At 60.2% G+C, this 55778-nt stretch carries 57 protein-coding genes and 2 pseudogenes (1 of these 59 running past the window's edge); 37 read left to right on the top strand and 22 right to left on the bottom strand.

Translation table 11 applies throughout. The features are described 5' to 3' along the window. On the bottom strand, positions 1-2041 hold the 5' portion of the coding sequence (locus BMH52_RS20785) for a TonB-dependent receptor (RefSeq protein WP_073844910.1). Its footprint begins 152 nt before the window's first position; the window shows 2041 of its 2193 coding nt (coding positions 1-2041); it begins with the start codon at positions 2039-2041; the stop codon falls past the left edge of the window. A 197-nt stretch (positions 2042-2238) separates the two neighbouring features. On the opposite strand from BMH52_RS20785, the gene BMH52_RS20780 reads away from it, so the two are divergent. The 12 genes from BMH52_RS20780 to gspD all read left to right on the top strand — a co-directional run bounded on the left by BMH52_RS20780 (position 2239) and on the right by gspD (position 13085). Next, entirely contained in the window at positions 2239-3276 is a 1038-nt protein-coding gene (locus BMH52_RS20780) for a LacI family DNA-binding transcriptional regulator (protein WP_072433810.1), read from the top strand. 257 nt (positions 3277-3533) lie between these two features. Next, positions 3534-5201: a type II secretion system ATPase GspE gene (gspE, locus tag BMH52_RS20775; RefSeq protein WP_256575811.1), complete on the top strand. Its 1668-nt coding sequence runs from the start codon at positions 3534-3536 to the stop codon at positions 5199-5201. Next, positions 5198-6394, top strand: a complete 1197-nt coding sequence (gene gspF / locus BMH52_RS20770; protein WP_072433811.1) for a type II secretion system inner membrane protein GspF — start codon at positions 5198-5200, stop codon at positions 6392-6394. Before gspE ends, gspF begins: the two co-directional genes overlap by 4 nt. A 20-nt stretch (positions 6395-6414) precedes the next feature. After that, positions 6415-6825, top strand: coding sequence for a type II secretion system major pseudopilin GspG (gene gspG / locus BMH52_RS20765; protein WP_019821138.1), 411 nt, complete (start codon positions 6415-6417; stop codon positions 6823-6825). A 7-nt stretch (positions 6826-6832) separates the two neighbouring features. Further along, positions 6833-7258, top strand: coding sequence for a GspH/FimT family pseudopilin (locus tag BMH52_RS20760; protein WP_072433812.1), 426 nt, complete (start codon positions 6833-6835; stop codon positions 7256-7258). After that, positions 7255-7587: a type II secretion system protein gene (locus tag BMH52_RS20755; protein ID WP_014719114.1), complete on the top strand. Its 333-nt coding sequence runs from the start codon at positions 7255-7257 to the stop codon at positions 7585-7587. The genes BMH52_RS20760 and BMH52_RS20755 overlap by 4 nt, the downstream gene beginning before the upstream one ends. Then, positions 7584-8192, top strand: coding sequence for a prepilin-type N-terminal cleavage/methylation domain-containing protein (locus BMH52_RS20750; RefSeq protein ID WP_072433813.1), 609 nt, complete (start codon positions 7584-7586; stop codon positions 8190-8192). Before BMH52_RS20755 ends, BMH52_RS20750 begins: the two co-directional genes overlap by 4 nt. Further along, positions 8189-8890 carry a hypothetical protein gene (locus BMH52_RS20745; RefSeq protein WP_014719112.1) on the top strand — a complete coding sequence of 234 codons (702 nt, stop codon included), beginning with the start codon at positions 8189-8191 and terminating at the stop codon, positions 8888-8890. Before BMH52_RS20750 ends, BMH52_RS20745 begins: the two co-directional genes overlap by 4 nt. After that, the gene (locus tag BMH52_RS20740) at positions 8887-9879 is read left to right on the top strand and encodes a PilN domain-containing protein (protein WP_072433814.1); all 993 of its coding nucleotides are present in this window, start codon (positions 8887-8889) and stop codon (positions 9877-9879) included. Before BMH52_RS20745 ends, BMH52_RS20740 begins: the two co-directional genes overlap by 4 nt. Continuing rightward, complete coding sequence (gene gspM / locus BMH52_RS20735; RefSeq protein ID WP_032902001.1) at positions 9854-10456, top strand: type II secretion system protein GspM; 603 nt, start codon at positions 9854-9856, stop codon at positions 10454-10456. Before BMH52_RS20740 ends, gspM begins: the two co-directional genes overlap by 26 nt. After that, positions 10453-10953 carry a general secretion pathway protein GspN gene (locus BMH52_RS20730; RefSeq protein WP_032902000.1) on the top strand — a complete coding sequence of 167 codons (501 nt, stop codon included), beginning with the start codon at positions 10453-10455 and terminating at the stop codon, positions 10951-10953. Before gspM ends, BMH52_RS20730 begins: the two co-directional genes overlap by 4 nt. Before the next feature lie 5 nt (positions 10954-10958). After that, the gene (gspD, locus tag BMH52_RS20725) at positions 10959-13085 is read left to right on the top strand and encodes a type II secretion system secretin GspD (RefSeq protein ID WP_072433815.1); all 2127 of its coding nucleotides are present in this window, start codon (positions 10959-10961) and stop codon (positions 13083-13085) included. A 147-nt stretch (positions 13086-13232) separates the two neighbouring features. Here the strand turns inward: gspD and BMH52_RS20720 are convergent, their stop codons facing one another. The 3 genes from BMH52_RS20720 to BMH52_RS20710 all read right to left on the bottom strand — a co-directional run bounded on the left by BMH52_RS20720 (position 13233) and on the right by BMH52_RS20710 (position 16718). Next, positions 13233-14069, bottom strand: a complete 837-nt coding sequence (locus BMH52_RS20720; RefSeq protein ID WP_072433816.1) for a 5'-nucleotidase, lipoprotein e(P4) family — start codon at positions 14067-14069, stop codon at positions 13233-13235. A 90-nt stretch (positions 14070-14159) separates the two neighbouring features. After that, the gene (locus BMH52_RS20715; protein WP_073452980.1) at positions 14160-15374 is read right to left on the bottom strand and encodes a DUF1835 domain-containing protein; all 1215 of its coding nucleotides are present in this window, start codon (positions 15372-15374) and stop codon (positions 14160-14162) included. 267 nt (positions 15375-15641) lie between these two features. Next, the gene (locus BMH52_RS20710; protein WP_073844908.1) at positions 15642-16718 is read right to left on the bottom strand and encodes an aldo/keto reductase; all 1077 of its coding nucleotides are present in this window, start codon (positions 16716-16718) and stop codon (positions 15642-15644) included. A gap of 214 nt (positions 16719-16932) precedes the next feature. Between BMH52_RS20710 and BMH52_RS20705 the strand changes: the two genes are divergently transcribed. The 4 genes from BMH52_RS20705 (at position 16933) to BMH52_RS20690 (ending at position 20399) form a co-directional block, all read left to right on the top strand. Further along, positions 16933-17565, top strand: a complete 633-nt coding sequence (locus BMH52_RS20705) for a glutathione S-transferase family protein (RefSeq protein WP_019821152.1) — start codon at positions 16933-16935, stop codon at positions 17563-17565. A 16-nt stretch (positions 17566-17581) separates the two neighbouring features. Then, on the top strand, positions 17582-18502 hold the full coding sequence (locus BMH52_RS20700) for a LysR family transcriptional regulator (RefSeq protein ID WP_073844906.1): 921 nt from the start codon (positions 17582-17584) through the stop codon (positions 18500-18502). Further along, the gene (locus BMH52_RS20695) at positions 18502-19386 is read left to right on the top strand and encodes a LysR family transcriptional regulator (protein ID WP_073844904.1); all 885 of its coding nucleotides are present in this window, start codon (positions 18502-18504) and stop codon (positions 19384-19386) included. Before BMH52_RS20700 ends, BMH52_RS20695 begins: the two co-directional genes overlap by 1 nt. An 80-nt stretch (positions 19387-19466) precedes the next feature. Beyond that, entirely contained in the window at positions 19467-20399 is a 933-nt protein-coding gene (locus BMH52_RS20690; RefSeq protein WP_073844901.1) for a pyridoxamine 5'-phosphate oxidase family protein, read from the top strand. 162 nt (positions 20400-20561) lie between these two features. Here the strand turns inward: BMH52_RS20690 and BMH52_RS20685 are convergent, their stop codons facing one another. After that, positions 20562-21035, bottom strand: coding sequence for an Sbal_3080 family lipoprotein (locus tag BMH52_RS20685; protein ID WP_032901991.1), 474 nt, complete (start codon positions 21033-21035; stop codon positions 20562-20564). Between the two features lie 357 nt (positions 21036-21392). Here BMH52_RS20685 and BMH52_RS20680 point away from each other — a divergent pair, with 357 nt between their 5' ends. From BMH52_RS20680 to BMH52_RS20660, 5 genes are all read left to right on the top strand, one after another. Continuing rightward, positions 21393-21788 carry a RidA family protein gene (locus tag BMH52_RS20680; protein WP_003192423.1) on the top strand — a complete coding sequence of 132 codons (396 nt, stop codon included), beginning with the start codon at positions 21393-21395 and terminating at the stop codon, positions 21786-21788. A 174-nt stretch (positions 21789-21962) separates the two neighbouring features. Further along, positions 21963-22625: a hypothetical protein gene (locus BMH52_RS20675; protein WP_073844899.1), complete on the top strand. Its 663-nt coding sequence runs from the start codon at positions 21963-21965 to the stop codon at positions 22623-22625. Beyond that, positions 22622-23140, top strand: a complete 519-nt coding sequence (locus BMH52_RS20670; RefSeq protein WP_073844897.1) for a hypothetical protein — start codon at positions 22622-22624, stop codon at positions 23138-23140. Before BMH52_RS20675 ends, BMH52_RS20670 begins: the two co-directional genes overlap by 4 nt. Beyond that, entirely contained in the window at positions 23137-23643 is a 507-nt protein-coding gene (locus BMH52_RS20665; RefSeq protein WP_003192419.1) for a hypothetical protein, read from the top strand. Before BMH52_RS20670 ends, BMH52_RS20665 begins: the two co-directional genes overlap by 4 nt. 41 nt (positions 23644-23684) lie before the next feature. Then, complete coding sequence (locus BMH52_RS20660; RefSeq protein WP_073844895.1) at positions 23685-24284, top strand: hypothetical protein; 600 nt, start codon at positions 23685-23687, stop codon at positions 24282-24284. A gap of 23 nt (positions 24285-24307) precedes the next feature. Here BMH52_RS20660 and BMH52_RS20655 read toward each other — a convergent pair whose 3' ends face one another. Then, entirely contained in the window at positions 24308-25795 is a 1488-nt protein-coding gene (locus BMH52_RS20655) for an aldehyde dehydrogenase family protein (protein WP_073844892.1), read from the bottom strand. 236 nt (positions 25796-26031) lie between these two features. Here BMH52_RS20655 and BMH52_RS20650 point away from each other — a divergent pair, with 236 nt between their 5' ends. Together BMH52_RS20650 and BMH52_RS20645 are read left to right on the top strand one after the other, a co-directional pair. Further along, positions 26032-27201, top strand: coding sequence for a p-hydroxyphenylacetate 3-hydroxylase oxygenase component (locus tag BMH52_RS20650; protein WP_032901980.1), 1170 nt, complete (start codon positions 26032-26034; stop codon positions 27199-27201). Positions 27202-27257: 56 nt separating this feature from the next. Then, positions 27258-27731 (top strand): annotated as a pseudogene (locus BMH52_RS20645) (flavin reductase family protein); the annotation flags it as partial. A gap of 32 nt (positions 27732-27763) precedes the next feature. Here the strand turns inward: BMH52_RS20645 and BMH52_RS20640 are convergent. Then, on the bottom strand, positions 27764-29086 hold the full coding sequence (locus tag BMH52_RS20640; protein WP_073844890.1) for a hypothetical protein: 1323 nt from the start codon (positions 29084-29086) through the stop codon (positions 27764-27766). Between the two features lie 217 nt (positions 29087-29303). Here BMH52_RS20640 and BMH52_RS20635 point away from each other — a divergent pair, with 217 nt between their 5' ends. The 3 genes from BMH52_RS20635 (at position 29304) to feaR (ending at position 32387) form a co-directional block, all read left to right on the top strand. Next, positions 29304-30803 carry an APC family permease gene (locus BMH52_RS20635; RefSeq protein ID WP_032901975.1) on the top strand — a complete coding sequence of 500 codons (1500 nt, stop codon included), beginning with the start codon at positions 29304-29306 and terminating at the stop codon, positions 30801-30803. Further along, entirely contained in the window at positions 30766-31332 is a 567-nt protein-coding gene (locus BMH52_RS20630; RefSeq protein WP_073844888.1) for a DUF3156 family protein, read from the top strand. Before BMH52_RS20635 ends, BMH52_RS20630 begins: the two co-directional genes overlap by 38 nt. A 113-nt stretch (positions 31333-31445) precedes the next feature. Then, positions 31446-32387, top strand: a complete 942-nt coding sequence (gene feaR, locus BMH52_RS20625) for a transcriptional regulator FeaR (RefSeq protein ID WP_072433825.1) — start codon at positions 31446-31448, stop codon at positions 32385-32387. 131 nt (positions 32388-32518) lie between these two features. Here feaR and BMH52_RS20620 read toward each other — a convergent pair whose 3' ends face one another. The 5 genes from BMH52_RS20620 to BMH52_RS20600 all read right to left on the bottom strand — a co-directional run bounded on the left by BMH52_RS20620 (position 32519) and on the right by BMH52_RS20600 (position 36692). Next, a complete protein-coding gene (locus tag BMH52_RS20620) occupies positions 32519-33274 on the bottom strand; it encodes an SDR family oxidoreductase (protein ID WP_014719083.1) in 756 nt (251 codons plus the stop codon). Continuing rightward, positions 33264-34067 carry an SDR family NAD(P)-dependent oxidoreductase gene (locus BMH52_RS20615; protein ID WP_073844886.1) on the bottom strand — a complete coding sequence of 268 codons (804 nt, stop codon included), beginning with the start codon at positions 34065-34067 and terminating at the stop codon, positions 33264-33266. The genes BMH52_RS20620 and BMH52_RS20615 overlap by 11 nt, the downstream gene beginning before the upstream one ends. Beyond that, a complete protein-coding gene (locus tag BMH52_RS20610) occupies positions 34060-34881 on the bottom strand; it encodes a molybdenum cofactor biosynthesis F family protein (RefSeq protein ID WP_072433827.1) in 822 nt (273 codons plus the stop codon). Before BMH52_RS20610 ends, BMH52_RS20615 begins: the two co-directional genes overlap by 8 nt. 13 nt (positions 34882-34894) lie before the next feature. Continuing rightward, entirely contained in the window at positions 34895-35260 is a 366-nt protein-coding gene (locus tag BMH52_RS20605) for a cupin domain-containing protein (RefSeq protein ID WP_034134255.1), read from the bottom strand. 133 nt (positions 35261-35393) lie between these two features. Next, positions 35394-36692, bottom strand: a complete 1299-nt coding sequence (locus tag BMH52_RS20600; RefSeq protein WP_020301330.1) for an FAD-binding oxidoreductase — start codon at positions 36690-36692, stop codon at positions 35394-35396. A gap of 207 nt (positions 36693-36899) precedes the next feature. Between BMH52_RS20600 and hpaR the strand changes: the two genes are divergently transcribed. Next, positions 36900-37322 (top strand): homoprotocatechuate degradation operon regulator HpaR, encoded by a 423-nt coding sequence (gene hpaR / locus BMH52_RS20595; protein WP_014719078.1) that lies wholly within the window; start codon positions 36900-36902, stop codon positions 37320-37322. A gap of 126 nt (positions 37323-37448) precedes the next feature. On the opposite strand, the gene hpaI is transcribed toward hpaR, so the two are convergent. The 8 genes from hpaI to BMH52_RS20555 all read right to left on the bottom strand — a co-directional run bounded on the left by hpaI (position 37449) and on the right by BMH52_RS20555 (position 44743). Then, positions 37449-38249, bottom strand: a complete 801-nt coding sequence (hpaI, locus tag BMH52_RS20590; RefSeq protein WP_072433829.1) for a 4-hydroxy-2-oxoheptanedioate aldolase — start codon at positions 38247-38249, stop codon at positions 37449-37451. Positions 38250-38265: 16 nt separating this feature from the next. Further along, positions 38266-39069, bottom strand: a complete 804-nt coding sequence (gene hpaH, locus BMH52_RS20585) for a 2-oxo-hept-4-ene-1,7-dioate hydratase (protein ID WP_014719076.1) — start codon at positions 39067-39069, stop codon at positions 38266-38268. A gap of 11 nt (positions 39070-39080) precedes the next feature. Further along, a complete protein-coding gene (locus BMH52_RS20580; protein ID WP_072433831.1) occupies positions 39081-40385 on the bottom strand; it encodes an MFS transporter in 1305 nt (434 codons plus the stop codon). 39 nt (positions 40386-40424) lie between these two features. Continuing rightward, positions 40425-40817 carry a 5-carboxymethyl-2-hydroxymuconate Delta-isomerase gene (locus BMH52_RS20575; RefSeq protein ID WP_014719074.1) on the bottom strand — a complete coding sequence of 131 codons (393 nt, stop codon included), beginning with the start codon at positions 40815-40817 and terminating at the stop codon, positions 40425-40427. A gap of 15 nt (positions 40818-40832) precedes the next feature. Then, a complete protein-coding gene (gene hpaD / locus BMH52_RS20570) occupies positions 40833-41690 on the bottom strand; it encodes a 3,4-dihydroxyphenylacetate 2,3-dioxygenase (protein ID WP_014719073.1) in 858 nt (285 codons plus the stop codon). A 154-nt stretch (positions 41691-41844) separates the two neighbouring features. Next, complete coding sequence (gene hpaE, locus BMH52_RS20565; protein WP_072433832.1) at positions 41845-43305, bottom strand: 5-carboxymethyl-2-hydroxymuconate semialdehyde dehydrogenase; 1461 nt, start codon at positions 43303-43305, stop codon at positions 41845-41847. 5 nt (positions 43306-43310) lie between these two features. Beyond that, positions 43311-44081 carry a fumarylacetoacetate hydrolase family protein gene (locus BMH52_RS20560; RefSeq protein WP_014719071.1) on the bottom strand — a complete coding sequence of 257 codons (771 nt, stop codon included), beginning with the start codon at positions 44079-44081 and terminating at the stop codon, positions 43311-43313. Then, positions 44078-44743 carry a fumarylacetoacetate hydrolase family protein gene (locus BMH52_RS20555; RefSeq protein WP_072433833.1) on the bottom strand — a complete coding sequence of 222 codons (666 nt, stop codon included), beginning with the start codon at positions 44741-44743 and terminating at the stop codon, positions 44078-44080. The genes BMH52_RS20560 and BMH52_RS20555 overlap by 4 nt, the downstream gene beginning before the upstream one ends. Before the next feature lie 128 nt (positions 44744-44871). Between BMH52_RS20555 and hpaA the strand changes: the two genes are divergently transcribed. The 3 genes from hpaA to BMH52_RS20540 all read left to right on the top strand — a co-directional run bounded on the left by hpaA (position 44872) and on the right by BMH52_RS20540 (position 47966). Beyond that, positions 44872-45732 carry a 4-hydroxyphenylacetate catabolism regulatory protein HpaA gene (gene hpaA, locus BMH52_RS20550; protein ID WP_073844883.1) on the top strand — a complete coding sequence of 287 codons (861 nt, stop codon included), beginning with the start codon at positions 44872-44874 and terminating at the stop codon, positions 45730-45732. Positions 45733-46246: 514 nt separating this feature from the next. Next, entirely contained in the window at positions 46247-47074 is an 828-nt protein-coding gene (locus BMH52_RS20545; protein WP_224796950.1) for a type III secretion protein, read from the top strand. A 37-nt stretch (positions 47075-47111) separates the two neighbouring features. Continuing rightward, positions 47112-47966, top strand: a complete 855-nt coding sequence (locus BMH52_RS20540; protein WP_256575810.1) for a hypothetical protein — start codon at positions 47112-47114, stop codon at positions 47964-47966. A gap of 13 nt (positions 47967-47979) precedes the next feature. On the opposite strand, the gene BMH52_RS20535 is transcribed toward BMH52_RS20540, so the two are convergent. Then, positions 47980-48774, bottom strand: coding sequence for a helix-turn-helix transcriptional regulator (locus BMH52_RS20535; protein WP_073844881.1), 795 nt, complete (start codon positions 48772-48774; stop codon positions 47980-47982). Positions 48775-49264: 490 nt separating this feature from the next. On the opposite strand from BMH52_RS20535, the pseudogene BMH52_RS20530 reads away from it, so the two are divergent. The 7 genes and pseudogenes from BMH52_RS20530 to BMH52_RS20505 form a co-directional block, all read left to right on the top strand. Then, positions 49265-50080, top strand: a pseudogene (locus tag BMH52_RS20530) (condensation domain-containing protein); the annotation flags it as partial. Between the two features lie 541 nt (positions 50081-50621). Beyond that, positions 50622-50765: a hypothetical protein gene (locus BMH52_RS29210; protein WP_158068761.1), complete on the top strand. Its 144-nt coding sequence runs from the start codon at positions 50622-50624 to the stop codon at positions 50763-50765. Positions 50766-50855: 90 nt separating this feature from the next. Then, a complete protein-coding gene (locus BMH52_RS20525; RefSeq protein WP_073844879.1) occupies positions 50856-51713 on the top strand; it encodes an McbB family protein in 858 nt (285 codons plus the stop codon). Further along, positions 51710-52519 carry a SagB/ThcOx family dehydrogenase gene (locus BMH52_RS20520; RefSeq protein WP_072433837.1) on the top strand — a complete coding sequence of 270 codons (810 nt, stop codon included), beginning with the start codon at positions 51710-51712 and terminating at the stop codon, positions 52517-52519. Before BMH52_RS20525 ends, BMH52_RS20520 begins: the two co-directional genes overlap by 4 nt. After that, on the top strand, positions 52506-53705 hold the full coding sequence (locus BMH52_RS20515; RefSeq protein WP_073844876.1) for a YcaO-like family protein: 1200 nt from the start codon (positions 52506-52508) through the stop codon (positions 53703-53705). The genes BMH52_RS20520 and BMH52_RS20515 overlap by 14 nt, the downstream gene beginning before the upstream one ends. An 8-nt stretch (positions 53706-53713) precedes the next feature. Next, positions 53714-54457, top strand: coding sequence for an ABC transporter permease (locus BMH52_RS20510; protein WP_072433839.1), 744 nt, complete (start codon positions 53714-53716; stop codon positions 54455-54457). Continuing rightward, the gene (locus BMH52_RS20505) at positions 54457-55170 is read left to right on the top strand and encodes an AAA family ATPase (protein WP_073844874.1); all 714 of its coding nucleotides are present in this window, start codon (positions 54457-54459) and stop codon (positions 55168-55170) included. Before BMH52_RS20510 ends, BMH52_RS20505 begins: the two co-directional genes overlap by 1 nt. Positions 55171-55493: 323 nt before the next feature. Here the strand turns inward: BMH52_RS20505 and BMH52_RS20500 are convergent. Continuing rightward, the coding region (locus BMH52_RS20500) for a DUF6124 family protein (RefSeq protein WP_073844872.1) at positions 55494-55778 on the bottom strand (285 nt) is incomplete at its 5' end.

Genomic DNA, 55778 nt, shown 5'->3' with positions numbered 1-55778 from the left:
AGTCGGCCAGGGCCACGCTGGCGTTCCAGAGGCCGTAGGCGCCTTGTTTGGTGTCGAGGTTCTGGCTCATGTCGTACTGCACTTCGCTCTGCCAGCTGTAGTCAGTGCCCAGTTCGATATCCAGGCCGTTATCCAGAGGGATGCTGTAGTCGGCGCGCACGTAGCTTTTCCAGTCCGGGCTGAACGGCAGTGGTTTGCCATTGACGTTGCAGGTTGCCGCTGCGCCTGGCGGGCACGCGAACTGATCGATGCGCGCTCGGGTATAGGCCAGGGCGCCGGAGAGCTTGAGTTGCTGAGTGGCTTGCAGGGCGTAATCGAGCTCGACGCCTTCGGTGCTGACGCTGCCGGCGTTGATCAGGCGCGTCACGACTTGGCCGGCAACCGTGTCAAAAAAATTGGCCTGGTAGTTGTCGTAGTCACTGTGGAACACCGCCAGGTTGGTGGTCAGGCGGTTGTTCCAGGCCGTGGCCTTGATTCCGGCTTCCCAAGTATTGGAGGTTTCTGGCTTGAGCGCGTCGGTGTCGCGCGGCTGCATGTTGAAAAACACGTTGTAGGCCGGGCCTTTGTAGCCACGCGAGTAAGTGAGGTAGCTGGTCACGGTGTCGCTGATGTCGTACTGCACGCCCAGCCGCCCGGACCAACCGTCCTCGTCTACCGAACCGGAACTCGATGTCGCCGGTTGAATGCCGCTGACGGTAGTGGCAGAGGTGGACACGCGGCGATGGTCGTACTTCAAGTCGTCATGGGTGTAACGCAACCCGGCGATGCCGCGAAAGCGCGAGGTGAAGTTGAGCGTGGTCTCGCCGAACACCGCGTAGCTGTCGCTGGTGGTGCTGTAGTCGGCAATGCCTCTATCGACCCGCGTCGTGGTGGTGAGGGTACGCTGATAGGTCTCCTCATCCTTGCCATGCATGTAGAACAGGCCGCCGACGTACTCCAAGAACTCGCCTTTGGGCGAGGCCAGGCGCAGCTCCTGGGAGTATTGGTCGAACGCCAGGTCGCCCTTGTCAGCGGTGCCGGGGAACGCGGCGGTGACCGTGCCCAGACGGTCGCCATCCTGATATTGAGTGTTGTCCCAGCCGCGCCAGGCGGTGATTGACGTGAGGGTGTAGTCACCCAGATTCCAATCCAACTGCGCCGACAAGCCCTTGTTAATGTCTTCCACATGGCTGCGGGTATCGGTGTTGATATCGCGGTTGTCGCTTGAGGCGCGCACCGGCCTCAAGGCATTGCTGAACGCCGGGTTCAGGGACTTGCTGACCACACCATTGGGCGCGTCATCGTGGGACTGCATGTAATCGGCGCTCAGGGTCAGCTTCACGTCGTCGTTGGGCGTGAACTCCAGCTTGCCGCGAATGCCCTTGTGGTTGTAACCGTTGACCTCCTGGCCGTTGTGGCGGTTGTCGACGTTACCGTCGTAGCTGCCGAACAAAGTACTGATCGAGCCCTTGAGCACCTCCGGCACCAGGCTGCCGCCGATGCCAAAGCGCGTGCGGCTTTCATGGCCGCTGTAGAACGACTGGTCGATAAAACCGTGGGTCTGGGCAGTCGGCGCCTTACTGGTGATATTCAGCACACCGGCCGACGCGTTCTTGCCGAACAGCGTGCCTTGCGGGCCACGCAGCACTTCGATGCGCTCCAAATCCAACAGGTCGAGTGTGGCCTGGCCGGGGCGTGCATAGACCACGCCATCGATCACCGTGGCCACCGTTGGCTCAACGCCCGGCGAGGTTGAAATGGTGCCCACGCCGCGCACGAACAATGAGGTGTCCTTGTTCGAGGCGCCGGTGCGAAAGTTCAGCGACGGTACTTGCTGCGCGATGCTCGCCACCCCGTTGCGATTGTCACGCTCCAGTTGCTCGCCATCGAGCACCGAGACGGCCACCGGGACTTTTTGCAGCGATTCTTCGCGGCGGGTAGCGGTGACTGTCACGGATTGGAGCGTGGGTTCCTGTTCGTCAGCCGCTACAGCGCCGCAGACGGGCAAGGCGCAGAGGCCTGCCAGAAGCAACAAATGGGTGTGCCGTGGAAAGTTATGCATGCTGTGCCCGCTCGAAAAAATACCCTGGTCCGCTGCGGTTCTGCGACCTTCAGCGCCTGAAAATGTCTTGGGCATTCGCTCGAGCGAGTAGCAGACAGTGCGCTTTGTTAGCGCTAACATCGGCATTATTGAAGGCGTCGGTTTAGAGCGTCAAATACTAAAAAATTAGTTTTATATTCCTTTTTGAGGTTTTTGCCGTGAACGAACACAAACCGCGCAAGCGCCGGGGCGCCGGCCGCGTCACCCTCAATACCGTGGCGCGCCAGGCCGGGGTGTCGGCCATTACGGTGTCGCGTTACTTCAACCAACCTGAACAGGTGTCACCCGAGCGCCGTGAACGTATCGCCCAGGTAGTCGCGCAGTTGGGGTATGTGCCGAACCTGGTGGCCGGCGGGTTGGCCTCCGCGCGCGGCAAAATCGTTGCGATGGTGACTCCGAATATCTCGGGGCCGATTTTTGCCAATACGCTGCAGGGCTTCAGCGACACCCTCAATCGTCACGGCTACCAACTGTTGCTGGCCTCCAGCTATTTCAGCGTCGAGCAGGAGGAAAGCGCGGTGCGCGCTTTTCTCGGTTGGTCGCCGGCAGCGCTGGTGCTGACCAGCCGCTTTCACAGCCCTGGCACCGAGAAGATGATCGCCGAGGCAGATATACCGATCGTCGAAACCTGGGACTACGTGCCGGAACGCGCGCCGTTGCAAGTGGGGTTTTCTCATTATGAAGTGGGCGTCACCGCCGCGCGCTACTTGCATGGCAAAGGCTATCGACGCATCGCCTTCGTACAAAACAGTGCAGTGGGCGACTTCAGCGCATTGGAGCGGCGCGATGGATTTACCGCGACCCTCTCCGAGTTGGGTGTGCACCCGTGGGTCTTTGTGCCGGACGCCGACCGTGCGCCCTTCGAAGCCGGCAAGCAAGCCATGGAAGCGCTGATGGGGCAGGCGATCACGCCCGATGCGATTTTCTTCGCCAATGACAACCTCGCCGCGGGCGGTTTGCTGGCCGGTCAACGCGCCGGGCTGAGCATCCCCCAGGACTGCGCCGTATTGGGTTTTGGCGATTACCCGTTTGCCCACATGTTGTTGCCCAGCCTCAGCACCCTCCAGCCACCCGCGTTGGAGATTGGTGTCCTCGCTGCCACACGCGTCCTGCAAAGTCTGGGCGTATTAGCCACCGATGAAGTTAAGCGCTTGAATCTTTTGCACTGTCAGTTAATTGAAAGAGAGAGCACCTGAATGACCCGCCGTTATGGCTAATTGCAACTAGTGGCTATTGGCTGCTAACGCTCTAAATCAGTGCATTTGGCAATGTTTTGTATTTAATTACCCCCTCGTCCGGAACTAGGGCTATAACTTCCAGTCGATACACCCGGCTAACGCCTGCCTGGGCTATGGCGAACTAATGGCATTGTTCGGTAGTTCTAAATAGCCATACTTTTCGCAACGTTAGATATTCCTCAATGATGTCGTCAGCGCCCATCGATGCTTGCAAAATGCAGATCCCGCATACCGACCAGGTGTGCGCGTGGCTGATGCAGCACGCCGGGCTCAAAATCGCTGATCTGGAACGCGCCCAGCGTTTATCCACTGAGCCTGGCGACCTGCTCGGTTTACTCACGCGCCTGGGCCTGGTGTCCGAGGTCGAACTGGCTCGCGCCTGGGCCGATTTGCTGAATGCGCCACTGCTGCTGGCCGACGCGGCGCCACCGTTGCTCGACCCGCTTCCCGTGCTTACCGAGCGCTTTATGCGTCATTACCAGGTCGTGCCCATGGGGTGGCATCAGGGCGGGTTGCGTGTAATGGCCGCCAACCCGGCGCAGTGGTATCCGTTCCAGGCCCTGGCGTATGCCTGTGAGGTGCCGGTCTGGCTGGCCGTCGGTTCGCGTAATGAAGTCGACACGCTGATCGAGCGCTATTACGGCCAGGGCCGTTCCGCCATGGGCAGCCTGATCGAAAACCTCGATGAGCAGGGCGGCGTGCTGGAAGACATCGAACACCTCAAGGACATGGCCTCCGAAGCGCCAGTGATTCGCCTGGTCAATCTGATCCTGCAGCGCGCCGTGGAACAGCGCGCCTCGGATATCCATATCGAACCCTTCGAAAACCAACTCAAGGTGCGCTACCGCATCGACGGCGTGCTGCACGACGCCGAAGCACCGCCTGCCAGTTCGTCGGCGGCGGTGATCTCGCGGGTGAAGATAATGGCGCGCCTGGACATCGCCGAACGACGCCTGCCCCAGGACGGGCGCATCATGCTGCGCATCCAGGGCAAGGCGCTGGATCTGCGGGTGTCCACGGTGCCCACTAGCTTCGGCGAGTCGGTGGTGATGCGCCTGTTGGACCGGCAAACCGTGCAATTCGATTTCCCCAGCCTGGGCTTTGATGGCCCGCGCCTGGCGGCCTTCCAGGATCTATTGGCGCGGCCCCACGGCATCCTGTTGGTCACCGGGCCTACGGGCTCGGGCAAAACCACCACGCTCTATACCGCGTTGTCGCAGCTCAATACCGCTGAACGCAAGATCATCACCGTGGAAGACCCGGTGGAATATCAGCTTGAAGGGATTAACCAGATCCAGGTCAAGCCGGCCATCGGCCTGGACTTTGCCGGAGCGCTGCGCGCCATCGTGCGCCAGGACCCGGACGTGATCATGATCGGCGAAATCCGCGACCTGGAAACCTGCCGCATTGCCGTCCAATCGTCACTCACTGGCCATCTGGTCCTCTCGACCCTGCACACCAACAGCGCTGCGGCGAGTATCACGCGCTTGCTGGACATGGGCGTGGAAAGCTACCTTATTGCCTCCACGGTCAGCGGTATTCTCGCCCAGCGCCTGGTGCGGCGCCTGGACCCGGCCACGCGAGTAGCCTTCCAGGCCCCAGCGGAATTGATCAAGGAGCATGGCCTGGATCGCCTGACCGAGCAGCGTCCGATCCTGCTTTACCGCGGTGACTATCACGGCCGCAGCGCCCTCACTGAATTGTTGGTGATGAACGATGAGTTGCGTGGCTTGCTGATGGGCCACGCCGACGCCGCCAGCCTCGAGCACGCCGCCCGCCGCGCCGGTTTGCGCACCTTGTATGAAGACGGTTTGCGCCAGGCCCTGGCCGGTGTCACCTCCCTGGAAGAAGTGCTGCGCGTCACCCGCGGAGATGACGCGTGAGCCTGTTCAAGTTCCGCGCCCTGGACAGCCAGGGCGTGGCCCAGAGCGGCACGTTGCAGGCCATTGACCAAGCGGCCGCTGTCGCCGTCTTGCATCAGCGCGGGTGGTTGTTGCTGCACATCGAAACGGCCAGCGGCCCCTTGTTGCGCCAGGCACGTGGGCAGTTGAAGGGCGTAGCGCTGGTGAGTTTCACCCAGCAATTGGCCACGCTACTGGGCGCCGGCCAGCCCCTCGAACGCGCTTTAAACCTGTTGCTCAAGCAAGCCCGCCATCCCCAGGTGCAGGCCTTGATCGAGCGCATTCGCGACCAGGTCAAGGCCGGCAAACCGCTGTCGGCGGCGCTGGAGGAGGAGGGCGGCACGTTTTCCCCGCTGTACCTGAGCATGGTGCGCGCCGGTGAGGCCGGCGGGGCGCTGGAGGGCACCTTGCGCCAGCTCAGCGACTACCTGGAGCGCAGCCAGTTACTGCGCGGCGAGGTGATCAATGCGCTGATCTACCCGGCGTTCCTGGTGGTGGGTGTACTGGGTTCCCTGGCGCTGTTGCTGGCCTATGTGGTGCCGCAATTCGTGCCGATTTTTCAGGACCTTGGCGTGCCGATTCCACTGATCACCCAGGTGATCCTGGCGCTCGGCGAGTTCCTCGGTGCCTATGGCCTGGTGGTGCTGGCCGGGTTGTCGATCAGTGGGTGGATCCTGGCGGCGCGCCTGCGCGCCCCCCTGCGCCGTGAGCGTTACGACCGTCACCTGCTGGGCATCCGCGTGATCGGCCCGCTGTTGCAACGGGTGCAAGCCGCCCGCCTGACCCGCACCCTCGGCACGTTGCTCAGCAATGGCGTGGCGCTGCTGCCCGCGCTGGTGATCGCCCGGCAAGTCTGCAGCAACCGTGCGCTCCAGGCGCAAGTGGCGCTGGCAGCGCAACGGGTCAAGGGCGGCGGTACGCTGGCCGATGCGTTCGGTCGCCAGCCGCTGCTACCGGAGCTGGCGCTGCACATGATCGAAGTCGGTGAACAGGCCGGCGAACTGGACAGCATGCTGCTCAAGGTTGCCGACATCTTCGACGTCGAGGCCAAGCGCGCCATCGAACGCTTGCTCGCGGCAATGGTGCCGACCCTGACCGTGGTCATGGCGGTGCTGGTGGCGGTGATCATGCTGGCGATCATGCTGCCGCTGATGAGCCTCACCAGCCATATATGAACTTTCAAGGGGCAGAACCGATGAAAACCCGACACCGCCAAGGCGGCTTCACCCTTTTGGAAATGCTGGCGGTGATCGTGCTGCTGGGCATTGTCGCGACCATTGTGGTGCGCCAGGTCGGTGGCAATGTGGACAAGGGCAAGTACGGCGCGGGCAAGGCGCAACTGGCCAGTTTGAGCATGAAGATCGACAGCTACGCCCTGGACGTGGGCGCGCCGCCCAACAACCTGCAACAGCTGCTCGACAAGCCGGCCAGTGCTTCGAACTGGGCCGGCCCCTACGCCAAGCCTTCGGAGCTGAAAGACCCGTTCGGCCACGGGTTTGGCTATCGCTTCCCCGGTGAGCACGGCGCCTTCGACCTGATCTTCTACGGCCAGGACGGCCAACCCGGCGGCGAGGGCTACAGTGCCGACCTGGGCAACTGGGAATAACCCGCCCGTGGCCCAGCGAGGCTTTACCCTGCTGGAGATGCTGGTGGTCATCCTATTGATCGGCATTGCGGCGGGTTTGTTGGGGCTGGGTGTACGGCAAGGGCTGCAGGTGGCCAAGGAGCGGCGGGTGGTCGCGCAGATGGTCGAGGCGCTGCGCGCCACGCGCGCGAGCGCCATCGTCAGCGGCCAGGCGACGCACACTCGGTTTGACCTCCAGGGCCGCACATTCCAGGCTTCAGGGCGTGCGTCACAGCAGTGGCCAGCGCAGGTGCAAGTGACCTTGCACAGTGCCGAGCAGGCAGGGTCCGCCGTGGTGTTCTATCCCGACGGCAGTTCTACCGGCGGCAACCTGCTGCTGGCCAACGGCAGCCGGCGTTGGCGCATCGATATTGGCTGGCTCACCGGCAGTGTGCAATCCAAGGCGCTGCCATGAAGCACCAGGCCGGCTTCACCTTACTGGAAATGCTCGCCGCCCTGACGTTGATGGCGGTGTGCAGCAGCGTGTTGCTGGTTGCCTTCGGCCAGAGCGCGCGCGCCTTGTCCCAGGTGGCCCGCAGTGACCGCCTTACCCATGCCGCGCTCACGCTGCTGGACCAGGAAGCTGCCGGCCCGCTGATTGAAGGAACCCGCCAAGGCCAACTCGACGGCATCCATTGGCAACTGACCAGCACCCGCCAACAGCCGCACCTGTTTCGTCTTGACCTGAACGTGCGTGAAGGCGCGCATCAGGCGCACTTCAGCACTTTGAAGGCGCGCCTGTGAAGCGCCGTGAGCAGGGTTTCACCTTGCTGGAAGTGCTCGTGGTGCTCAGCCTGCTGTCGGTGTTGTTGCTGCTGGTGAGCGCAGCGTTGCTGGGGGCCAATCGGGCGGTGGCCAAGGCACAGGCCTACACCGTCAGCCTGGATGAAATGCGCGCCGCCCAACAGTTTTTGCGCACCTCGATCAGCGAGGCGCTGCCGCTAAAGCTCACTGGCGATGACAGCCAGGCCGAAGGTTTTTTTATCGGCACGCCTGAGCGTCTGCAATTTGTGGCGACCTTGCCCGGTGTATTGGGCGGGGGGATCCAGCGCTTTACCCTGCAACGGGTCGGGCAGGATCTGCAGGTGGCTTTTTCGCAGAGGGCCTCCCACGCCAACGCGCAGCGCGATGAGCCGCAGGTACTTTTGCACAACGTCGAGGCGCTGCAGTTCAGCTATCGCGGTGTCTCGCCACTGGGCCAGCCCACCGACTGGTTGAGCCCGTGGCCCTGGCCCCGGCGCCTGCCCACAGCGGTGCGCATCGACGCCTCCGTCGACGGGCCGGTGCCATGGGTCGCCCAGGTGGTTGCGCTGCGCCTGAACCTGTCCAGCGCGAGCAGCGAAGAATGAAGCGCCAACGCGGTGCGGCCCTGTTGCTGGTGTTGTGGGTGCTGGCCTTGCTCAGCGTATTGCTGGGTGGCCTGGCCGGGTGGGTGCAACTGCAAAGTCGCCAGGCGCTGTGGCTGCGCCAGCATACCCAGACACTATTGGCCGCCCAGGCCGGTATCGCACAGGTCATGGCGCAAGGGCAGTGGGTGGCGGACGGGCGTTCTATGGCGCTGACCTTCGACGACGCCCGCTTGCAGGTCAGTCTGCGCAGTGAGCGTGGCAAGTTGTACCTGGTCAACGCTGCCCCCCAAGACCTCACGCGCCTGGCCCTGGCCTGCGGCGCCACACCGGTTCAGGCCCAGCAGTTGGCCAAGGCCCTTGAGACGCGGCGCCATAAGGGCCTGGCGCCGTTTCGGGTACTGGAGCAAGTGCGTCAACTTCCCGGCATGACCCAGGCGCTCTACAGCGAACTACTGCCGGAAATTACCTTGTGGAGCGACCTCGACCGGCCCGCTTCGGCATTCGCCAGCCCCTTGATGCGCAAGGCGCTGAACCTGCCACGCCAGGACGCCGAGGGCGTCGACCCCGGCCAGGTCGTGGAAATCGACAGCCGCGCCGAGCGCCCCGGCGGCTATCAGGCACGCCTGCGACTGACCCTTTTATTAAGCCCTGCGGAGGACAGCGCACAGCCCTATCGGGTGGTGCGGTGGCAAGAATGATTCAACTCGAACCAATTGCCCGCTATTGGCGCGGCAGCCTGCTGCAACAAGGCTGGCGCCTGTGGCTCACAGAGTTACGCGGCTGTGTGCCGAAGTGGCTGGCGTTCCAGGACCCGCCCGAGCACGTTCATCACTGGCCGCTCACGGCACCGGTGGTGCCAGGCAATGCGCGCCAGGTGCTGATGCTTGCTCCTGATGCTGTGTTGCAGCAAAGCGTGCAACTGCCTCTGGCTGCCGCGCGCAACCTCGTGGAGGTGGTTGGCTATGAACTGGACCGCTATACCCCGTTCAACGCCGAGCAGCTCTACTTTGTCGCCCGCCTGGAGCAGCGCATGCCCAGCCACCTGGAGGTGAGGGTGGTGGCGATCCTGCGCGAGCGCCTGGACCAGGTCCTCACTGACTGTGCCGCCCTCGGCCTTTACCCACACCGTGTGGACGCGGCGGGCCTGGGTATCGACCTGCTGCCCGCGCCGTTGCGCCCGCGCTCACGTTCTGCCGGCAAGCAATTGCAGCGCAGCCTGCCGTGGTTGTGCGGCGCGTTGCTGATTGCGGCGATGCTGTTGTGGCTCAACGATCGCCAGCGGGTACTCGACAGCATGCACGCCACTGTTCAACAGCAAAAAGCCGAGGTCGCGCAGGTGCACGCCCTGCGCCAGCAACTGCTCAACACCCGTGGTGCGGCGCAGTACCTGTCCCAGCGCAAACGGGCGCAACCCCCCCTGGCCGGCCTACTGAATGACTTGACCAACTGTCTGCCCGCCGACACCTGGCTCGACCAATTGGACGTCAAGGACGGCGAGGTGAGCTTTTCCGGCCAGAGCGCCAAGGCCAGTGGCCTGATCAGCCGCATCAAAGGCTGCCAGCGCTTGGACAACGCACAGTTCGAAGGGGTGATCCAACCCGACGCACGTACCGGCAAGGACCAGTTTGCCTTGCGTGCCCACCTACGCCAGGAGGCCGCCGATGCGCCGACCCCTCACACGCCGTGAACGCCGCGGCGCCGCCTTGTTGACCCTGGCGTTGGTGCTCGGCGCGGCCTATTGGCTGTTGATCGACAGCTGGTTCGCCGGGCCGCTGCGGGCCATGGGTGAACAGGCCGAACAGTTGCGTGAACAGCAGCAGCGCTATGCCAGCGTCATACGCCAGGGCGATGCCTTGCGCGAACAGCTGGCGCAGGCACAGCAAGACCCGGCCAGCAGCGCCAGCCTGTTGCCAGGGGACGACCCGGACGTGGTCGCCGCCGACCTGATGCAGCGTCTTGCCGACCTGATCAACAGCCACGCCAACCTCGGCGGCGGCTGCAACCTCACCCAGCGCAAGCCGATCACGCCTGAACAAAACGACAGCGAGCCCTATCGTCAGGTCAAGGTCAGCCTCACGCTCAATTGCGCGATCGAACCGCTGACCGCGATCCTGCATGGGCTGGAATATCAGCCGCCTTTTCTGTTCGTCGATGAGCTGCATATTCGTCGCGACAAACAGGCGCCAGCCAGTGGTGGGGCAGGCAAGCTGGCGGTGCAACTGCTGGTGCGCGGCTACCTGCAACCGGCGCGGGTGGCACCATGATCGGCCCATTGCGTCCTCTTGAATGGGGCTGGCTCGGCTTGGCCGGGCTCTTGGGGCTGTTGATGGCGATGATCCTCAGCAGCATCGGCGACGCCCCCCGGTGGTTACCCGATGCGCCGGTGCACGCGCCTCCCTCGTTCCAGGTGCAGGCCGCTCCCACGCCGGCGTTGCGAGACCTTGCCGGTACCTGGCAAGCGCCGCTGTTCAGCCCGGATCGCCGCCCGGACCGGGAGGTGGGTAAAACCCAGGTGGCGAGCCTGGCCAACCTGACCCTCAGTGGCATCATGATCACCGGCAACCTGCAAATGGCCATGCTCAAGCAAGCCGGTGGCCCAACGCTCACGGTGCGCTTGGGCCAGGCGTTGCCCAACGGCTGGCGCCTGGAACACCTGACCCCGCAATACGCTCGTTTTGCCCTGGACGGGCGCACCCAGACCCTGAGCCTCTACGGTAAGCGGTTACCCCTGATCTCACATCCCCGCGAGTCTCTCCCTTGATTGATATGCGCACTTCGCTGTTTTGCCTGGCTACCGCCGTCTCCCTGAGCGGCTGTGGCTCTTTGCCCGACACCCTCGACCCGAACGACGACCTGCTGCACGAGGCCCTGCAGGGCACCGGCGCACAACGCCCGGCGCTTCAGGCGCCTGTGGCCGAAAGCCCTCCACCTGCCACCCAGGCTCCGCCGCAGCGCCAGCTGATTCGTGGCAATCAAGCGTTTGTGCGCCAGCCCGCAGCGCCGGCAAACGTGCCGCAGCAGGGGGGCGACATCGTGTTCAACTTCGCCGACCAGCCCATCGAGGCCGTGATCAACAGCGTGATGGGCGACCTGTTGCACGAGAACTACAGCATCGCCGAGGGCGTGAAGGGCACTGTCAGCTTCTCCACCTCCAAACCCGTGGACAAACAGCAGGCGCTGTCGATTCTCGAAACCCTGCTGTCCTGGACCGACAACGCCATGATCAAGCAGGGCAACCGCTATGTGATCCTGCCGGCCAACCAGGCAGTGGCGGGCAAGCTGGTGCCGCAGATGCGCGTGGCGCAACCGGCCAGCGGCCTCTCGGCACGTCTGTTTTCACTGCGCTATATCTCGGCCACCGAGATGCAGAAACTGCTCAAACCCTTCGCCCGTGAAAACGCTTTTTTGTTGGTCGACCCGGCGCGTAATGTCCTGAGCCTGGCCGGCACGCCCGACGAACTGGCCAACTACCAGGACACCATCGACACCTTCGACGTGGACTGGCTCAAGGGCATGTCGGTGGCGGTGTTCGGCCTGCAACGCGCCTCGGTGGCCGAGCTGATGCCCGAGCTGCAAGCCATGTTCGGCGCGGACAGTGGCACACCCCTGGCCGGCATGCTGCGGTTCTTGCCGGTCGAGCGCACCAACTCGGTGGTGGCGATTTCTTCCCAGCCCCAGTACCTCAGCGAAGTGGGCGACTGGATCCGCACCATCGACGAGGGCGGCGGTAACGAGCCGCAGATGTATGTGTACGACGTGCGCAATATGAAGGCCGCCGACCTCGCCAAGTACCTGCGGCAGATCTACGGTAATGGCGCGATCAAGGATGACGCCCCGGCGAAGGTAGCACCGGGCTTGCGTACCACCACCCTGTCCTCGTCCACCAGTGCCGGTTTGCAGGCGAGCGCCCCGGTGCCCGCAGCCGAAGAACCTGAATCCGAGCCTGCCGAAAACACCCAGGCATCGCCCACCAGCGACCTCGAAGCGGGCACGCGCATCACCGCGCAAAAGAGCAGCAACCAACTGCTGGTACGCACCCGCCCGGCGCAATGGAAAGAGATCGAAGCGGCGATCAAACGCCTCGACAACCCACCGCTGCAAGTGCAGATCGAGACGCGCATCCTGGAGGTCAAGCTCACCGGCGAACTGGACCTGGGGGTGCAGTGGTACCTGGGCCGCCTGGCCGGCAATTCCACCAGCACCACGGTGGCCAATGCTTCCGGCAGCCAAGGCGCCTTGGGCGGTGGCGGGGCAGGGCTGGGGGCGGCGGACTCGTTGTTCTACTCCTTCGTCAGTTCCAACCTGCAAGTGGCCCTGCACGCCCTGGAGACCAACGGCCGCACCCAGGTGCTATCGGCGCCATCGCTGGTGGTGATGAACAACCAGCCGGCGCAGATCCAGGTGGGGGACAACATTCCCATCAGCCAGACCACCGTCAATACCGGGGACGCCGACACCACCTTGAGCAGTGTCGAATATGTACAGACCGGGGTGATCCTGGATGTGGTGCCGCGCATCAATCCGGGTGGGCTGGTGTACATGGATATCCAGCAACAGGTCAGTGATGCCCAGAACCCGACGGGGAACAGTGAGACGCCGGTGAACCCGCGCATCTCCACGCGCTCGGTGTCCACCCAGGTGGCGGTGCAGAGTGGCCAGACAGTATTGCTCGGCGGATTGATCAAGCAGGACAACGCTGAGAGCGTCAGTGCCGTGCCTTACCTGGCGAAGATTCCGGGGTTGCGCTGGTTGTTTGGCAATACCGGCAAGTCCAAGGACCGCACGGAGCTGATTGTGCTGATTACGCCGAGGGTGATTACCAGCAGCAGCCAGGCGCGGCAGGTGACGGATGATTATCGCCAGCAGATGCAGTTGTTGCGACCCGCCCAATAAGCCCTCTCCTACATTGATCGTTCCCACGCTCTGCGTGGGAATGCCGCCCTGGACGCTCCGCGTCCCATCTGCACAACGTGACGCGGAGCGTCACAGGATGTATTCCCACGCAGAGCGTGGGAACGATCATCACGGCAGGGCGTCACCCTATTGCTGCAACAGCAACGCCTGCTGCTTGAGCCTGCGTTTCTGCGCAAACGGCAAGCTCTCATCATCCCCATACGGTGCGCTGTACCAGTTGCCGTAGCTCGGGTTGGGCAGCAGGAACCAACGCTGGCCCAGCCAATTCACATAGGGTTCGACGGCCTTGCGCTGTGCATCCAGGGTGTTGTGCTCGGCCTGCACGAAATCGCCCAGGGAGTCTCCGGCCATCAACAGCACGCGGGCATGGTTGGCGACCCATTGGCGGCGGCAGTTCTTGCCGTAGCCCGCGCTTTCGCAGTGGCCGGTGGGGGTGCTGGCCGCCAGGATCTGTGCGTCGCTCTCAATCGGAAATCCGCGCAAACGCAGGTTTTTGGCGGTGGCCGCGACCTGGCTGTGTTCTCGGTTGGTGAGGTAGTAAACCTGGATGCCTTTTTGCCGGGCCGCCTGCAGGAACGCCACCGAGCCTGGCAGTGCCTGGGCCTTGGCCTGCTCGACCCAGGTGTTCCAGCGATCATAGGAATAGACCTGATTGTTGATGATGTCGCGGGCGTTGAGGGGCACGTTGTCCAACAGCGTTTCGTCGATATCCACCACCACCGCCGGGGGCAGGCCGGCCAGGTTGCGTGGGGCAAAAGGCAGGGCGTCCCAGCTCGGGTCGGCCAGGGCGACGTCCAGTTGACGGGTGGCATTGGCGAAGAGCTGGCGGTAGATCAGTTCGTGCTCGATGGACGTCTGGGTCCAGAGCACGGCGTCGAGTTGGTCATTGGCCGGCGGGTGTTGCTGGCAGCCTGCGAGGGCGGTGGTGAGCAAGCAGAGGCTGGCAAAGAACAGGTTGCGCATGGGCTGGGTCTCGAAGAGCGTGGTGGCGTGGTCAGCACGCCAGTCTAATCACTTGCGATGCTCGCGGCTCGTTGCCGTTTCGCAATCGTCTTAAAGCCAGGCTTCACCCCAGGTGGGCATGTGGTGATTGCCCATTCGCCAATGGGGCTGCCGAGGCCTGAGGCACACACCGCCGACCCAACGCTCATGGCTGGCGTGGTCCATCCAGTTGGTGTCGCCGTTCAATACAGCCTGCCCCAGTGGCGTCAACGCCAAGGGGCGCTTAGGCCATGGTTGATCCCTCTCTGTTTCCACCAGCAACGGCTGCTCGCCATCGATCAACGGCCGCATCAGCGCATGAAACATCAGGTCGCCAAGGAACGGCAGGGGTTCGCGCCTGGCCATCAACTCTGCGAAGACCCGGGCAAACGCCACTGGCCCGCTTTCGGCGATATACCTCAGCGCCAAGCGCTCGGTCAGTGAGAGGCCATCCTCAATTCCTGGCAACTCCTGCAATTGGCGGCGTAGCGCCGGTGCAAGCAGCGGCAGGCTCGGGTGAGCGGTACGGGCCAGTTCTGCCAGCTTGGTCGGCGAGGAGTCGCAATAAGCCGACCAGGCTTGTTTGGCCAGGTGCACCGCCGTGTCGTCGATCAAGCGTCGCTGCGGCCATAGCCAGGCAAGCACGTCGGGCGCCAGTTGCCCGATCCCGATAAACCGTTCGACGCCCGGTATGCGGTCGACCTCGATCAGCTCAAGTTTTTTCGGCGTGCGTTCAAGACTTGAGAGTGCGCGAATCAGGAACAATTGGTCATAGGCATCCGCTTCACACCACAACACGCTATGTTCGGCGCCGGCCAGTGCGTCCAATTGGGTGTATTCCCCGTCAACGCGCAGGTTTACATCAGCAGGGGTCAAGGCAAAAGTCTGGCTGATAAAAGCGCTGCGCAGGCGGCGGAATTCGGCGCTGGGAAGATTGCGTACGGGGCCCATGCACAGTGGGTCGCTGAGCATCTGGAAGCGGCCCTTGAACCCAGCCACCTGCAAGCTGTGGGCAATGTCATTGCCACAGCGCCAATGGTGAGTACGTGCCTCGTCGCTGGCCTCGAAACCGGGGTGGCGCGCAGCAAAGTCCAGGGCATCGATATGCGCCTTGAGCTTGGGCCAACTGGCAAAACCCAATTGCCTGGCGACCTGCCATTGGGCCTGGGCCAAGGTGGCGCTGGGGTCTAGTTTTTTCAGGTGCGACAACAGTTCCTTGGCGCGCTTGCGCTGCTGCTCAAGGTTGAGGCGGCCATTGGTAGAGGAGGCCAAAGGGCGTTGCGACATACGAGCTCCTTGCACAAACCTTTTCCGCTTCAAGGTTGGGAGTCGTAGAAATGTGGTGGAGCTGGGATGTCTTGGGCGCAGCCCTTTCCGCGGAAGGTGGCGTAGAGAGCGCCAGGCGGGAAATATAGGCAGCATTGCCGTTCGGTGCAACCCTGAAAATGTGGGCTTGCCCCAATGCCACTCAGTCAAGCGCAGCTCCCACATAGGATTTTCGTTGCTTTGGGGATTGCGTTCGCTTAATTCATCGACATTGGGGCAGGTGCTGTTTTATTTGTCCTGGCGCGCAGCCAGGGTTTTTTGATGCTCGGCCAGGAAGGGTTGCTCCGCTGGATCAAAACGATCAATCCCGGCGGTGAAGCGGTGCCAGTAGGGGTACAACGGCTGACGGCGAGTGACGGCTTCGATGCGCGCCGACTGCTCGTCGGTGAGTTTCAGTTCGGTGGCCGCCAGGTTATCGCGCAGGTGTGCTTCAGTACGGGCGCCGACAATCAGCGAGGTGATCCCCGGGCGATCCTTGAGCCAGGCCAGGCAGGTGCGGGCGACCGAGACGCCGTGTTCATCGCCGACGGCGGCGAGGGTCTCGATAATGTCCAGCGCACGTTCCTGGTCGTGGACGTAGGGTTCCGGCCAACCGCTGCCCTGGCGGGTATTGGCCGGTGGCTTGTGCCCGCGTCGGGTTGTGCCGGTCAGCAAGCCTTCGCCCATCGGGCCCCACACCAAAGTGCCGACCTGCTGGTCCAGGGCCAACGGCAGCAACTCGTACTCGGCCTCGCGGGATTCCGGGGTGTAGTAGATCTGCTGGGTAATCGGCTTGAGCATGCCGTGCAGTTCAGCCTTGCCCAGGGTTTTCATCATCTGCCAGGCGGTGAAGTTGCTGGTGCCGAAATAGCGGATCTTGCCCGAACCCACCAACAGGCGCAGGGCTTCCAGGGTCTCTTCGATTGGCGTCATGCCGTCCCAGTTGTGCAGTTGGTACAAGTCGATGTGGTCGGTACCCAGGCGCTTGAGGCTGGCTTCGCACGCGCGGATCAAGTGGTAGCGCGATGAGCCGGAGTTGTTGGGGTTGTCGTCCACCGGGCTGCGGCCCTTGGTGGCTAGCAGAATGTCGTGACGCTTGTCGCCCAGCGCCTTGCCCACCACTTCTTCGGCCAGGCCGTGGGAATAGAGATCAGCGGTGTCGACCATATTCACCCCGGCGTCGAACGCCATATCGAACATGCGCTTGGCCAGGGGCACATCCACCGCACCGCATTTTTCAAATTCTGCGCGACCGCCAAAAGGGACGGTGCCAAGGATGATTTCCGATACCAGCAGGCCGGAATGACCCATTTGTCGATACTGCATGTTGCCTCCTACTTAACGTTGCACGTGAAGGTGTGAACGATGGGGGCGGCGATAGTTTGAATTTTTTCGTGAAATCCTCGCGCCCGTCTTGGCATGACGTCAATGAAGATTGTTTCGCTGGATGAAATGCTGGATTGTGAATCCTGGTCATTCCGCCAGACAGGGCAGCGGTAGAACATCCCTGGCGTCGATACCCACTCATTTGGAGCCTGTCATGACCCAGCCTGCGATCAAACTCTATGGTTTTCCCCTGTCCGGCCACTCCCACCGGGTCGAGCTGATGTTGTCCCTGCTGGGGCTGGCGAGTGAATTTATCCTGGTGGACCTCAAGCAAGGCGCGCATAAAACGCCTGAGTTCCTCACCACCCTGAACAGCTTTGGCCAGGTGCCGGTGATTGATGACGGCGGCATGGTACTGGCCGACTCCAATGCGATCCTGATTTACCTGGCCAGCACCTATGGCAGCGGCCAATGGCTGCCGAGCGACCTTGTCGGGCAAGCCAAGGTGCAGCGTTGGCTCTCGGCCGCCGCCGGCCCACTCCATGCCGGGCCTGCCACGGCGCGCTTGGCCACGGTGTTTGGCGCCGAGGTGGACACTGTCGGCGCAATCAACCGTGCCCATGCCTTGCTGAGCGTGATGGAGCAGCAACTGAGCCAGAGCCGTTTCCTCGCCAGTGAGCAGCCCAGCATTGCCGATATCGCCTTCTACACCTATGTGGCCCACGCGCCGGAAGGCAATGTGTCCCTGGCCGACTACCCTAAGGTGCGCGCCTGGCTCGCTAGCATCGAAGCACTGCCGGGTTTCGTTGGCATGCCGCGCACGGCGGTGGGGCTGCAATCGCAATAACAACCAAGGGGCACCGATGGACCGATTTCATGAAATGCAGGTGTTCCTGGCCGTGGCCGAGGAGGAGGGCTTCGCGGCTGCCGCCCGGCGCCTGAACACGTCGCCGCCCAGCGTGACCCGCGCCATTGCCGCCATGGAACAACGCATCGGCACCCAGTTGCTGGCGCGCACCACCCGCAGCCTGCACTTGACCGAAGCCGGCCAGCGTTACCTGGAAGACTGCCGACGCATCCTTGCCGAGCTGGACGAAGCCGAGGAAGCAGCGGCGGGCAGTTACTCCATCCCGGGCGGCCAGTTGACGGTGACCGCACCGGTACTGTTTGGCGAGTTGTATGTGGCGCCGGTACTGGGGGATTATTTGGACCGTTTTCCCTTGGTGAGTATCAACGCCTTGCTGGTCGATAGGGTGGTCAATATGACCGACGAAGGTGTTGACGTGGCGGTGCGTATCGGCCACCTGCAGCCATCCTTGCAGCAAGCGATCAAGGTCGGCGAAGTACGCCGGGTGGTGTGCGCATCGCCGGCTTATCTTGACCAACACGGGCGGCCCCAGCGCCCCGAGCAGTTGCGTGAGGCCAAGCTCGTCACCTCATCGTCCAGCCAACTGGTCAGTGAGTGGACATTCATCGACGCCGGCCAGCCGCTGAAGGTACCGATCGAGCCACGCCTGGTGGTCACCGCCAACAATGCCGCGATCAACCTGGCCCGCCTGGGCTGGGGCATGACGCGGGTGCTGTCTTACCAAGTCGCGGCAGCGGTGGCGGCGGGTGAGCTGGAGCTGGTGCTGGAGGATTTCGAACCGGCGCCGCTGCCGATCCACGTGGTGTTCCAGCAAAACGGCCGCATACCGGCCAAGGTCAATACGTTTGTGGATTTCCTCAGCCATCGCCTCGGGCAGGACCCGGCCCTGAACGCGGCGACGAAGCAGCGCGCCTGATGGAGCGTTTTCGCGATATGCAGCTGTTTGCCGCGCTGGCCGGGCAACCCAGCCTGGCGTCGGCGGCGCGCCATGCGCAGGTCTCCGGCCCGACGCTGGTACGAGCGGTTGCGCGCCTTGAGGCACGCCTGCGCGTGGTTTTGCTGCAACGCAGCACCCGTGGGGTCAGCCTGACCGATGCAGGCCAGGCTTACCTTGCCGACTGTGTGCGTCTGCTGGCAGCGGTGGACGCGGCCGAGGCTTCGGCCAACGGTTTGCATGTGCAGGCCCAGGGCGACCTGCGGATATTCCTGCCGTTGCTGTTCAGCCGCTATGTCATGGCGCCGTTGTTGGCCGGCTATGCGGATCGCTACCCGGCGGTGCGTGTCATCGCGCGCTACCACGATTATTTCCCTAACCTGCACGTAGAAGGGCTGGATGTGGCGGTGCTGGTCGGCGAATTGCCCAGTTCGTCGCTGATTGCGCGGCAGGTCGGGCAGGTGGGCACTGTCCTTTGCGCCAGCCCCGCTTACTTGGCGAACCGGGGCGAACCCCGACATCCGGCCGACCTCAAGCAGCATCATCTGATTGCCAGCGCCGACCCGGTGCACTGGGATTTCCCGCATTACACCCTCAAGGCTCGCGCCCGGCTGCGTTGCGCCACTGTCCAAGGTGCGATCAATGCGGCGGTGCAGGGGGCTGGCGTGATTCGAGCCTTGAGTTACCCCCTGCACGAACACCTGGCGAGCGGCCAGTTGCAGCGCCTGTTGCCTTCCTTCGAGTTGCCGCCGCAGCCGGTGTATGTGGTTTACCGCGAAGGTCGTCATGCGTCGATGCGCGTGCGCAGCTTTGTCGACTACTGCGTCACCGCGTTGCGCGAGCATCCGGCGTTTCAGTTGGCGTAATAGTGGATTGCCCAGGGTGGGCATTCTCTCCATCGCGGTGTGGGTGCAGCATCTTCAGTATCTAACCGGAGGTGAGCGCCATGCACTCGATTGAACCAACCCCTTGGCATGTCGGCGAACGACACATGCAGGAAAGTGCCGGCGTCTCTGAACGCATGGCCATGATCGGGCCCAAGGTCATTCGTGATCATCTGCCTGAGCAGCACCGCGATTTTTATCCGCTGCTGCCGTACTTGATCGCGGGCGTGGTGGACGAACAAGGCATCCCCTGGGCGACGATGCTGGAGGGCGCACCAGGCTTCGCGCACTCACCAGATCCGCACACGCTGCAGATCGACAGCCTGCCTTCCAGAACTGATCCCGCCCGGGCTGGAATAACGGATGGCTCGGCCATTGGCCTGCTGGGCATCGACCTCAACACCCGCCGCCGCAATCGCATGAATGGCCGCATTGGAACGCTTGAGCAGGAGGGCTTCACGGTCGAGGTGGTACACACCTTCGGCAACTGCCCCAAGTACATCCAACTGCGCCCCGTCGCCGGCATTGCGCGCAAACCCGGCAACCTGGCCGAGCGCAGCAACCGCCTGGACGATGCAGCTCAAGCGCTGATCCGCCACGCCGACACTTTCTTCGTCGCCAGCTACGTCGAACTGCACGGCGAACGTTCGGTGGACGTCTCCCACCGAGGCGGCAATACGGGATTTGTGCGAGTGGAAGGTAACGTACTGACCATCCCGGATTTTGCCGGCAACCTGTTCTTCAACACCCTCGGCAACCTGCACGCCAACCCGGTGGCGGGGTTGTTGTTTGTTGATTTTGAGACGGGTGACGTGCTGCAAGTGGCCGGGCGTACTTCGTTGATCCTGAGCGGGCCGCAAGTAGCTGAGTTCGAAGGCGCGCAGCGCTTGTGGACGGTGACGGTGGAACATGTGGTCCGCCGCCCGGCAGCGTTGGCCTTGCGTTGGCAATTCGCTGAATTTTCACCGCACAGCCTGGCGATGGGCACCTGGTAGCCTGGCACGATAATGCCATGTAGGAGCGAGCTTGCTCGCGAAAAACGTCAACGATAACGCGTGCTTCCTGAGTAAGTGCGGCGCCTGTGGGTTTTTCGCGAGCAAGCTCGCTCCTACAGAAGGTGGTATGAAGTGTGGCGCAGGCAGGTGGATGAGCTCGCTCTAGGGAAGAAGGTCAGCCTGACGTCGAGTCATGCCGTAATCAGCATTGGGAAACAGCTGACTGGTCATCTCGATGATTTTGCTTTGCGCGTCGATGAACTTGCCCATTCGGGCGCCACCCGAAGTTGAGTCATACAACGCCTGTCCGACCCTTCGACCGTTCTCGAACACCTGAATATCGGCGAAGCTCATGTACAGCGCCATGTCCCAGCTCCATGTACCGATATAAGTGGTCGACAGCGCGCAACTGGCGGGCGGGGCGCCTGGCGGCAACTCGCGGGGTTGAAAGCCCTTACTGCGTAATTGAGCGGTGTAAGTCGTATTGAAGCCTTCACGCAAGCCTGCGGCGGGAATCATGCAGATTTCGGGCGAGTGAACAGTTGAGGAGGGAACGGGGGTGACGGTTTGCGTGATACTGCAGCCGGTGAGGGCGCCGCATACCAGTAAGCAAGCGAGGGTTGTTACCTGGTGCATAGCGACCTCCATGTCATAAGTAGTGGCTGGATGATAGCAGTGAAGTTCCAGCATGGATCACTATCTACTGAGACACAGCCGATCCAATGTGGGAGCTGTCGAGCTTTAGCGAGGCTGCGATGGCGGCGGCACTGTCAACATACTCATTGCCTGACCCACCGCTATCGCGGCCTCGCTAAAGCTCGACGGCTCCCACAGGGGAATGTCATTGCCTGGCGGGTTTGCGCGTTTTCATCAGGCCGCCGGGCACTCAAGGTTCAGCGCTTCACCCACGAACATGTTGCTGGATGTTGAACCATCATCCTTAGCGATTCCTTTGGGTTAGCCTTGTTTTCCTACTGACAACAAGGATTGGTCATGCAACGAAAGGTTATTAATCCCACGACGGTATTCAACTCCCTGCAGTACGGTTTCAGCCAGGCCATGGAAGTGCCAGAGGGCCGGCGAATCATGCTGTCGGGGCAGGTGGGGGTAGATGCTCAAGAGCACACGGTCGGCCCCGGCATCGCCGAACAGACCGCCGCAGCGTTGGACAATATCGAAAAGGTGCTGGCCGAGGTCGGTGGCGACCTGTCTCATGTGATCATGCTGCGGCTGTATATCGTCGAGTCTGCCCGTGAGCAGCAAGCGTCGATCGCCCATGCGCTACTTGAGCGCTTCCCGCACAACCCGCCACCGTCTTCGTGGATTATCGTCAGCGGGTTGTCGTTGCCGCAGTGGTTGATTGAGATTGAGGCGGAGGCGGTGATATGAGTGGCTTTCACCGAGCGCTGACAAATGCTGCTGATCATCTGTAGTCAAACCGCGATTCCCCCCGTACCATTCGCCCCCCGTCGCAGTGACGCGAGGCGCAGCGCCAGGAAGGCTCATCCCATATTTTTCCTGACGCCTGCCGTTTATTTTTTTTGCCTGCGTTCAGGGTTCGATATGTCTCGCTTCTCTCGGCCTTTGGCCTTGTTGTTGATTACGTCAGCCCTGGCAGGTTGCGGTACTCAGTCTGCGTCGCTGGTTAGCCAGCCATTGCAACCTGGCCCCCAGGACCCGGTCGCTTATGTAGTCGGATCAATCGGCCCGCAGAGCCTTAGCGCATCTCCTGCGCCTAATCAGCGTTTACTGTTTCGCAAGCGCGGTTCCGAGTTTGGCGCCGCAGCGATCTGGGTGGGCGTCGGTCGGCAAACACCTCAGGATGTGAAGGATGCGGCCGGTGCCGCCAGTGTATTCGTGTTGGCGCTCAAGCCTGCGGATTATGAGTTCTATGATTTTCAGTTTTTCTCCAGCAGTTATTCACCCACTCTGGGGACGACCTACACCTCGGTGCAGGCGCGAGAGAAATTCAACCTGCCACTGCGCCTGAAGGCCGGCAACGCCTATTACCTCGGTGAATTTCGCTCGTTATGCCTTGGCGCTTCGCTGTGTGCCTTCCGCTGGCGCGACCAGCAAGGACGCGATGAGCCGCTAGCGCGGCACTCTGTTGCGGGCCTGCCGGCTCTGGAGTTGTTGCCGCTGGATTATCGCAGCGCCGCCCCTTATATCATCGCGCCGCTGCCATCCGGGGCGGGCCAGAACATCCTTCACGAGACACGCCCATGAACCGTTTTATTACGTTCAGCGCCCTGGCGCTGCTGACCGGGTGTGCAACCACCCATACGCTTCCTGAGCGTGCATTGCCGGATGGCAAGGAATACCTCAAGCCGATCCACGTCATGATCGATGACCCGCTTAATGCAGCACAAATTCGTAACCAATTGCGTGAGACTGGGGTGTTTCGCAGTGTCGAAAGCGGCCGGGGCAACGCGGACGATTACTCGGTGTGGGTGCGCTACAACGTTCAGCGTGATATGCCGCCTTTCCCGGTGGTACTGCTGAGCGCGGCAACTCTGTTTCTGCTGCCCCTGTTCGTGAGCATTGACACCACCACCGAGTTCTCCCTGCAGCACAATGGGAAGCAGCTCAAGCAGTACAGCTACCGCAACGTCACCCACAAATATTCCTGGCTGCTGGATGGCCCTGGCGGGATGGAGCTACAGAGCGGTCACCGTGTTGCACGGGCTTTTGCCGAAGATGTACAGCGCGACGGGCTGCTGCCCGAAGAGCACGCACAATGATCAGGACTACGTTACTGGCCGCCGTGCTGTTGCTCGGTGGTTGCGGTACCGCCCTCAAACCGTTGGATTACAAGGCAGAGCGTGCCTACGTGCCGATGAGTGTCACGATGCCGTCGCCCGTGTCGAGGTTTGAACAGCAGACGCAACGCGAAGTTATCCAGTTGTTGCGTGACACAGGTGCCTTCAGTTTTATGGATGGCGGTTTCAGCAAGACGGGCTACAGCTTGTTGGTCGATCAACGCGGCGGTAAAGGGGCCGGTGCGCTCCCGGCGATACTTGGCGCGTTGACGCTGTTGACCGTGCCAGTGCCCTACACCTACGAGCGCCAGTTGCACGGCTCGCTGTTCAAGGACGGGCAACTGCTCAAAACCTATGCTTACAAGCGTGGTGGTTGGACAGCTACGACCTGGTACATCCCCATGACCGAGCCCCGCAGCGAAAGCGAGATGTTGAGCGAGTTGATGCGGGATCTGGAGCACGATCACTTGATTCCTTATCAGTGACAGCTGGTTATTTTAATTAGTGTTGATAGAGAGGTTCACGGATGAATTACGAATTGTTGTTTGGCTTGGATGTGCAACTGGGCTTTTTGGTGATGGCCTTTGTGTTGGTGATGGCGGTGATTGGCTTCATTCTCGACAAAGACACCACGCCGCAAGTTGTCGTAGCGACCGGCGTTGCGCTGATTTCGATTGCCGCGTGTGCCGTGGTCTCTATCGACGCATTCAATGGGCTGGCGCAGTCACTGCACGAAAAAGGCAAAATCAGCGGTGCTCTGTTTGACCAGGTGAAACACCGCTCCAACCTGTTCCTCTTTGTTTTCCCGTTTGTAACCGCCGCCATCGGCACGAACCTGATTTCCGACGTGTTGACCAAGAAATTGCATTATGAAAAATCCTTGGGCCCTGTGAATTTTTTGCAAGGGTGCTTGGAACTTATGAAAATCCTTTTCGGTTTGGTTATTTTTCCGTTTGTTGCAATTGGCTTGGCGCCCTTCGTGTTGGTCGATACGTGGAAGCGCCATGTCACCCGTTATATGGAAGGGGTTGGCGCAGTGAATCGTCATCTGCAACTCAAGATGCTGAAGGCCGACATCATTTCCAGGAACCTGTTTCGTGGCCCACCCGCCAAAGCTGCGCCCTGATTCCGGTCGTCGGCACTCAGCCCTTAATACCGAACCATCACCGACTTAAGCTCGGTGTAGTCCTCAATGAACGCACTGCCAAACTCCCGCCCTAATCCCGAAGACCGGCTGCCACCAAACGGCACTGCCGGGTCGAGCAAGGTGTGCATGTTCACCCACAGGGTGCCGGCCTTGACGGCCGGGATCATGCGCAGGGCCTTGCCCAGGTCATTGGTCCACAGGCTGGCGCTCAACCCGTAGGGCCCGTGGTTCATCATGGCCAGCAGTTCGTCTTCGCTGTCGTAGGGCAGGAAGGTGGCGATGGGGCCGAAGGTCTCCTCGTTGAGCAGGGTGTCGTGCAGGTGGTTGGCGAGGATCACGGTGGGTTCGACGTAGCAGCCGGGGCGGTCGATGAGGTGGCCGCCGTGGATGATCGTGTTGTTTTCGGCGCGGGCCTGGTTGAAGTAGCCGAGCAGTTTTTGTTGGTGTTGCTGGTGGGTCACCGGGCCGAATTCGGTGTGTTCATCCAGGGGCGAGCCGATGGTCAGGCGGCTGAGACGCGCCTTGAGTTTTTCCAGCACGGCGTCGATTTGCGAGCGGTGCACGAAGAAACGTTCGGCCGCTGCGCAGATTTGCCCCGAGTGCAGGAAACCCGCTTCGATAATGCCATCCACCGCTTTGTCTACATCCATGTCGCGCAGGAAGCCGGCGGCGTTCTTGCCACCCAGTTCCAGGGTCGCGCGGGTCAGCCCGGCGCCCATGGCACTGCGGCCTACTGCAATACCGGTGGGCACTGAGCCGGTGAAGGACACCTTGTGCGTGCCGGGGTGTTCCACCAGCCCCTTGCCGACTTGGCCGCCGCCGGTCAGCACATTGAGCACCCCCGCCGGCAACCCGGCGTCGATGGCCAGTTCGGCGATGCGCAGCAGGGTCAGCGGTGTGAATTCGCTGGGCTTGATGATGATGCTGCAACCGGTCACCAGCGCCGAGGCGAGCTTCCAGATGGCGATCATGGTGGAGAAATTCCACGGCACAATGCCCACCACCACGCCCACCGGTTCGCGCAAGGTGAAGGCGGTGTAGCGCTCGCCATTGAACGAAGGCAGCGACGGCGTGAGGGTCTGGCCGCTGAGCTTGGTGGCCCAGCCTGCGTAGTAGCGCAGGAAGTGCGCGGCCTGGTCGACCTCAAAGGCGCGGGAAATCTGGATGATTTTTCCCGACTGGCAGGTTTCGATCTGCGCCAGTTCTTCGCGATGGTGTTCCAGCAGGTCGGCCAGTTTCAGCAGCACGTTGCCACGGATGGCGGGAGCGGTCTGGGACCACAGCTGGAAACCACGGTTGGCGCAAGCGACCGCGGCGTCGATATCCGCCAGGTCTGCGTCGGCCACGTCGGCGATCACCTGGCCGGTGGCGGGGTTGGTCACGCTCAGGCGTGCATCGGCGTGGCTGCGCACACTGGCGCCGTCGATAAACAGCCCATGACGGCGACGCAAAAAGGCTTCGACGTGAGGCAGCAGCGGGATATCGCTCATGGCAGGTTCCTGGCAGTTCACAAAAGAAACCCCGAGGTTAACCAACGCGCAGGTACGCGGCTTGACTGTGCCTGCCAGGTTTTATGCCTGTGCCTGCCGTGCCTGTGAAAAGTACAACCTTGCCTGCCGAACGTGCATGTTGTGCCGGCGCAAGCCGTTCGATACTGGCCCTGCATCCCGCGCCGTTCCACGATTCGGAGCGCCTGCCGGACTTCCAATAATAAGCAGGGCCGTCCATGAAAAAGCCAAACCCGCTCCTCGAAGACCTCAAGCCTCTTCTGCCTGCCATTGCCGCGAACGCCAGCCGTGCCGAACAGCTGCGCCAGGTGCCGGATGAGAATATCGCGCTGCTCAAAAGCATCGGCCTGCACCGCGCCTTCCAGCCCAAGGCATTCGGTGGCCTGGAACTGTCGCTGCCCGAATTCGCCGACTGCATCGCCTTGCTCGCCGGCAGTTGCGCCAGCACCGCCTGGGCCATGAGTTTGTTGTGTACCCACAGCCATCAACTGGCGCTGTTCTCGGCGCAGTTGCAGGAGGAGATCTGGGGCGCCAACCCGGATGCCACGGCCAGCAGCAGTATTGCGCCGTTCGGCCGGGTGACCGAGGGCGAGGGTGGCGTGTACTTCAGTGGCGAGATGGGCTGGAGCAGCGGCTGTGACCATGGCGAGTGGGCGATTGTCGGCTGCCGTCGCCAGAATGCCGAAGGCACCCAGGATTACTGCTTTGCCGTCCTGCCGCGCAGTGACTATCAGATTCGCGATGACTGGTTCGCGGCCGGCATGAAAGGCAGCGGCACCAAGACCCTGATCATCGACAACGCCTGGGTGCCCGAGCACCGGATCCAGAAGGCCAAGGACATGATGGAAGGCAAGTCCGCAGGCTTTGGTCTGTACCCAGACAGTCAGATTTTCTACGCGCCGTATCGGCCGTATTTCGCCAGTGGCTTTTCCACCGTCAGCCTCGGCGTGGCCGAGCGCATGCTGGAGGTGTTCCGCGAAAAAACCAAAAACCGTGTGCGCGCCTACACCGGTGCTGCCGTTGGCGCAGCGACCCCGGCGCTGATGCGCTTGGCCGAGTCCACCCACCAGGTGGCCGCCGCTCGGGCGTTTTTGGAGAAAACCTGGCAAGACCACGCCGAACACAGCGCTGCCCACCGCTACCCCGCGCGAGAAACCCTGGCGTTCTGGCGCACCAACCAGGCCTACGCCACCAAGATGTGCATCGAAGCGGTAGACCGCCTGTTCGCCGCCGCCGGTGGCAATGCCTGGTTCGAACACAACGAAATGCAGCGCCTGTTCCGCGATGCCCACATGACCGGCGCGCATGCCTACACCGACTATGACGTGTGCGCGCAAATCCTTGGCCGTGAGCTGATGGGCCTGGAACCCGACCCGAGCATGGTGTAGCTGCGTTTTCCCTACAACAATCAGGGCGGCCCATAGAGGCCACCCGGGAGTCTTGCATGTCTGACGTATTCGACCCACGGGCCTTTCGTCGCGCCTTGGGCAATTTTGCCACCGGCGTGACCGTGGTCACCGCCGCCACCGCCTCCGGGCGCAAGGTGGGCGTGACGGCCAACAGTTTCAACTCGGTGTCCCTCGACCCGCCGCTGGTGCTGTGGAGCATCGACAAACGCTCCAATAGCCATGCCGTGTTCGAGGAGGCCAGCCACTTTGCCGTGAATGTGTTGGCGGCGGACCAGGTGCATCTATCCAACAATTTCGCGCGCCCCCGTGAAGACCGCTTCGCCCTGATCGAATACGAGCCGGGGGAGGGAGGCTCGCCGGTATTCGCCGATTGCTCGGCGCGTTTTCACTGTGAGAAATACCAGCAGGTGGACGGCGGCGACCATTGGATCATGATCGGCAAGGTGGTGGCCTTTGATGATTTTGGCCGTGCGCCGCTGCTCTATCATCAGGGCGCCTATGCCGAGGTCCGGGCGCTGCCTCCGTGCGCGCCCGAGGCGGTTTAGAACGGCACGGCGACCACCAGTTGGCTGTAGACATTGGTGCCGTTGCCGCCGATCTGATTGCCGCCGTTTTCGGCTGATTTATTCGGTTTGTACAGGCCGAGCAGCGGCGTGATGATCAGGTGCTCGTTGACGGCCCATTCGGCATACAGGTCCAGTTCGCGGCCATCCAGGTTCAATTGGCCGCGGGTGCTGACGGTGTTGTAGTCGAAGAACAGCGCCCCAAGCGTGACGTTCTCCAGTGGCTTGACCTTGAGCGCCACGTGCTGCACGGCGGTGTTGCTGTTGAAGGGGCCGGAATAGTTGCCCGCTACTTCGCCCTGCACCCAGGTGCCGTAGCCACGGTTGAAGCCTGAGAACATGCCGTCCCAGTTCTTCGAATAACGGGCGTAGCGGTAGGTCAGGTCCGGTGACCACGGCAGGTTGGTGAAGGTGTAACCGGCTTCGGCGTAGCCGGCATTTTCCTGGCCGTCACGACGGCTTTGGCGCGCCAGTTCGAAGGCGAAGTGCGCGTTGTCGATACCGGCATTGCCGGCGCCGCGCAGGCTGTAGAGGTTCATGCCTTTGCGCTGGCGCTGCAGGTCGGTGGCGAAGCGCTCATCCACATCGATGCCGTGAATATAGGTCAGCCCCAGGGTACCCGGCGCGGCACTGTATTCCAGGGTACCGGCGGCCATTTCGGTGAGGGCCTGGGCGCGGTTGTCGGATTTGATCCACATCAGGCTGCCATGTACGCCGTCCTTGCCACCCAGGCGAATCACCGCCGTCTTATCGAAGGCATGGCGCGCGGCGATGTAGTAGGCGCCGCCGCGATTGAACTCGCCGTCGCCCACACCGTTGCCCAGGTTGGGGCCATCGTCGTTAAGGATAAAACCGTCGCCCAACATGATGATCTGGCGGCCAAACGACAGGTCCACACCGTCCTTGCCCAACACCGGGAACAGCTCCCCGGACCGCCAGCCGGCGAAGGCTTCGTCAAACTTGGTGGTGCGCTCGGTGCCGTTGGTCAGCCCGGATGCGTCGCCATCGCCCCAGGTACCGGAACTCACCAGGTTGGCCGTGCCATACACACCGCCCAGGTTGCCCAGGCTCTGGTCAACGCTCAGGCCGTACTTGATGAACGCCTCACGCCAGGTGGAGCCGCCGCTGCGCCCATCGTAGTTCTTCGGGCTATTGAACATACCGTACACGGCGAGGAAGTTGCCGGTGACCTGAGTGTCGGCGTCTGCATACAACTCGATGGCCTGCGCCTGGCCCACCAGCAGTGCCACGCCCAGGCCGACCGTCTGGCGCAGGCGGCGGTTTTTCAGTGTGTGCTCCATTGTTATTGACCCCATCTTGGTTAAGAGTGAGGGCGCATTAGGGCGAGCGGTATGAGGCCAAGTCTTTTCCCTGCGTGCCAGGCAATTGACTCTGGCCGCCAGGCCACACGCCCTGGCAGGCAGCAACAAAACCGGCGGCAGACAGGGGCAAGACGATCAACGGGAGTGGGGCGCAGAGTGCCGACACATTAAAAAAAACCGCTTCGAGGACCCCTCCATGTCGATCAACGACCGACTCACCGCACACCTCAACCGGGGCACGGTAGGTTTTCCCACTGCGTTGGCCAGCACCATCGGCCTGATCATGGCCAGCCCGGTGATCCTCACCGCCACCATGGGTTTCGGCATCGGCGGCAGCGCCTTTGCCCTGGCGATGCTGCTCGCCGTGGTGATGATGCTGGCCCAGGCCACCACCTTCGCCGAGGCCGCGTCGATACTGCCTACCACCGGTTCTGTGTACGACTACATCAACTGTGGCATGGGTAGGTTCTTTGCGATCACCGGGACCTTGTCGGCCTACCTGATCGTGCATGTGTTCGCCGGCACCGCCGAAACTATCCTCGCCGGGGTCATGGCCCTGGTGAACTTCGAACACCTCAATACCCTGGCAGAGTCGGCCGGCGGCTCGTGGTTGCTGGGCGTCGGTTTCGTACTGGTGTTCGGCGTGCTGAATGCTTTTGGCGTCAGCGCATTTGGCCGCGCCGAGATCATCCTGACCTTCGGCATGTGGACCACCCTGATGGTGTTCGGCGTACTGGGCCTGATCGCCGCGCCGGCGGTGCAGTTGGAGGGCTGGTTCGGCGAGTCGTTGGTGGGCACCGACCTGGTTACCGTGCTGTCGCTGGTGGGCATGGCGATGTTCATGTTCGTGGGCTGCGAGTTCGTCACCCCGCTGGCGCCGGACCTGCGCCAATCGGCCAAGGTGATGCCACGGGCGATGATGCTCGGGCTGATGGGCGTGGCCACCTGCATGTTCATCTATGGCGCGGCGATGAAACGCCAGGTGGAGAACGTGGTGCTCGACGCAGCTTCGGGGGTGCACCTGTTGGACACACCCATGGCCATTCCCCGGTTCGCCGAACAGGTGATGGGGCAGATCGGCCCGTTGTGGCTGGGCATCGGTTTTCTGTTCGCTGGCGCTGCGACCATCAATACCCTGATGGCCGGCGTGCCGCGCATTCTCTACGGCATGGCAGTGGATGGCGCCCTGCCCAAGGTGTTCACCTACCTGCATCCGCGCTTCAAGACGCCGCTGTTGTGCATCCTGGTGGCCATGTTGATCCCGTGCCTGCACGCGCTGTACCTGGGCGGCAACACCGACAACATCATGCACCTGGTGCTGGCGGCGGTGTGTGCCTGGAGTTTCGCTTACCTGTTGGTGACGCTGTCGGTGGTGATCCTGCGCATTCGGCGTCCGGACTTGCCCCGCGCCTATCGCTCGCCGTGGTTCCCGCTGCCGCAGATCGTCTCCAGCATCGGCATTCTGTTGGGCATGTGGTTTATCACCCCGCCCGGCATGAACCCGGCGGACATCTACGTGCCGTTTGGCGTGATGCTCGGCGTGACGGCCACCTACGCGCTGTTCTGGACCCTGGTGGTGCAGAAGGTCAACCCCTTCAAGCCCGCCTGCGTAGAGGAGGTGTTGGCCAAGGAATTCAATCACGAACCGGGGCACGCCCATGCAAGTTATAGCGACCTTGCGGCAAAAACTGTTTGAGCTGTTTCGTGCTGACCGCGCACCCAGTGGGTATCGGCCGGGGGTGACCCTGGCCCACCTGCGGCGTGATCTGGGCCTGGCAACCCTTGAAGTGGACGGTGTGGCCTTCGAAATTGTCGAGCGCACCGAGTCGCAGTTGTTGATGCACCTGGTGCTGACCGAATATGTCCTGCGCGCTCCCGCGGCAGCGGGTGGCGCTGGCAGCTTCGAAGTGCACCATGGCGGCGCGATCCGTCGCAGCGGCATTCATGTGCGGCGCCGCTCTGGCAATCAGGCACTGGGCCGTGAGTTGCAGGCGCGTCTGCTGGCTGACAGCACGTTGTTCCAAGCGTTAATGCCGCTGGATTTCAAGCGCCTGCGCATCGAGCTGCACGACCGGCAATGGTGCGTTCGCCTGGAGCATATGGGCGGCAGCGAGGTGGTCAACCGCATGCCGGCGTTTCGGCGCTACATTGCGCTAAGCCGTGCACAACGCGAGCATTTGCTCGCCACATTGGTCGGCCTGCACAGGGTACTGTCGAATCTCTGATTGGCACCATTAGTGCTTCTGCAAAGGGCAAACAGGTTGTTGTTGCGTGCATATAGATAACATGTTAACTATTGCGCAGAACAACAAGAATAACGCCACTGCGGAGACACCCCATGAGCATCCCACAGCATGCACCCGACGGGCTCGACAGCTGGAACCGCGAACTGCGCGCCGCGTGCGGCCACTTCGATACTCAGCTGGCTTTCAACCGTTCGCTGTTTATCGGCGAGATCCACAACCTGTCGCGTGGCCTGGCCATCCTGCGCACCAACGCCGGGCTGATCAAACGCCCGACGCACCAAGCCGACCATGACAACGACCAGGAATGTTTCCTGGTCAGCCAGCGCAGCGGCTACTCCCAGATCACCCAGAACGACCAGACCGTACAACTGGCCCCCGGAGAAATGCTGTTGATGGACTCGGTGGGCTCCATCGAAATCACCCCCTTCGGCCTGATCGAACACGCCTCGTTGTCCCTGTCGCGCAGTGCGGTGTGCAAGCACCTGGGCGGCCAGGCACGGGCCTTCGGCAAGATCTCCTCGACCAAAGCCTGCGGGCGCATGCTGCATGTGCTGATGGACCAACTGTGCAAGGACGATTCCGACGAAGACGCCACGCAAGTGGAAGCGCTGCAAGCGGCCTTCGTCTCGCTGTTGGGGTCGGCGTTGGAGCAGGGCGATGAGTGTCGCGAGGGCGTTGCTGCGTTGCACGGCAATAACCTGCGCAGCTATGTACAAAAGGTCATCGATGAGTCCCTGAGCCAGCCAGGCCTGAGCCCGATCGGCCTGGCCAACCGCCTGAATATTTCGGTGCGGCATCTGTACCGTCTGTTTGAAGAACAGGACGACAGCGTCTGCCGCTATATCCAGCGCGCACGGCTCAAGCGCAGTGCGGATGACTTGACCAACCCGTTCCTGCGCAGTGAGTCGATCACCTCGATTGCGTACAAATGGGGCTTTACCGACTCGGCGCATTTCAGTCGGTCGTTCAAGAAGCAGTTCGAGGTGTCGCCCAAGGAGTTTCGTTCCAGCCGGTTGCAGGCGGTGGGGGCATAAACAGCTCCTCGTGATCGTTCCCACGCTCTGCGTGGGAACGCCGCCCCGGACGCTCCGCGTCCCGCTCCAGAAGTCGTGACGCGAAGCGTCACAGGATGCATTCCCACGCAGAGCGTGGGAATGATCGGGTTTCAGATTTCGGGCAGCGTCGCGCCACCGTCCACCACCAGCGTCTGCCCGGTGATATAGCCCGCCAGGTCAGAGGCCAGAAACACCATCGCCCCGGCAATATCCGCCGCCGCGCCCAGGCGCCCCAGCGGCACACGGCGGGCGATGCTGTCATTCACGGCCGCATCGCCCAGGTTATCCATCGCCGGAGTGGCGATCATGCCGGGCTCCACGCCGTTGACCCGCACATTCAACGGCGCCAGCTCCAGCGCGGCATTGCGGATAAACCCATTCACCCCGGCCTTGGACGCCGCATAGTGGCTCAGCCCCGGGTAACCCACCCGGTTGCCGGTGACTGAAGACGTCACCAGCACGCAGCCCCGGCCTTGCTCGCGAAACCTCGGCAACGCCGCCTGGGTCAGCCAGAACAGCGCCGACAGGTTCACCGCCAGGGTGCGCTCCAGGATCGTTGGGGTGATGTCGGCAAAGGCGGTCAGCGGAAAGTACCCGGCGTTGTGCACCAGTACATCCAGTTGCGCCAAGCCTTGGACGCAAGCAAACACCGCTTTGGCATCCGCCAGGTCAACGCCAACGGCTTCAACTTGATGCCCCTGTGCGCACAACCGGGCAGCCACGGCTTCAGCCTGTTCAAGCAGACGGTCAGCAATCACCACCCGCGCACCGCGTTGGGCAAAGGCCTGGACGATGCCCAGGCCAATGCCCTGGGCGCCGCCGGTGACCAGCACGACCTGGCCGCTGAAATCCAGGTCATTCGTCATGGGCAGGCTCCAGGCGCGTAAACGCCAGCGTCGGCACGTCGACGATGCTGGCCCCACCGTCCGCCACCAACGTGGCGCCGGTAATGATCGAGGCGTCGTCGCTGGCCAGGAAGCGGCACACCTTGGCGATCTCGTCGGCACGGGCGGCGCGCCGCAGCGGGACATCGGCACACACCCGTGCATAGGCCTGCTGCAAGCTCTCGCCGTACGCCTCCATCAAAGGCCGCATCTCCGCGTCGGCCATCGGCGTGTGCACCCAGCCTGGGCACACCGCGTTCACGCGCACGCCATGGGGGCCATAATCACGGGCCAGCGAGCGGTTGAGCCCGAGCAGCGCATGCTTGGCGGTGGTGTAGCCACACACCTCGGGGCCTGCCGCCAATGAGGCGATGGAACCAATCAGCACCATGTTCCCGGCGCTTTCCTGCAACAGCGGCAGGCAGGCGCGGGCGCTGTAGAACGCACTGTCGAGGTTGCTGCGCAGCGCGCCTTCCCAGGTGGCCGGGCTGGTCTGGGTCGCGCTGCCTAGCCCGTGGCCACCGGCACAGGCCAGCAGCACATCGAGGCGCCCGCAGTGGCTGCGGATTTGCTGGATAAAGCCGTCCCAGGTGTCCGGGCAGGCGGCATCGCCCACCAGGATCAGCCCGCCGGTGTCCTGCGCCACCTGTTCCAGGGGCTCACGACGCCGACCGATCAGCACCAGCCGTGCGCCTTCCTGTGCGTACAAGCGTGCGCAGGCAGCGCCGATGCCGGTGCCGGCCCCGGTGATCACCACCGTGCGCGGCTCAGTCACGGGGATACTCCGTGCGGTTGAGCACCTGGCAATAGGAACTGATCGGGAAGTTCGACAGCGCGTCGAAGGACGTCCCGGCATAGCCGAAGATCTTGCCGTCGCTGCGGTGCTGTTGCAGGTCGATCAGCACCAGGCCGAGGGTCGGTACGATCTTCTCCTGCCAGACGAACAGGTACAGCTGTTCGGCGATCTTGTAGTAATGGCAGCGGTCGGTGTCGCACAGGCCTTTCTCCACGCCCTCAAGGCATTGCCAGGCGTAGAATTGCGGGTTGAGGTAGATGTGCTCGTAGACCTCGCTGGGGCTGTAGCGATAGTGGTTGCGCAGGCCGACCAACTCGTCGGTGGGGGCGTGCAGGCAGTGGCCGTTCTGCCACGGCCGGTCGAGGCTGCCATGGAGGAAGTCAACCTGTACCGAGGTCAGCGGTTTGCCGGCCAGGGCGCGGTGGTAAAGGCCTTCGTGGGTCTCTGCTGGTTCCGGCATACGGCCAATCACCGCGGTAAAGGAGGCATTTGGTGTGTCCAGCACCAGGCTGATCGACCAGCTTTGCCCGGCCTCGTGCTTGATAAAGTCCACCAGGTACAGGCCCGGGCGAATCGAGCTGGCGCGGTAGGCGGCGCTGCCGCTGGAGTGGCCATCGGCGGCGTGCCAGGCCAGGCGTTCCTGTTCGAAGCGGTGTTCGATCTGCCAGCCATTGGCAAAGTGCAGGGTGAAGGTCTGGCCGGCCAGGTCGGCCAGGTTCGGCAGGATGAAGGCCTCAGGTGCAAACCCCTCAGCCAGGGCGCCTACGGTGATCCAGTCAGATGAATTCGACATGGCAACCCCTCCCTTACACGACGGCGAAGTAGTGTTTGACGAAACTCTCGCTGACCACTTCCCACAGCACGGGCGTGCCCTTGGTCACGAACCAGCTGTCACCGGCCTTGTAGCGGGTGGATTGGCCGGTGGACTCGTCGGTCAGCACCACTTCGCCGGTGACTATCGTGGCCTGTTCGGCGAACGGGTAAACCATGCGGAACTTGCCCTGGGTCGTGCCGAAGTACGCACTGCTGACCGCATCGGTGGGCGCGCCAAAGGTCATCTTGCCGAAGGCGCGTACTTCGCCTTCGAGGATTTGCGAGCCGAGGTCGGCCACGGTGCCCCAGGCGTCGAGTTCCGACAGCTGGACGTTGTGTTTCAGGGTGGTAAGTGTCATGGCAGATGCTCCGATAAGTACGAGATTTTTGTAGGAGCGAGCTTGCTCGCGAAGAACGTCTGGGCACCGCGATTTACCTGAAGGCCCGCGTTATCGTTGACGTTCTTCGCGGGCAAGCCCGCTCCTACAGGGGTTAGCGGCGACCGTTCCAGTAGCCGGATAATTGGTGCCAGGATTTGCCCGCCGTCAGCAGCAGGGGGCGAATCGCGTCCTTGCCGATGATGGTGGGGCGGTGAATCGAGCTGACCAGGTCATAACGCGCCGAGCCTTCGCTCATGCCTTCGGCCAGTACCTTGCAGATGATGTGGCTGGGCGTGACGCCAAAGCCGGAATAGCCCTGCACGAAAAACGCATTGCTGCGCCCCGGCAAGGTGCCCACTTGCGGGAACAGGTTCGGGCTGCACGCCATCGGGCCGCCCCAGGCCAAGTCGATTTTCACGTCCTTGAGGTAGGGGAAAATCTTCAGCATCAGGTGACGGTTCCAGGCTTTCAGGTCGCCGGGAATGTGCTCCACCAAAGGCGTGGCGGCGCCGAACAGCAGGCGGTTCTCGTTGGTGACGCGGTAGTAGTCGATCACTGGGCGGATGTCGCTGTAGGCCCCACGGATTGGGCTGATGCGCTGGATCAACTCCTCGGACAACGGCTCGGTCATCATCTGGAACGCGTAGGTGTTGATGGTCGAGCGGTGCAGTTCTGGCTCCAGCTTGTTGAGAAAGCTGTCACAGGCCCACAGCAACTTGCTGGCGCGTACCGAACCGCGACCGGTGCGCACGGTGATGCGCTCGCCGTAGCTGACTTCCAGCGCCGGGCTGTTCTCGAAGATCTTCACGCCATGGCTGGCCAGTGCGGTAGCTTCGCCCAGCAACAGGTTCAGCGAATGCACATGCCCGCCACCCATGTGCAACAGGGCGCTGGTGTAGGCGGTGGAGCCGATGATCTGCTGCACATCGGAGCCGCCGAGAAAGCGGATTTCGTGCTGGCTGTTGATCGACTTGAAGTCTTTCTCCCAGGCGCGCAGGGTTTTTTCCTGGCGGGCGTTGAAGCCCATGTAGCCGTAGCCGTGGCAAAAGTCTGCATCGATGTTGTACTTGGCGATGCGGTTCTTGATGATGTCGGCGCCCAGGTCGCTGATCTCGAACACTTGGCGCAGCCCGTCTTCGCCCACGTCCTTCTTGATCTTCTCCAGGTCATGGCCGATGCCCGCCATGATCTGCCCACCGTTGCGGCCCGTGCCGCCAAAGCCCAGGTAGCGCGCTTCGAGCACCACAATGTTAGTGATGCCTTTTTCCGCCAGCTCAAGGGCCGTGTTGATCCCGGAAAAGCCGCCGCCGATGACCACGACGTCTGCGTCGATATCCTGTTCCAGGGTGGGAAAGCTGAGGTTGTATTTTTTGGTGGCGGTGTAGTACGTGGGGGTTTCGATGTTGATCATGGCGCAGCCTGAAAAAGTGAAGGAAGGCGCTAAAGCGGATGCCTCCATTAGGGCCCCTGGCGGGCTGGAAGTCTTGATCCTGCGTGCCCGGTTTTTTGATTCAGCGCGCCACGGGCGAGGGCACCTACAAGTTATAGCGCGCTCGCCGGCCGGGAATGTTAGAGTTTCGTTAAACTATTAACTAAATACTTCGTGACCCTGAGCCCTATGTCCACACCTCGACAATCCCTGACCCTGGCCTTGCTGCAAGCGCGCGAGGCCGCGATGAGTTTTTTCCGTCCTTCCCTGAATGAACACGGCCTGACCGAACAGCAATGGCGCATCATCCGCATCCTTGAACAGCATGGAGAGTTGGAGATCTACCAACTGGCGGAACTGGCCTGCATCCTCAAGCCGAGCATGACCGGCGTGCTGGTGCGCATGGAAGCGGCCGGCATGGTGCACCGGCGAAAGGCCGAACAGGACCAGCGCCGGGTGCTGATTACCCTGGCGGACAAGGGCAAAGCGAGTTTTGAGTCCATGAGCCAGTGCATGGAGGCCAACTACCAGCGCTTGCAGGATCAGTTTGGCGAAGAGAAATTCCAGACCTTGTTGGGGTTGCTGGATGACTTGAAGAACATCAAGCGATAAACCAACAGCTGAATCACCACCGATCAAAATGTGGGAGCGGGCTTGCTCGCGAATGCGGTATATCCGTCAATGAATCTGCTGACTGACACGCCGCATTCGCGAGCAAGCCCGCTCCCACAGGGGATATCAATACACTGCGCCAGTGGTGGTGGCCTGTGGAATATCTTTGAACTTCCCGGCCAGGCTTTGCAGCCCCCGCATCAACACCGTGGTATCCACCCCCACCGCCACGAACGTCGCCCCCAACTCGATATAGCGTCGTGCGAGATTTTCATCTGCACTGAGAATCCCTGCGGCCTTACCCGCCTTGACGATACGCACGATGGCGTCCTCAATCGCCGCCTGTACCTGCGGGTGCCCCGGGTTACCCCGGTGGCCCATGGACGCGCTCAAATCTGCCGGGCCGATAAACACCCCATCCACGCCTTCGACGGCGGCGATGGCGTCCAGATTGGCCAGGCCCTCGGCATTCTCAATCTGCACCAGCAGGCACATCTGCGCGTCGGCCTGGTCGAGGTAATCGGCGATGCTGTTCCAGCGCGAGGCACGGGCCAGGGCGCTGCCGACCCCGCGAATACCCTGGGGCGGGTAGCGCAGGGCGCGCACCCGTTCTTGGGCCTGGGCGGCGTTTTCGACCATGGGTACCAGCAGCGTCTGGGCGCCGATATCCAGCAGTTGTTTGATCAGCGCCGTGTCGCCGATCACCGGGCGAATCAACGCCTGGCTGGGGTAGGGCGCGATGGCCTGTAATTGCGCGAGCATCCCCGGCAGGTGGTTGGGCGCATGTTCGCCGTCGATCAGCAGCCAGTCGAAACCGGCGTTGGCCGCCAGTTCCGCGCAGTAGGCGTTGGCAAGGCCGAGCCACAGGCCGATCTGTACTTCGCGGTTGTGCAGGCGTTGCTTGAAGCGGTTGACAGGCATGTCCATGACAGCACTCCTGGGTTCAGACGAAGCGGCAGGCAATCGAGCCGAGCAGGTCGTAGTCGACGTGGAAGGTATCGCCAGGGCGGGCCGCCACCGGGCGGGTAAACGAACCGCCGAGAATCACTTGGCCGGGCAGCAGGGTGACGTCATAGGGCGCCAGCTTGTTGGCCAGCCACGCCACGCCCTTGGCCGGGTGGTTGAGCACCGCCGCCGACACCCCGGACTCTTCGATCACTCCATTGCGATACAACACCGCCGGCACTTTGCGCAGGTCGATCTCGGTGGGGCGCACCGCACGGCCACCGAGCACCACACCGGCGTTGGCGGCGTTGTCGGAGATGGTGTCGAATACCTTGCGGGTGGCGTTGGTGTGCGGGTCGACCTGCTGGATGCGGGCGTCGATGATTTCCAGCGCGGGGATTACCCATTCGGTGGCGTCGAGCACATCGAACACCGTGCAGTTAGGCCCCTTGAGCGGTTTTCCGAGAATGAAGGCCAGTTCCACCTCCACCCGTGGCACGATGAAACGCTCGAAGGGAATGTCGCTGCCTTCGTCGAAAAACATGTCGTCGAGCAGGGCACCGTAATCGGGTTCGGTGATATTCGACGACACCTGCATGGCCCGTGACGTGAGGCCGATCTTGTGGCCCTTGAGCGTGCGCCCGTCCTTGATCTTCTGCGCGACCCATTCACGCTGGATGGCGTAGGCGTCGTCGATCGTCATATCGGGGTAGTCGAGGGAAAACTGGCGCACCTGTTCGCGGCTGCGTTCGGCGCGGTCCAGGTGGGCGGCGGCCGCAAGGATTTGCTGGGAGTCGAGCATGGCAACGGTCTCTAGTGTGGGTTGACGATGGCGGCCTGGGTGCGCAGCACCAGCAAGCCACCGAGGGCGATAAACAGCGCGAGTACGTACAGGGCCAGGCTGGCGCTCTGGGTGGCGTCGCGCATCCAGCCGATCAGGTAGGGCGCGAGGAACGCCGCGATGCTGCCGAACGAACTGATCATGGCGATGCCCGCGGCCTGGGTGGTGTGGGAGAGAAACGCCGGCGGCAGTTGCCAGAACATCGGCAGCGCGGCACTGGCGCCCATGCCGGCGACCACCAGCCCGCCCATCACCAGCAGCGCATTGGCGGGCGCCAGGCCCGCCACGGCGATGCCGAGCGCCGCCATCAGCAATGGCACGCACAGGTGCCAGCGGCGCTCGCGGTGGCGGTCGGACGAGCGCCCACAGCCGAGCATAAAGAAGCAACCGGCCAGATACGGCACGGCGCTGAGCAAGCCGACCTGGCTGTCGCGGCCGATGCCGGCGCCGTGGATCAGGGTGGGCATCCAGAACGCCAGGGTGTTGACCGCCAGCATCACCGCAAAGTACACGGCCACCAGCAGCCACACCTGCGGGTCACGCAGGATGCCGCCGAACGAGGTGATGGTCTTGCGCTGTTCCTCGTTGCTCAGTTGGGTACGTAGTTGCTGTTTTTGCTCGGCAGTCAGCCAGTGCACCGACTCGAAACTGTCCGGCAACCACTTGAGCACCACCAGCCCCAGCAGCACCACGGGCGCGCCTTCGATCAGGAACATCCATTGCCAGCCGCGCAGGCTGCCGACGTCGTGGAAGTTCTCCAGGATCGCCCCGGAAATCGGCCCGCCCAACACCCCGGCCATAGGCACGGCAATGGCAAACAAGGCGGTGACCTGGGCGCGACGGCGCGCCGGGTACCAGCGGTTCAGGAATACCAGGATCCCCGGAAAAAACCCGGCCTCGGCCACCCCCAGTAGAAAGCGCAGCACGTAGAACCCGCGCGCGCTCTCCACCCACAACATGCCGGTGGAGAGCAGGCCCCACACCACCATCAGGCAGGCGATCCAGCGCCGTGGCCCGACGCGGTCCAGGGCAATGTTGCTGGGCACGCCGAACAGTGCATAGGCGATGAAGAACAGACCGGCGCCAAAGCCATACACGGTGTCGCTGAAGTGCAGGTCGCTGCTCATCTGCATCTTGGCAAAGCCGATGTTGATGCGGTCCAGATGGGCGAACAGGTAACACACCAGCAACAAGGGCATCAGGCGCCAGGTCACCAAACGATGGGTGCGGTCGTGCTCGGCAAGCCGCAGGCTTGCAGTGGAATGGGCTGTGCTCATGATGGTGTTCTTCTTGTAGTTGTAGGAGCCGGGGTCGTTTCAGCTCGCCGCGTTGTTCAGGAACGCGTGCACATTGTTCTGCTTGAAGTTGAGCTGCGGGTGCAGCTCGATCATCTCGAACGACAACGCGAGCAAGCGCTGTGCCTGCAGCTCGGCGAAGTGCGCGATGATCACCGCGAACACCGCTTGGGCGACGGCCTCGCGCGTGGTCAGGTCGCGGCCATGGCCGACCTTGAGGGTCATGTGCACAAAGGCATAGTCATGCTTGCCGTCGGCCATGCGCCAGGTGTCCAGGCGTACGCCGCGACTGCGAATGCCGCCCAGCGGAAACACACCGCTGTCGCCCAGCACGCGGTGGACTTTTTCAAACAGGCCGGGCAAGTCGGCCTGCTGTTCGAGGTTGTCGGTGTACTCAGCGATAAAGTGCGGCATGGGGCTCTCCCAGGGTTAAAGCGGGAAAATCGCGTTGATCTGGCCGGTGCCCGAACTGCCGAACGGCGGCGTGATGATCTCGGCCGGCTTGGCATAGTCCGGCCCACCCAGCAGGCCCAGGAGCATGGCGGTGTCGTGCATCTTGCCTTCGCCAAAACAGTGTTCGGCGTAGTCGGGCAACATGGCGCAGAACTCCTTGAAGCGGCCTTGCTTCCACATTTGCACGACATGCAGGTCCACCTGCTTGTCGAATTCGCGGGTCCAGTTGTGGATATTCGCCTCAGCCTCGCGGTCGTCCGAGAACCGATGGGACAGCGAGCCGGACGCCAGCACCAGTACCTTGCGATCGCTCTTTTCAATCGCCCGGCGCACGGCGGCGCCGAAGGCAAAACTGTCTTCCAGGCGATGCCAGGCGCACCAGGCAGCGATGGAAATGACTTTGAATTTTTCTGCGTCGGGCACGCCCATATGCATGTAGCGCATGGGCACCAGGGTGCCGTATTCCAGCTCCAGGCTCGGGATGTTGTGGGCCATGCTGCGCACGCCAGCCAGATTGGCTTCGGCGGCGATCAGCTCACCCAGTTCAGGGCAGCCGGGGTAGGCGTAGTCCATGTTCTTGATGAAGTGCGGCAGTTCGTTGCTGGTGTAGGTGCCCTGGAACTGCTCGCCGCAATTGACGTGGTAGCCGCTGTTGACCAGCCAGTGCACGTCGAACACTACCGCAGTGTCTGCCCCGAGTTCGCGGGCACGCCGGCCGATCTCCTTGTGCCCGGCAATCGCCGCTTCGCGACAGCCGTGATGCTTGCCGGGCAGTTCCGACAGGTACATCGACGGTACGTGGCAGATCTTCGCTGCCAGAACCACTTCGCCCATGATGACTCTCCTGAATAATTATTCTTGTATGGCCTGTGAGGTCCCTGTGGGAGCTGGCTTGCCTGCGATGGCATCGGCTCGGTACGGCTGAAGGACCGCGGTGTCTGCATCGCGGGCAAGCCCGGCTCCCACAGGAGGCTTGTTTGAGCCTGGGCTACACGCCCCAGCGCGGAATGTGATGACTGCCCATGGAAATACACACGTTCTTGATCTCGGCAAACACTTCGAAGCTGTACTGGCCGCCTTCACGCCCGGTGCCCGAGCCTTTGACCCCGCCAAACGGCTGGCGCAAATCCCGTACGTTCTGGCTGTTGATAAATACCATGCCCGCTTCGATACCGCGCGCCAGGCGGTGGGCCTTGCCGATGTCCTGGGTCCAGATGTAGGAGGCCAGCCCGTATTCGGTGTCGTTGGCCAGTTGCAGTGCCTCGGCTTCATCCTTGAACGGAATCAGGCACACCACCGGGCCGAAGATTTCTTCCTGGGCGATGCGCATCCGGTTGTTCACGTCGGCAAACACCGTCGGCTGGATAAACTGGCCGCGGCTCAGGTGCGCCGGCAGGTTGGCCGGGCGTTCCAGGCCGCCAGCCAGCAGCGTGGCGCCTTCCTCCAGGCCGATCTTGATGTAGCCGGTGACCTTGTCGTAATGGGCCTGGGTGATCATCGAGCCGACCTGGGTCTTCGGGTCCTGGGGGTCGCCGACGATCAAGCGCTTGGCTCGCGCCGCGAACTCGGCGACAAATCGCGGGTAGACGCTTTCCTGGATGAAGATGCGGCTGCCGGCGGTGCAGCGCTCGCCGTTGAGGGAAAAGATCGTGAACAACGCGGCGTCGAGGGCGCGTTCCAGATCGGCGTCTTCGAAAATCAGCACCGGCGACTTGCCCCCCAGTTCCATGGAGTACTTTTTCAGGCCGGCGCTCTGCATGATTTTCTTACCGGTGGCGGTGCCCCCGGTAAAGGAAATCGCCCGCACGTCCGGGTGGCGCACCAGTGCATCGCCAGCGGTGGCGCCGTAGCCCTGGATCACATTGAGCACGCCGTTGGGAATTCCGGCTTCCACCGCCAGGCGCCCCAGTTCATTGGCGGTCAGCGGCGACAGTTCCGACATCTTCAACACCGCCGTATTGCCCAGCGCCAGGCACGGCGCGGTCTTCCAGGTGGCGGTCATGAACGGCACGTTCCAGGGCGACACCAGCCCGCACACGCCCACTGGCTGGTACAGGGTGTAATTGAGCATCTGGTCGTCCACCGGGTAGGTGTGGCCGTCCATGCGGGTGCAGACTTCAGCGAAGAAATCGAAGTTGTGCGAGGCACGCGGGATCAACACGTTCTTGGTCTGGTGGATCGGCAGGCCGGTGTCCAGGGTTTCCAGCTCGGCCAGGTGTGGCACGTTCTGTTCGATCAGCTCGCCTAGCTTGCGCATCAAGCGCGCGCGCTCTTTGGCCGGCGTATTGGCCCACTTGGGGAACGCGGCCTTGGCCGCCGCCACGGCCTGCGCGACTTCTTCGGCACCGCCGCTGGCCACTTCACCGATGGCCTCGCCGGTGGCCGGGTTGTAGTTGATAAAGGTGTCTTTGCTTTCGACCTCACGGCCGTTGATCCAGTGTTTGATCATGGTGCTCAAGCCTCTTTGCGCGCGGAGAAAAACTCCGTTTCACTGACAATACGGTTGACCAGGCGGCCCACGCCTTCGACTTCCACCACCACTTCATCCCCCGGTACCACATCGGCCAGGCCCTCGGGCGTGCCGGTGGCGATCATGTCGCCCGGTTGCAGGGTCATGAAGCTGGACAGGTATTCGATGAGGTAGGGGATATCGAAAATCATGTCTTTCGTGCTGCCTTCCTGGCGCAGTTCGCCGTTGATCCAGGTGCGCAATTTCAGGTTGCCTGGGTCGGGCACATCGGCCACGTCGACGATCCATGGGCCGACCGGGGTGGTGGCGTCGCGGTTTTTCACGCGTAGGTTGGGGCGGTAGTAATTCTCGAGGTAGTCGCGGATCGCGTAGTCGTTGCACACCGTGTAACCGGCCAGGTAGTCCAGGGCGTCGGCGCGTTTGACGTTGCGCGCGGTCTTGCCGATCACCGCCACCAGCTCGCACTCGTAGTGCATGTAGGCGATGTTGTCCGGGCGCCAGGTGACTTGGCGGTGGCCGGTGTAGGTGCCCACCGATTTGATGAATGCCAGCGGTTCGGTCGGCGGCGTAAAGGCCAGTTCGGCGGCGTGGTCGGCGTAGTTCAAACCCAGGGCGAACATGTTGCCGGTGGCGGGTGGTAGCCATTGCACCTGGTCTTCGGCCAGCAACCGCCCATCCTCCAGGCGCACGCTGCAGTCGGCTTGCACCAATACGTTGTGGGTTGCACCTTCAAAGCGGATACGTGCGCGTTTCATGCCGATGCCTCTGCTGCAATGGTGTTGCTCAGTCGGCCTATGCCGGTGATGTCGACCTCAACCTGGTCGCCTGGCTGCACATCCACGCGGCCTTCCGGAGTGCCGGTGATCAGCACATCGCCGGGGTACAGGGTCATGAACTCGCTGATCTCGGCGATCAATTGCGGGATGTCGCGTACCCAATGGGCGGTAGAGCTTTCCTGGCGCAGCTCGCCATTGACGAACAGCTTGAGGCTCAGTTGATTGGGGTTGGCCACTTGATCCCGCGCAACCAGCCGTGGGCCCAGGGCGCAAAACCCATCGCGGCATTTAGCTTTGACGGCAGGGCGGTAGTAGCTGTCTTCCGGCAGGCTGAATTCATTCACCACCACATACCCGGCCACATGGGCCATGGCGTTCTCCGGGCTGACACGGCTGGCGCGCTGGCCGATCACCACGCCCAGCGCCGGGCCCGGTTGCAGGCGCTCGCCGTGCGGGTGTAACACCACGCCGTCGTGCCCATTGCGCGTGTTGGGGGTTTTGATAAACAGCACCGGCTTGGTCGGTGGCTGCTGGTAGGGCGCCTGCTGGAAGGCGGCGAGATGCTGGTCCAGCAGGCCTTGGTAGTTCAGCGCAACGCCGAACAGGGTGCCGCTGGCAACATCATGCAGGGTACGGCTCATGCGTTTCTCCTGGCGGTGACGACGGCTGCACAGGCCGTTCGTTAAGTTGTTAACGTTATAATTAATATGTTAACTACCGTCAAGCGTGGCACACTGCGCTGGCCTCACAACAACAAGAAGAGAGCCCCGTGAAGCCGATTCCCAACATCAACATCGGGCAGGTCTACGACCAGCGCTACAGCGACGCCGAGGTGCATTACGACAAGCTCGGCAACCTGGCAGGTTTTTTCGGGCGCAATATGGCGGTGCATCGCCATGACCGGTTTTTCCAGGTGCATTACGTCAAGAGTGGCGGGGTGCGGGTATATCTGGATGACCACCAATACGTTGAATCGGGGCCGATGTTTTTTCTCACGCCGCCCACGGTGGCCCACGCTTTTGTCACCGAGGCCGATGCCGACGGGCATGTGTTGACGGTGCGCCAGCAACTGGTGTGGAGCTTGATCGACGCCGACCCCAGCCTTGCTTGCGGTGCCGCATGTGTGGCCTTGACTGGCGACGCCGAGGGTCTGGAGCCACTCTTCGAGGCGCTGTGCAGTGAGATCAACGCCGAACGGGCAGGGCGCGCCGCCGCCCTCGACAGCCTCACAAGGCTGATCATGATCCGCCTGCTGCGCCTGTGCGCCCACGCCCAGCCCGCACGTCCGACAGCCCATGAAGACCTGCGTATCTTCCATCGCTTCAACGAACTGATCGAAGCCCACTATCTGGAACATTGGCCGTTGGCGCGTTATGCCCAAGGTATTGGCGTGACCCAGGCGCGGCTCAATGAAGTGTGCCGGCGCATCGCCGACCTGCCCTCCAAGCGCCTGATCCTTGAACGGCTGATGCAGGAGGCCAAGCGCCTGCTGTTGTTTACCGGCAGTTCCGCGAATGAAATCTGCTACCAACTGGGGTTCAAGGACCCAGCGTATTTCAGTCGGTTTTTCTTGCGGTACGCGCAGATGACGCCGGGGGAATATCGGGTGCGTCAGTCGGCGATACGCTGAGGATTGTTCGGAGAAAAAGCGCAACGCTGAGGAATTTTCTGATAGCGGTTCGTTGAACGAGAAGGATGTTGTTACCTGTCTGGCAGGAACTTTTCCGACCGCCTGACCACGCATGAGTACTTGTTCAGTGCAGGCTTTCGGCAGCGGCGGTGAGCAAGTAGCGCCTGATAGTTTTCGCTTGTCCTCCTTCAATTAAATGAGACTTCCTACAATGCTCACGCACACTCAGCCTGCTTACTCACCTGCGCACTCAACGTTTACACAGCCTGATAAAACCCTTGATCAACCCGTTACAGATCGACCCAATCCCTTGGGTCAATCACCGGCACATTATCCGATTGGCCCAAGCGTTAACTCAAACCGTGACGCAGAGCTGGGGGAGCTGTTGAGGTTGTTGGGTACATTAGTCGTGGCACTTAAAACATGGATGAGCAGGGAGAATGAGGCGCCGAAACCCCAGCCACCCGTTGTGGCTTACCCAACCCCTGTTGTGAGTTCGCCGCACAGACCACTGATGAATACGCAGACTGCACCTGACACCGTGCCAACCGTTAAAAGTGTATGGAAAGAACAATTGGCGCCCTTCATGAACCGGCCGAACCTGGCCAAGACCCGTAGCGCGTTTGATACCGAACTCGCTGAGATGTTTTCAGATAAAAACTATGAGCCAATCACTACGTTTATGTCTGAAAAACCCAAAGGGCAAAAGCCTGACGACCTGCGCAATGGGTTGCGTGCCACGTATGAGAACTTTCCTTACCTGGGCATCTTGGGCCGAGAGGAGCACGTGGCCGCGATCAAGGTTGTCATGGCTACATTCGGGCAAAGCCCTATCGGGATTTTCAAGCACGTCGTCAAACATGGCGACCACTATGACGTGACGATGCGAGACGGCTTCAAGCTGATAATCACCGTTGAAGAACTTGAACTGGCGGCCAGGGCGGCAAAGTTCAGTGGCGGCGATGAAGGCATGGTCAAGGATGCGCAATTTCTGTTTGGCGTGATGAGCAAGCGCCAGCACATTGAGCTGGCGCGCGAGAGGGCCGCGGACCGTTTCTTCAGCCACTATGAAAAAGACAGCGCGTACCATGCCGAGGCTAGTTATCCGGGTGTACTGGTGGGGGCCGGAGGCGGCATCGACGGTGACACGGCGCTGTCCTATCTGGGGCTGAAAGAACATATGCAGGTCATCGAGGCCAGTGCTTTGGGGGCGCAGGTCGGGGTGCCGTTGGACAAGGGCGGGAGAAACAAGAACGGCGTGATTATTGAGGGCGTGATGGAGGGCCAGTTATACAACACGCCGGTTTCACCGTCATTGAAGGTAGTCACTCTTCGCGGGTAATTTGAAGTGTTCGGTAAGTGTCAGGAGGTTATCCAACATGTTAGTGTCTTGCGTTAATGCTGTTGCTCTTGGTCATGCCAGGGCGAGCGATGCTGTAACTTCTCCAGTTGTTTTGTCTTCTTCCAATCCGCCTGCGCCAGCCAGCGAAGCCAAACAACTCAGTAGCCTGGTAGGCGAGTTGGAGCGTCTGTTGGCGACGTTATCCGCTCGGTTGAAACCCGACGTTGATTCAGTAACTTTGCCTGCGAGTGTCACCGATAACCGCACCGTCAATCGTGACGAATTCTTGAAAGGTACGCCTGCGAATACGGGCATCAAGCCCACTGATATTTTCAAAAGCTTTTACCAATTGACCGAAGGTAATTGCGTGACGATATCCGCCATTAAGGCCGCGATGATGAGATTCGGCCATAACCCTTACGGTATTTACAAATCCATCGTGGTCACCGACACCGGCTATCGTATTGTCACGCGCGATGGGTTCAAGCTGCACATCACCCATGACGAACTGAAGCAGGCCACGGCCGGCGCCAACTTCGGCACCGACCGGCCCAACGATGTTCTGGTCAATGCGCACTTTCTATATGCCGTCAGTGCCAAACGCGCCTACCTCGAAAATAATGACGGGGAGGCTAATAAGAGTTTTGCCGCCGCCATACGCAGCCTCAATGATGGCGAGTATCCGGGACAGGCCTTGCGTCGCCTGGGCTTGAAAGACTTCGTGGCGCCCGCAACCCTCCAGAACTTCCTGAACGGCGCTATCGGCACGGTCACCAGCGGCTTTCATTCGATGGCCGTGGTGGGCGGCTTCCTGGACAAATACGGGCACAAACAACCACTGGAAAGCGGCGATGCAAACCGGCGTGCCGCGGTTGGGCTCAAGTTACTCTAACGTCGTGTGTTTATCAGGCGCCCACCATCCATTTGGCCAGGCCATGCCGGCCGCTCACGCCCAGCTTGGCGGCGGCGCGCTTGAGGTAGGTCTCGATCGAGCTGTTTTTGACACTGAGTTTCTCCGCGATTTGCGGCACGGTACCGCCGGTCAGCAGGCCCAGGCACACCTCCTGTTCCCGCGCCGAAAGGGTGATGTCGCTCAAAGACAAGCGTTTGTAGAACTCACGCTGCAACTGCGATTGTTCCAACAGGGTATGGGCCGGCTCAGTCTCGGCGTGCGGCGCCTGGCGCAGGCTCTGGGCGTGCCGTTCCATCAACGGCAACAGCGTGTCCGACAAGCACTTGAGAAACGACAACTCAGCCAGGGAGAACCCCTGCTGCGTCGGCGGGCGGTAGAACGAAATCACACAGCGTCGATTGCCCTGGCGCGATACCAGATTGCACTGGTGCGAAGTGCCGCGCGGATGCGCGCTGTTGGCCTTGGCGTTCATCTGGATCAGCAGCGGGTCTTGCATGTGCAGCATCTGCCGCAACAGCGGGTGGTCGTTCAGCGCATGCAAGGTCTGGGGCACCGACAAATCCTTTTTCACCCCGGCGCTGCCCAGTAACTTGATGCCCAGCACGCGGTCGCGCAGTTCATCCAGGGTCCATTCGCTGAGGTCTACCAGGTGAATCGGTACCCACTTGCCCACCAACTGCAACATCGTGGCGGCGAAATGTTCGTCGCCGCTGTTTGAAATCAACTCGCCCATTTCGGCATAGAAATGCGGGCCGCAGGTGCCGCCAATACTGGGGGTCAGACTCATAGCCATCTCATCCTTGATGTCGAAAACCGTCAACGGTTGCCCAGGGCCTGTGCAGGGCGCTCCGTACTGCTTGAACGTAACTCGGCGTTCGAGATTTCATTTAGCCATGGGGCTTTGTCCTACGTATGTAGCGGGAACGAGGGACACAAGCTGCCATAAAAACTGCGCCATTAAACCGACGTTTCTCATGAGTTGAGCCGGCTACGTACAGGCGTAAGTTATTTTTAGACTTTGTTAACTTATTGATGTAAATGAGAAATTTATAAAATCAATGGGATATCCAGAGGCTCGGCATGGATCAGCTGTAGCCAATCTCCTACAACGCTTTAATCGTTTCAGCCATGAACCTTCGGCCAAGGCCTATCCATCCATTTGAATGTCCGGGTTTCGGGTGACAGACACCCCCCGGCGCCCATGCTCCAATCCGGCCACTTCGGCGTAATGGGCCACCTCTGCGCGGCCAGTGCCTGACCCCCATGAGAAGGATCTTATGCAGTATTCCTCCAGCCTGCCGGCCCGCTTTCCCCTCACGGGTGCCCAACATGACATTTGGCTCGACCAACTGCGCGTGGGCGATTCGCCGCTGTACAACATTGGCGGCTGCCTGGATTTTGCCGGCAAAGTCGCGCCCGAACGCATGCAGCGTGCCGTCACACTGCTGGTGGCCCGGCACGATGCGCTACGCACTCAGTTGCACACCGACGCCAATGGCCTGCCAGGGCAAACATTCGCCCCTGAGCTGAGGGTGGAAATGGCGCTGCATGATTTCTCTGCGCTGCCCGACCCATCGGCGGCAACCCGAGCCTTGATGCAGGCGCAAATGGCTCGGCCCTACGCCCTGAGCGGCGAGCCCTTGTGCCGGTTTTTCCTGGTCAAACTTGACGATGATCACTACCGCCTTGGCATCCAGGCTCATCACCTAATCCTCGACGGCTGGGGTTTTGGCCAGATGCTGCAATCCCTCGCGCAGCTCTACAGCGCCCTGGAACAGGGGCGCGACGCCGAGCCGCTGGCGCCGTCCTACATCGACTTTATCGACACCGACCAACGCTACCTGCAATCGGCCCGCTACGCCTGCGACCGCGACTATTGGCTGGGCAGATACCAAGCGCTGCCCGAACCACTGCTCACCCCCAGGCACAACGCCAAGACGTCGAGCAACACCTGGGTGCAAGGCTTCCCGGTGCAGTTGCTCAACCGCATGGAGCAGGTTGCCAACCACTACCAGGCGTCGGCCTTTCATGTGTTGCTGGCGGCGATGTATGTGTATTTCACCCGCACCAGCCAACGCCAGGAATGGGCGGTGATGGCGCGGTTGAACGCGGCACGGTCTTTTGCAGGATCGAGGGGTGGATCGGGTAGGACTTTATTCATGGTGTAACTCCGCGTTGGATTAGGGGAAGACACCTGTCGCGACTAAACCAGGGACACGGCTTGCTGGCCTTTTAAAGTTGTTTCAAGGCGCTAACTCGGCGGACCGCTTGTCGGATTTATTACCGTTTTTTTGAAGTTTCACGCCGCTTCCTACGTAGAACTCGCCAGAGAACGGTTGTTGAATTCCGAGGTTGGTAACTTCTAAGATGTTATTTTTTGAAGGAATAATCTGGTGTGTGAAAGTTGATTCATTGCCTCTTCTTTCTGACAATTATTGGTTTTCTGAATTTAATGAGTGAAATTTCCTAATTAGATGTAACTGAATTTCCACAAGGAAAAATTATTTTCGTTGCAAGTTTCTTCTTGTCTACTAAATTGTGAGTGTCACTTCGGTTTGGTGACAATACACGACTATATGAGGAACTTGAAAATGAAAAAATCAGAGTATGGCGAAGTTATCTATGATTTCGACAATGACTATGGATTTAACCCGTATGCTGGCAATGCTGGCGCTTCAGGAAGTCAGGGGGGATGTGGCGGAAGTGGAGGGTGTGGAGGTGGCGGTGGATGTAATGGAGGAAGTGGTGGCTCTGGTGGATGTGGTCACAACTCGATAGAAGAACAATCACTTGCCAAAGAATAGGTTTATTTACCCACTTGACGGGGTTTCTTAGGCAGCGCCTGAAACCCCTACAGGGGATCACATAATGAATATAGCCATTCCTAACTATCAGATTCTCAATTTTGAAACGGAAAGTTTAGTAATATCCGATGCGGGTATCTCTAAGGTGCATTCACGACCGATCTTGAAGGCGTTGCGACAGATACAAATGTCTCCTGCGCTGACGAAGGATGAGTTGGATGAAATACTCGCCGATAATGGCTTGAATGCAGCCAGTGCATTTGAGTTTCTGGAGAAAATAATTCCGTTCACGGCGGCTAAGGAGCTTTATTTTGAAAAGACTATAGTTGTGCATTCGTGGGAAGGGATTGCCGCGGTTGAAGATTTATTTAGACAAGAGTTATCGGGTGTCGTAGAGTTTAAAGATTTTTCAAGTGATATAGTAAGTTCTGTTGCGGGGTTTAGATGTTTTATTGTGTTGTTATGCCATTCTTATGATTATGAGGGCCTGAAAAAAATACATTTTGACTTGGCAAAAATATCACCAGCTAGCGCTATTAGCGTTTGTTGGCCGATGGGCGGTTTTTTTTGCATCGGGCAACCTTATATCTCGGAGGTCGGAAACCCTTGTCATTTTTGTACCGTTGATAGACTTATTCATAATGAGTCAGTCAAACGGGTGAAAAACAACTGGGCATCGGCATTGGCGTTTTGTAAAAATGAACATGTCAATGTGCCCTTTAAGAAGTTAAGTTTGTATCAAGAGTTGGTGGTTATTGGTGCAATTATTAGAAATGTGAAGTTTTTTACTGAGAGCGGCGTTTTGCGCAAGTATCATGATGATGTGTTGTGCTCCTCGTATGTGCAATTAAGTGACGGCAGAATATTTCAAGAGTCCAGTTCCCACTGGTATATCTGCGATTGCCTGGAGGTAAGGAAGTGAAAAATATTCCGCATGACTATTATTTTAGATTTATAGACCCTGCCGTCTATGAGGCAGTGCTTGAGTTTCATAGTAAAGGCAACTTCACATTTCATACAGCGTTTCAACATTGCACTGGCCTCCATACACTGGACGAAGAACATCTGACCCAGTTAACCGGGAATGAGCTCGTACTCTATCCTGATATGGGGCTAACGGTCAGCCTTGGATTGTCCGAGGAAGATAGGGCTGAATGCTTATACAGAAATGAATCATGCGAGAAGTTTTTGTCAGCGTCTCTGAACTTTGAAGTGCTTGAAAAGCTGGTGTCACCTCTTGTCTCTAGGAATGTCGGAGCACACAAACGTGGGTATCCGAGTGCAGGAGCACTCTACCCTGTTGAGATCTTCATTTGTTCACTCGCTGAGAGTAATGCAGACTGGCCCATTAAAGAGCGCGTTTTGCACTTGCTTCCTAGTTCTAGGAGGTTTGAAGTGATGCAGGTGGATGTGGATTTTGAATATGTGAAGGCGGCTATAATGGGTTCGTCTGGAGAACAGCTTGGTTTTCCGAGTTTGGCTATTGTTTATTCAGTCTATATGCCTAAAAATATTTTCAAATATAGGTATCGTGGTTATCGCATGGCGCTTATGGAAGTTGGCTCTATTTATATGCTTGTGGAGATTCAAGCAAAAAAATTAGGACTTGCCTGCCGCCCGTGGTCTGCTTATACGGACTCCATGGTATGTAAGTTGCTGGGGGTTAACCCCGCTCTGTTTCTTCCTGTATGTATTCATTTAATAGGTAAGCAGCATGAAACTTGTTAATGCAATGCAGAAGCCGGATCTTCCTGGAGCATTATTGTTTCAACCTGCCGGACTGCTCTATTTACCAAATTCTGTAGAGGTGTCAGACGCTCTTTCAGTTAACGGGTCAGGGGTGGGCGGGGGCGCACGCTCTATCAAAACTGCCTTGGGAGAGTATTTTGAAAGGCGTCATTTTTATAGAGAGATTTTGTCGATAAAGCGCGGCTTTCTTAGTGACTCGTTGACGAGAGCTGAAGTTGATAGTTTTGCCAGCGCTCTTACACAGACGGCTTCAAGGCTGATATCAATTGAAGAGGTTAAAAAACATCACTTCTCACTGACGCAAGTCATGAGAGCTTCTGATTTTTCTGAGTGCTTAATTCCCACTGTATGTATTTCTCTTTCTGCGCACGGCCTCGAAAAGGATAATTTTTTATATCCGCTGAGAGACACCTGTGGGTGCAGCTTTTACTGGAACGTAGATGTTGCGTTTTTAGGAGCTGTAAAAGAGTATCTTGAACGACAATTTCTACTGAGGTTTTGGCTGACTAAGCAATGCCAAGCACTGTTCTCGCTCGGTAAAGTTGAGTGTCTGTTACGAGGGAGGAATGTTAAATATTTATATGATGCGCTAATATTTTCCGGCGAGGTTTCCATTTTCGATATTTCTGACAAACGTTTTCCTGGGGTTTGTTTGTTGGCGGTTTATGGCCAAAACGATAGTGATCGACATGTGAAGTATTGTGCGGGTATGTCCTATTCAGGTGACGTCGGCGAAGCGTTGGAAAAAGCGCTGCTTGAGCTGTGGCAAACTTATCGTTTTATGGATTTGTTTAAATCGATCGGGTCTGATGAGCGAAAAGTGGAGGATGACTATCTTCGCTATTTTATGACCTGTAATGAGTATGGTACCTATTGTGAAATAACCGATTATGTGGTTGCTGATGGTGACGATAGGGAGACTTCTTTGGAGTTTTCATTGGAGGTTTTTCTGTCGGTGCTTAATGGGTTGGGTGTGTCGGGTTATTTTTATTCTCGGCGCGCCAGGATTAATGGGGTTAATTGCGTCTTTGCAAAGTATGTTTCACCTGATCTGTTTCTTCATATGAATAATTCAAGAAACATAAATCTGAGAAATAGTTATTCCAAAAGTTTTGAATCCTTAATGTTTTCGTCTCGTCTGAATAGAATGGTACCGTTTCCATGAGGTGAGCTATGCGTATTTACCCATTATTTAAACCTTTCTTGCTGGCGAAGCTTTTTATCAAGGAACAGTTGAAAGAGCCGGTCGCCCTGTTATGGGTCGTAATATCCCCTGTGGTAACCTTCTACTTGATTAGTTACGCCGGGTACTCTGGCAGAGAAACTTTACGTGACTACGCATCTGCCACTTCATGGTTTTACGCTTTCATCTCTTCAAGCGTGGCACTTTTTGGTTTGGCGTTTTATATAGTGGGGCGAAGAGAAAGTGGTTTTTTGCGTTCTTTTGTGTATGCAAAACGTACCAAGATCACCTTTCTCGCTGGGCAGTTTTTAGCGTACTCATTTATGTCGGTTATTTATTGCTCGGTGTTTTATGTGCTGACGCGGGGCTATTTTGGTTTGATGGCCCTGGAAGAGTGGTTGGTTATTGTTGGTCGTTTCTATATGTGTTTTTTGCTTTTCTCTACGCCATCCTTATTGTTGACGCTGGTGCCCATAGGCTTTCAAAATACTAATACTCTTTTCTCCATATTATCAGTCTCTATGTTGGCGCTGGGTATCGGTAGCCTTAGCACCTCGTATTCACTATTTAACTTAATCGGTCTTTTTAATCCGATGGGGTGGGCCAATCGCCTGATGTTGGTGGGGGTAACCGGGTCCGCTACGTTGGTAGCGTCGATTTTAGGAATGATCATTGTCACAGGGTGGTTTGTGTTCCGATTTTTACTCATCAACCCCGTTTGGAGTCGGTACTGATGAAACGGCTAATCGTGGATGCACTGGACGTTAGGTACGGTCAGCATATTTTATTCAAGAGTGCCTCATTGGAAGTCGAGGCCGGCACAATGACAGGTTTGTTGGGGCCTAATGGTTCCGGAAAAACTACGTTTTTTGACGTAATCTGTGGCCTGAAGAAATTGAATGGCGGTGAAGTGCAACATTCATTTTCCAAGCTACTTTACCTGTCACAGATCATCGCAACGCCTCCAGTATTTCGAATGTTCGATGTTTTTAACATGATGATGCTTTTTTGCTCCGATACGCGCGTTACCCAGCGGCACGCTTTGGAAAAAATTGAAAAGTGGAGCCCTGGTATTGCTGAACGCTATTGCGAAATCTGGAAGAAGAAATCATCCCTTTGCAGCTATGGTGAAAAGCGCTGGTTTTTCACCTTGTCGTTATTGTCCGTTAACGCAGACCTTGTGATTTTGGATGAGCCCACCGCAGGCGTTGACCCGGAGTTCCGTTACCACATTTGGCGTTGTTTGGAGGGAGCAGCGGCGGAAGGTGTGGCAATACTCGTGTCTTCGCATAACATCGATGAGATCGTCACTCACTGCGATGACTTTTACATGCTGAGCCAACAACGCTTTAATCATTTTTCCAATGCCGCGGGCTTTTTGAGCAGGTATGGCGGCAATACTTTGGATGAGGCATTTATTCACGCGGCGAGCCTGCCCAGAACTTGAGATGCTGGTAGCGGTGTCTGAATGCTTGCGAGAGGGGAACGGGTTTCTCCGCGATAGTGGTCCTCGATGGAGATATCACCATAGCGGGCAAGCCTGACGCTTATCAGTTGAGACTGACCGGTAACTATGGCGAGGGAGTTTGATCCCGTGACGGCCTGACAGCCGATATTGATTCGACTGATGCCCTGCGAACCCATGTGGGAGCTGGCTTGCCCGCGAAGAACCTCAACGATAACGCGCACCTCCTGAATAAACGCGGCGCCTGTGAGTTTTTCGCGAGCAAGCTCGCTCCTACAAAATGGGGCCAAACCCGCTTTTACATTTTAAGTTGTTGGCTTCAAAGGCTTCACGCATTCAATAGAGCGATCTACCGTCGTCTTGGCAATCTCCAACAAATGCCACACCGCCAGAATCTTCGCCCGCCCTGGGTTATCCAGCAGCTCGCCGCAATCGAGCGCCGTTGCCGAAGCGCTGTCGAGCAAGCTGGCGGTGTAGAGCAAAGCATCTTCAAAACTCAGGTCGTCGTTGACGTTGTGGAAACCCTGGCTGGGCAGGTAATGGTCGATGGCGCGGTTGAACGCGGCACGGTCTTTTGCAGGATCGAGGGG

Source organism: Pseudomonas sp. BTN1 (assembly GCF_001907715.1).
Classification (GTDB): domain Bacteria; phylum Pseudomonadota; class Gammaproteobacteria; order Pseudomonadales; family Pseudomonadaceae; genus Aquipseudomonas; species Aquipseudomonas paracarnis.
The sequence above is the reverse complement of the archived record's forward strand: the minus strand, read 5'-3'. Positions and strand labels throughout refer to the sequence as shown.

Excerpts from the sequence above, each read along its gene's own strand:
- gspE (WP_256575811.1), top strand. The coding sequence starts at position 3,534 with ATGCAGATCCCGCATACCGACCAGGTGTGCGCGTGGCTGATGCAGCAC.
- gspG (WP_019821138.1), top strand. The coding sequence starts at position 6,415 with ATGAAAACCCGACACCGCCAAGGCGGCTTCACCCTTTTGGAAATGCTG.
- BMH52_RS20755 (WP_014719114.1), top strand. The coding sequence starts at position 7,255 with ATGAAGCACCAGGCCGGCTTCACCTTACTGGAAATGCTCGCCGCCCTG.
- BMH52_RS20745 (WP_014719112.1), top strand. The coding sequence starts at position 8,189 with ATGAAGCGCCAACGCGGTGCGGCCCTGTTGCTGGTGTTGTGGGTGCTG.
- BMH52_RS20740 (WP_072433814.1), top strand. The coding sequence starts at position 8,887 with ATGATTCAACTCGAACCAATTGCCCGCTATTGGCGCGGCAGCCTGCTG.
- gspM (WP_032902001.1), top strand. The coding sequence starts at position 9,854 with ATGCGCCGACCCCTCACACGCCGTGAACGCCGCGGCGCCGCCTTGTTG.
- BMH52_RS20730 (WP_032902000.1), top strand. The coding sequence starts at position 10,453 with ATGATCGGCCCATTGCGTCCTCTTGAATGGGGCTGGCTCGGCTTGGCC.
- gspD (WP_072433815.1), top strand. The coding sequence starts at position 10,959 with ATGCGCACTTCGCTGTTTTGCCTGGCTACCGCCGTCTCCCTGAGCGGC.
- BMH52_RS20720 (WP_072433816.1), bottom strand. The coding sequence starts at position 14,069 with ATGCGCAACCTGTTCTTTGCCAGCCTCTGCTTGCTCACCACCGCCCTC.
- BMH52_RS20715 (WP_073452980.1), bottom strand. The coding sequence starts at position 15,374 with ATGTCGCAACGCCCTTTGGCCTCCTCTACCAATGGCCGCCTCAACCTT.
- BMH52_RS20710 (WP_073844908.1), bottom strand. The coding sequence starts at position 16,718 with ATGCAGTATCGACAAATGGGTCATTCCGGCCTGCTGGTATCGGAAATC.
- BMH52_RS20705 (WP_019821152.1), top strand. The coding sequence starts at position 16,933 with ATGACCCAGCCTGCGATCAAACTCTATGGTTTTCCCCTGTCCGGCCAC.
- BMH52_RS20700 (WP_073844906.1), top strand. The coding sequence starts at position 17,582 with ATGGACCGATTTCATGAAATGCAGGTGTTCCTGGCCGTGGCCGAGGAG.
- BMH52_RS20695 (WP_073844904.1), top strand. The coding sequence starts at position 18,502 with ATGGAGCGTTTTCGCGATATGCAGCTGTTTGCCGCGCTGGCCGGGCAA.
- BMH52_RS20690 (WP_073844901.1), top strand. The coding sequence starts at position 19,467 with ATGCACTCGATTGAACCAACCCCTTGGCATGTCGGCGAACGACACATG.
- BMH52_RS20685 (WP_032901991.1), bottom strand. The coding sequence starts at position 21,035 with ATGCACCAGGTAACAACCCTCGCTTGCTTACTGGTATGCGGCGCCCTC.
- BMH52_RS20680 (WP_003192423.1), top strand. The coding sequence starts at position 21,393 with ATGCAACGAAAGGTTATTAATCCCACGACGGTATTCAACTCCCTGCAG.
- BMH52_RS20675 (WP_073844899.1), top strand. The coding sequence starts at position 21,963 with ATGTCTCGCTTCTCTCGGCCTTTGGCCTTGTTGTTGATTACGTCAGCC.
- BMH52_RS20670 (WP_073844897.1), top strand. The coding sequence starts at position 22,622 with ATGAACCGTTTTATTACGTTCAGCGCCCTGGCGCTGCTGACCGGGTGT.
- BMH52_RS20665 (WP_003192419.1), top strand. The coding sequence starts at position 23,137 with ATGATCAGGACTACGTTACTGGCCGCCGTGCTGTTGCTCGGTGGTTGC.
- BMH52_RS20660 (WP_073844895.1), top strand. The coding sequence starts at position 23,685 with ATGAATTACGAATTGTTGTTTGGCTTGGATGTGCAACTGGGCTTTTTG.
- BMH52_RS20655 (WP_073844892.1), bottom strand. The coding sequence starts at position 25,795 with ATGAGCGATATCCCGCTGCTGCCTCACGTCGAAGCCTTTTTGCGTCGC.
- BMH52_RS20650 (WP_032901980.1), top strand. The coding sequence starts at position 26,032 with ATGAAAAAGCCAAACCCGCTCCTCGAAGACCTCAAGCCTCTTCTGCCT.
- BMH52_RS20640 (WP_073844890.1), bottom strand. The coding sequence starts at position 29,086 with ATGGAGCACACACTGAAAAACCGCCGCCTGCGCCAGACGGTCGGCCTG.
- BMH52_RS20635 (WP_032901975.1), top strand. The coding sequence starts at position 29,304 with ATGTCGATCAACGACCGACTCACCGCACACCTCAACCGGGGCACGGTA.
- BMH52_RS20630 (WP_073844888.1), top strand. The coding sequence starts at position 30,766 with ATGCAAGTTATAGCGACCTTGCGGCAAAAACTGTTTGAGCTGTTTCGT.
- feaR (WP_072433825.1), top strand. The coding sequence starts at position 31,446 with ATGAGCATCCCACAGCATGCACCCGACGGGCTCGACAGCTGGAACCGC.
- BMH52_RS20620 (WP_014719083.1), bottom strand. The coding sequence starts at position 33,274 with ATGACGAATGACCTGGATTTCAGCGGCCAGGTCGTGCTGGTCACCGGC.
- BMH52_RS20610 (WP_072433827.1), bottom strand. The coding sequence starts at position 34,881 with ATGTCGAATTCATCTGACTGGATCACCGTAGGCGCCCTGGCTGAGGGG.
- BMH52_RS20605 (WP_034134255.1), bottom strand. The coding sequence starts at position 35,260 with ATGACACTTACCACCCTGAAACACAACGTCCAGCTGTCGGAACTCGAC.
- BMH52_RS20600 (WP_020301330.1), bottom strand. The coding sequence starts at position 36,692 with ATGATCAACATCGAAACCCCCACGTACTACACCGCCACCAAAAAATAC.
- hpaR (WP_014719078.1), top strand. The coding sequence starts at position 36,900 with ATGTCCACACCTCGACAATCCCTGACCCTGGCCTTGCTGCAAGCGCGC.
- hpaI (WP_072433829.1), bottom strand. The coding sequence starts at position 38,249 with ATGGACATGCCTGTCAACCGCTTCAAGCAACGCCTGCACAACCGCGAA.
- hpaH (WP_014719076.1), bottom strand. The coding sequence starts at position 39,069 with ATGCTCGACTCCCAGCAAATCCTTGCGGCCGCCGCCCACCTGGACCGC.
- BMH52_RS20580 (WP_072433831.1), bottom strand. The coding sequence starts at position 40,385 with ATGAGCACAGCCCATTCCACTGCAAGCCTGCGGCTTGCCGAGCACGAC.
- BMH52_RS20575 (WP_014719074.1), bottom strand. The coding sequence starts at position 40,817 with ATGCCGCACTTTATCGCTGAGTACACCGACAACCTCGAACAGCAGGCC.
- hpaD (WP_014719073.1), bottom strand. The coding sequence starts at position 41,690 with ATGGGCGAAGTGGTTCTGGCAGCGAAGATCTGCCACGTACCGTCGATG.
- hpaE (WP_072433832.1), bottom strand. The coding sequence starts at position 43,305 with ATGATCAAACACTGGATCAACGGCCGTGAGGTCGAAAGCAAAGACACC.
- BMH52_RS20560 (WP_014719071.1), bottom strand. The coding sequence starts at position 44,081 with ATGAAACGCGCACGTATCCGCTTTGAAGGTGCAACCCACAACGTATTG.
- BMH52_RS20555 (WP_072433833.1), bottom strand. The coding sequence starts at position 44,743 with ATGAGCCGTACCCTGCATGATGTTGCCAGCGGCACCCTGTTCGGCGTT.
- BMH52_RS20545 (WP_224796950.1), top strand. The coding sequence starts at position 46,247 with ATGAATACGCAGACTGCACCTGACACCGTGCCAACCGTTAAAAGTGTA.
- BMH52_RS20540 (WP_256575810.1), top strand. The coding sequence starts at position 47,112 with ATGTTAGTGTCTTGCGTTAATGCTGTTGCTCTTGGTCATGCCAGGGCG.
- BMH52_RS20535 (WP_073844881.1), bottom strand. The coding sequence starts at position 48,774 with ATGAGTCTGACCCCCAGTATTGGCGGCACCTGCGGCCCGCATTTCTAT.
- BMH52_RS29210 (WP_158068761.1), top strand. The coding sequence starts at position 50,622 with ATGACTATGGATTTAACCCGTATGCTGGCAATGCTGGCGCTTCAGGAA.
- BMH52_RS20525 (WP_073844879.1), top strand. The coding sequence starts at position 50,856 with ATGAATATAGCCATTCCTAACTATCAGATTCTCAATTTTGAAACGGAA.
- BMH52_RS20515 (WP_073844876.1), top strand. The coding sequence starts at position 52,506 with ATGAAACTTGTTAATGCAATGCAGAAGCCGGATCTTCCTGGAGCATTA.
- BMH52_RS20510 (WP_072433839.1), top strand. The coding sequence starts at position 53,714 with ATGCGTATTTACCCATTATTTAAACCTTTCTTGCTGGCGAAGCTTTTT.
- BMH52_RS20505 (WP_073844874.1), top strand. The coding sequence starts at position 54,457 with ATGAAACGGCTAATCGTGGATGCACTGGACGTTAGGTACGGTCAGCAT.